Origin of the sequence: Mitsuokella multacida DSM 20544, from assembly GCF_000155955.1 — a bacterium.
GTDB classification, from domain to species: Bacteria; Bacillota; Negativicutes; order Selenomonadales; family Selenomonadaceae; genus Mitsuokella; species Mitsuokella multacida.
In genome coordinates this window covers 1247274-1304944 of record NZ_GG697141.2, presented here as the reverse complement: position 1 = coordinate 1304944, position 57671 = coordinate 1247274, and the positions used below count along the sequence as shown (strand labels likewise).

Below are 57671 nucleotides of genomic sequence, written 5' to 3'. Positions count from 1 at the left end.
TATCGTATCCCACTCCGGCTTATTGCGATGATTGAGTGTACCACCATAGCGCACCCAGTAGAAACCTAGGATAGAAAGCAAGAAGACCGCCGTGTTGAAGGCATACTGGACCATCGGCTCCGAGAACTGCGGATACGGAATAGACGGCAACTGCTGGAAGTAGAAGCAGGCAGCACTAACGAACAGGACGTAAGGCAGATACCCCAAAAGGATCCAACCACCATGGTCTTGATGGAAGAACACATCCACGAGATTATGCTTCTCTGCCTTCCGCCCCATATGGACAAGATAGTTGAATGTATCATGGAAGTGATGATAGAAAATCATCTTGCCTGCAAATGCCGTATACAAGATCAATCCATACAGGCACCCCAAGAAGATACGCAGTTCCAAGCCGTACTCTCGAAAGAACCCAAAGAATATCGAAGGGATGGATATCAACACCATTGATATCAAAAACAAATACGCATTAAAATCCATCCCCCACCAGAAGCCAAAGCGAAAGCATTCGCACAATGCCTTTCTGTGTCCTGTCAAGGATGGATAGGGTTGATATACTTTTATAAATATAAAACGGAAAATAGCGCTTAGAATAGGGAATAAGATAAACAATTTAAAATCTTGTTGTATCCCCTGAAAAAAGATATCCATATATGCTCCTCATAGTCTCATAAATACATTTATTAAATATAGGAATTCATAAATTTATTCTTGTTGCATGATTTCTTTTTTTATTCTATCAAAGACATACTGAGGCTTGATTGAATACATACAAATAGGATGCTCATATCCCTTCATACATCTTTCATACCAGTATGGAACTACCCCAGCGCAATCTTTACATTTTGTTGCAACAATATTGATATTACGTTTATATCCATAATACCAAATAGGAGTCGGTCCGGCTACTACTACACATTTTGTACCTAATTGACTTGCTAAATGAACTAGTCCCCCCTCACAATCTATGTGTAACATAGAGTTTTTCAAGACGTATTTAGCAAACTCAAAACTCTTTCCAAATAAATATTTATCAACATTATTCAATTTAGGTGCATTTGAGCCTCCCAATTGAACAATTTCTATATCTGGTCTATGAAACTTTATCATAGCTAGTAACTGTTCTAAATATTCTTTAGGCCATAATTTTATCCTTACCATATCTATTCCATAATTAGTAGTTATATATTTTTTTCCTGAATTCCATTTATAAAAATCGTATTTATATTTATCATCTAAGAATATCTTAACAAACGAATTGCCAGTAGGAAGTACGCCTCCATTTCCTATTGCATCATATCGAGTCAATCCCCAAAATTTACACCTCATCATAAAATTATAATAATCTTTTTCTACGCCACATGAAAAATAACTCTCAGACTTTTTCAAGTAAATAAGTTTTTCATATAAAAAACTTGATATTTTTTTTACTCTATTATGCGCAATATATTTAACTTCAGAATAGTGGGTTGTTTTTATAGCAAAATCATAATATTTTGCATATCTTTCATGGAATCGATTAGGGTAATACCCATGTATTCCTTTATATCCCCCAAAAACTGTTTTAGCAAAAACTAGTTTGTTTTTAGGAACGAATATATCAACTTCATTATTTGGACAAGCTTCATTTATCACTTCTACTATTTTAAGTAAAACAATATAGTCCCCTAAACTTCCATCTAGCAAAAAAGCCCAATATAGTTTATGTGTATTATTAATTTTTCTCTTTTTTATAAGCGAGGCTGCTCGTCTCATCATATGACTTTTTCTTTAATCTCTTCAAAGAGTCTCATGGTTTATCTCATCCTTGTAATATCATATCGATTTTATGGATAATTATATCTGGCGATAATTCATTTATACATTTTTGATTCTTACAAATATGTCGTCCTGCCTTACAAGGAGAACAAGGCAGATTTAAACTAATTGGGTAACAATTTGTTTGTGGTGCCCACTGACAGATATTTGCAGTAGTAAAAATGGGTACTGTTAATGTCCCCACTGCTGCAGATATATGCATAGGTCCACTATCAGAACATAACAATAACCTAGCATTTTTAAGAATATATATCAAGTCCATCATATTTGTTTTATTCGTCATATCAATCAATCGAGACGAATCTATCTTTCCTATCATATCTCTCAAAGATTGATCTGACTGCATACCTAAGAAGACAATTTCATATTCATATCTCTTTAATAAATAATTAACGATAACATTTATTGTAGAGTTTGGAATATCTAAAGCTGTATTAGCAAATGGCGATATACAAACATAGCCTTTTCCTGGTGTATGGCCATTTTCCTCAAAAATCTTTTTTGTAGTTTCTATTTCTGCCTTTTGAGGCGCAGAAATTTCTGTTTGGTTGCTATATTTTAGCGCATCAATCTCTAAAGCTTCACAAATATGTGACATAAAATATTTAGATTGATGAAGATTGTCAGGAACATGCTCATCATATTGGAAATACTTAGTGCACAATCCCCACTTTTTATTTTTTTCTTTACAAGGACCAATCCTATGAGGAACGCCAATCAATTTTGCTAAAGCAAATAACAAAGGCTTATAATTAATGAAAATAACGTAATCTTGCCTCCACATTTTTTTCAATATAACTTTTGTTCCTTCATCCATAGGACAAATATGATCAACGTATGGTAATCGTTCAATAACATGCAAACTATTGCGTTTCGACATAATTGTCAAAATGCAACTTGGATATCTCTCCTTCAGCGCACGGAGAATTGGTGATAATACTACTAAATCACCTACGCCAGGGCTGCATTCAATAAAAATCTTTTTATTATTTAAATCTTTCATAATACCGATTCCTTTACGCCGAATCAAAAATCGTTACTTAATATTTCCTGACATGATTTATAAACCTCTTCCACTGATAACCTTTTCATGCATAATGGATCTGTGCATTTACTCCCATGATATCCATCACATGGACTACATGGTAAATCGGATTTTACAATTTTACAATGCATTCTAGGTGCCCATCGGCATGGGTCAGTATATCCATATAAAACCACACAAGGTGTTCCAGTAGCAGCAGATAGATGGATTGGCATGCTGCAGGAGTTTACTAACAGGTCTGCATTTCTAACCAGTTCCCCTAGTTGTCGTAAGCTAAGCATCCCACATAAATCTATAACCGCTTTTTCATCCCATTGATAATCTAACTTTTCTTTTCCAAAAATTACATTTTTCAATCCATAATTATGGTATATTTTCTTAAATAATTCATTCCAATTATCTAAGGGCCAATTTTTTAAATAAAATGCAGTGATGGGTGATGAAACTATGTATCTACCCCCCATCTTTACGCCAGAATCATTTAATTTTTTTGCAAGGTCCTTCTTATCAAATTCAGTTGCAGATGCTATATATAACCGATTTAAAGCCTCATGCGAAATATTTAAACCCAAGCCAGCATTGACAATATCCCCCATGACATAAGGTTCATAGGTATGATCCATATATGATTGCCAAGGAATTTCTTTCGTTAACCAAAATCCTCTTTTATGAGAAACGCCTATACGAATAGGTATCCGTGCCAAAGCGCCTGCCAGTGCAGGGCGATATGATAAATCCAAATATATTGCTATATCGTATCCACGCATCTTATTCCATAGTTTTAAAAAACCATCTTTCTTTTTATTGTAGATAAATATTTCATCGATAAATGGTAAGCCCTTCACTATATCGTACGCATTGCTAAAAATCATAAGTGTAATATAGCTATCCGGATATTGTTTTTTTAACTCAGAGAGTATTGGTGTTGCTAAAATAACATCACCAATGCCGCCTTGCTTAGTCACAAATATTTTCTTTCTCATTTTATACTCCTGTATGTTCTAACAAGGTATAGCACTGCCGTAATACCATTTCTGATGTTACATGCCACAAACAATTTGGTTTTGGATTAGTAGGACATTCATCTGCCCTATATGTACAAGGGCAACATGGCTCATTAGTCGTTAAAACACGAGCATTTTTATTGATTGGATACCAGCGATTAGGGCTTGTGCATCCATACATCGTAACCATAGGTATACCAGTCGTAGCCGCAATATGTGTTGCACCAGTATCCACTGTCACAAATAAATCTGACCTTTTCAAAACTGCTGCCAAGTCAACTAGATTAGTTTGCCCGCAAAAATTCTTCACCTCAACAGGCATATCTGCAATAACTTCATCTGCATAAGACTTATCATTAGGTGCACCAACGATAAAGAAACTAGCATTGTATCTTTTATTGAGTTCATCTACGACTTTGACAAAATATTCTTTTGGCCATGTTTTTAAAGGAAAAGTTCCCTTGACGCATAAGGCAATATATTTTTCTCGTTTAGGCAATGTATCGAATAAAACATTTGCTTTTTCTTCATTTTCTGGCATGATACGGGCAAATACTGGCTGAGCATGACTCGTCTGTCCTGTAAAGCCTCGTACAATATCCTGGTATGTCTCCGCTTGTAAAGTATTATCAAGATTATGAGAGATATGTATTGTCTTTGTATAGAGCCAAGTTACACGGCTTGGCTTATCATCAAAGACACGGTCAGGTCCTACTCGCATGGGGATTCTCGATAACCAACACAGTAATGCAGGGCGCAGTTTCCGGTCGAATGAAATACTGAGGTCAAAATGATGTGATTTGATTAAATTAACCATTTCCATCATCTTACAAAAAGAATTCTGCTTGGCTTTATAGTCAAATACAATGACCTCATCAATAACTGGATTATTTTCTACCGCTTGACGAACTACGGGCTTTACCAGCATAGTGATTTTTGCATTTGGATATGCTTGTTTCAACAATGAAACAGCGCTTGTAGTCAAAACAACATCACCAAGATTAACCAATGCATTCACTAAGATATTGGAATACGTTTTATTCTTCTCTTCCATTATCATATATCTCCATTATTCCATTCATACAGATTTCAAGATACCTTTTATCAGTTTATCTTGACCATATGCAATATTCGCCTGATTTAATCCCTGTTGATACTCTTCTGTATTGCTCACCAAATCGTCAATAAAGCCTTCTAACTGCTGAGAGAATGCTTCTACTGAGCTCAAATCAATCGCCTGACCAATCTTGAACTGCTGCAAGACTTCTGGATTGAGTTCTGGAGACGCCAATACTGGTTTGTAGAAGCCAATCGCCGTAAAGAGCATCGCACCCCAATGATACCGATAGCGCTCAGCTGCATAGGGCATCATGATGGCATCAACGTCTAAGAGAGCTTTTTGCCACTCCAAGCCAATGAGATTCTTGTGCAAGAATTTGATATTCTTATGGTTTCGATAATCTCGTGCAAACCGCTCAAACAGTTCTCCATCTTCCGGCTTTGCGGTAGCTCCCTGTACGACCAGCTCAACAGGAACTGAAAATTTTGCTTTAGTAAATGCTTCGAGGAAAAAGCCAAGGTTTTTTTCTTTGCGGAATTGCCCGAAAAATCCTATTTTTATAGGTGGTTTAAAAGTCAGCTCCTTATTGACAGATAATTCCCAAGGTTTGAAAACAGGTGGAGCAATCAGGTCAACATTGTGCAGTCCGCTATTCTTGAAATCATCTCTCAACGTAATGACCTTGAGATAGATATTCTGATACGATTCCACCTTGCGAGCTTGTTGCTCGAACTTTGGCTGCTCATGAGGATTGATACCATGGAAGATCATATAAACAGGGACTGGTGAATCCTTGAGCTTACTGCGCAGAATAGTACGGATATACCGCCATGTCCCTGTTGGGATGATAATCGCATCGCAGTGATGCGCACATGCTTTGTCATATGCAGAATTGAACCATGCAACACGGCGGCGCTCTCTGATCAATGACAAGAAGATTTTCTTGATTTTTCCAGCATCAGCATACGTGACGACTTCGCCACCTTCAAGATATTCCACATCACAATGGTAGTCAAGCTTGAACGGGAAGTGCTCTGGCACAAAGAAAACAGGTTCATGACCCTGCTTCTTGAGTTCCTCAACAAGGATACGGTCAAACTCCACCTCATGACCTGCTGGCATGACGATAGACTCTAGAATCACGACACGCATATTCAGGCTCCTTTCCTCTGCAACTCATGGAGTTTCAGATACTTGAGCATCGTATAAAAAAAGTGCGTACAGCACAGATACGAGCCAATCCATCCATCCAAGAAGCCACGGCGCACTACGAACATCTTAAAGAACCCGCCCAGAGCGTGCATGAATATGCTGGGCAAAGATGTGCGCTTGCCTCGCTTATAGGCATCTTCTGCCCAAATGGTCGTATAAAGGCAAAGCTTCTCTTCCCATTCATGCCAGTCCTTATAGGTATGATGCTCGATGTAGCCCGGTAGCCGTTTGGCTGGCAGCTGGCACTCGGGGTGCTCGTGGACCTTGTTGACCCAAGTGACGCTCTCGCGCGGGAACATGCGCAGGACGTGGTCGGGATAGAGCACACCGTAGCTGAAGGTCACGCCAAAAGCGACGGATTTTCGCGTGATGGCGTATTGTGCATCCATCTTTCCGGACGCGACGCTGTGCTTGACCTCAGCGATGAGCGCATCATTGAGCCGTTCGTCGGCATCGAGATAGAGCACCCAGTCGGCATTCGTCTGCTCGAGCGCAAAATTGCGTTGTGCCGAAAAGTCATCTGTCCAGGCGCGGAAGCTGACCTTTGCTCCGTGTTCCTTTGCCAAGTCAACAGTCCGGTCCGTGCTACCTGAATCGATGATGATGACCTCGTCCGTGCACCTCTTGGCATTCTCCACTACCGAGACAATATTCTCTTCTTCATTACGTGTCAGGATCAAAATAGCCAGTGAGCTCATATTTCCCCTCATTCCACCTTATCATCATCACATCTCAATATTGGCATATCTGAATACATAGCGTTCCATTCAGCAATCGAGACAACCCGGAAATCTTCAATGAGTAAGGGACTTAATTTCTCTTGCTGCTGGAAACGAAACGGCAAAAATTTTGCAATCTTATCTTGCAGCATCTTGCGTGAAACAATATCGCCTTTCGGCCATTCCAAGATATAGATGTACTTGACAGGCCTTTTTCTTTGATATGACGTTATATAAAAGAAGCTATCGAAAAATTTCCTTACAATCTTCGCGACGCTCTCATCACTGGATGGATTGAAGTTTTCAGCAGCTCGGTATCCTTTCTCAAAGGGAAGTTTTGCGTTCTTGTACTCGATCAACAAGATTTCACCATTGAACTCGCAAATCCAGTCAACATCTGCCAGAAAAAGATCATACTCCCGATAGAGCGGCTGAAGTTCTAGTGACCATTTTGCATTACGCAAATCAATTTGATAATAACGATTTTCTTCCCAATATATTTCACCCATGCGCATTGACTCCAGTCGTGATGCTGTAGACATCATCCATCAGTCGCGAGAATGCATCCATAATCGAATTGTGTTTAAGCTCCGAAAATGTACCTGTCTCAAAGCGAATATCTTGCCCCTCGACATAAAACGAATGGTATTGCAACTTGTCATCTTTTTTCTGTTTGATTTCCAAGTATTTTGCCAAGACATAGTCATGCGTCGAAATGAAAATCTGGACTTCATTACGCTGAAGTTCCAACAACATATCTGCCAGAATAGGGATGTACTTGGGGTTGATATTTGCCTCGGGCTCATCCCAGAACAACATTGCCCCCTTTTCGAGTGTACCATTCTTGATCAGTTGCCAAAGCAGTGCAATCTTGCGAATGCCCTCTGCCACTAAGTTAAACTCAATCCTGGCCTGATTGCCCGGCTTAAGGTAAAAGCGTTCATCGGCTACTGTTACACGTCCCTGCGTAATCTGATGCAAGATCTTTAAATAGCGCTTACGCTCTGCTGTATCAGGGCCATGGGAGAGGTCGACGCGCGCTGCAGCGATGATGTCGATATATGTATCATCAAACTCAACGTTGCCCTTCATAACGGCTTCAGGAAGATTTCGGGAATTTGACAGAATCTCTTTGGCGGGAATGAATGTACTTTCAACATTTCCCTTCTGACTCTCCCATTTTTCCTCGCCTATGACCGTTGCACCATACTTCGCGGTACGATTGGTGAACGTCATCTCAACAGATGCACCATCCGAAACGACCTTGACACGTGCACGCCCACCACGATTCGAACGGCTGAGCAAGCGATGAATGCCAAATCCATCGGGGCGAAAGACTCGTACCAGCTTCTGCGAAAAGGAAATATCCGGCTTGACGGCCTGGCACGCACTATACAAGGCTTTCATGATATGCGTCTTGCCCATGCCATTTTCACCAATGAATACATTGATTCCTCGCGAAAAGTCCATATTAAGTTCGTGCAGAACAGTAAAATTTTCCAATTCCAGATGCTTGATGTACATACGATCTCACCTCAACAGGGATTTTATCTTGTTCTCAATCGCAGCGTCAACTTCATCGAGCAGGGCATAGCGCTTCCGATAGTTGGCACGCTTACGCGTCGGGACCTCTTCCATGGTCTTGCGGTATTCCGTCATCGGCAGCTCGTAGAAGCGCTGGTCCGCACAGGGGCGGCCGCCTGACTCTTTCCAGAAGTCGCTGAAGCTCGTCTTGAGCTTGCGATCGCGGCGGATGTGGTTGTTCGCATAGTAGCCGTAGTTCGTGACAGCATAGATGTGTTTGAGGCCGAGGGCCTTGGCCGTCTCCTGCGTCGCGTGCAGGATGAAGTTCTTCGTGCGATAGGCATGGCAGCGCTTCGTGACCTTCTTGATGATATCCTTGGCGTTCTCCATATTCGGGCCTTGCATCGCACCGATCCAGAGTGCCCACTCACCGGCCTTGTTCGGCGCGATCCAGAACATCATCTGGTAGAGGTCTGCTTCGTCGAGGCGCAGGACAACGGACAAGAGCCCTTCTTTACGCTGTCCCGGTTCATTTGAGAGTTCAAAGCGCAAACGACCAATCTCATCATGGCTTTCCCAAAGAACATAATTCTTATCTCCATAAAGGCCTAGGAACACATCTTCCTTGAGATACTTCAACAAATATTCCATGTGCTGCTCGACAATCTTAGCACGCTCTGCGAACGTCGATTTGTTGTAGAAAAAAGCACGCGTCGGCTGCTCATAGACAAAAGGATACTCTTCTGCCACTTGATTGAGAAGCGCATTGCCCGTGAAGAATTGATACAGGCGCTTCATGCGCCCCATGTTCAACAGGCAGCGGCCGACAAAGACCACCATACGCCTAGCTTCGCGCGGATTTTCTGTATTGTAGATTTTCTTTCCTAAGCTTATATAGTCCAGCATACATTCCATTCCTTATATGTATTCTACAAGATGACCTCGTCATCCTTCTCATCATAAGTTTACTCTAAACAAGTCCATTGTGCAAATAAAAAGCCCTGTCTTTCGACAGAGCTTTAAAACTTCCTATTCGCCTATATTTTTTGAACGAGGTCCAGCAGGCTCCCGCCCTCGTAGCGCAGGCCTTTGAGGCCGGCGTTCTTGGCGCAGAGCATGTCGCCGTCGCTGTCGCCGACGAAGTAGGACTTCGCGCGGTCGATGTGGAAGCGGGCGCAGGCGGCGTCGATGAGGCCGGTGGCAGGCTTGCGGCAGCTGCAGGCCTTGGTGTAGGCGGGCACTGTGCCCTCGGGGTGGTGCGGGCAGTAGTAGAGGGCGTCTAGGTGGGCGCCGACTTTCTGGAGCTCGCTGTTCATCCAGTCGTAGACGTGCTGGACGTCGCTCTCGGGGTAGTAGCCGCGGGCGACGCCGGACTGGTTCGTCACGAGGATGGCGAGGTAGCCGCGGTCGTTGACGTGACGGATGGCCTCTTTGGCGCCGGGAATCCAGATGAAGTCTTCGGGACGGTGAAGGTAGTGGATGTCGACGTTGAGGGTGCCGTCGCGGTCAAAGAAGACGGCTTTATTTTCCATACTCATAGTAACCGCCGTTGTCGAGGAAGGTCACGTACTCTTTGACGGCTTCGTCCATGTCGGTGAAGCCCTGGTCGTAGCCGGCGGCGAGCAGGTGTGTCGGGTCGGACTCGGTGAAGTTCTGGTACTTGCCCTTGAGGACCTCGGGGAAGTCGCGGTAGGCAATCTCGCCCTTGCCCATGGCCTTGATGACGGCCTTGGCTACTTCGTTGTAGCTGTGGGCGTGGCCGGTGCCGCAGTTGTAGATGCCGGACGGGCCGTGGTTCTCCCAGAACCAGAGGTTGACGCGCACGACGTCCTTGACGTAGACGAAGTCGCGGCGCTGCTCGCCGTCCTCGACGGGCTTGCCGGCGATCTCGCCCCAGCCGCGGAACAGGCGCGCCTTGCCCGTCTCGTTGATCTGGTTGTAGAGCTGGTAGAAGATGGAGGCCATCTTGCCCTTGTGGTGCTCCTGCGGGCCGTAGACGTTGAAGTACTTGAGGCCGACGATCTGGCTGTGGGCTTCAGGCATGACCTGGCGCACGTAGCGGTCGAAGGCGAGCTTCGAGAAGGCGTACGGATTCAGGGCGTCCTCGCACTCGTCGCCCTCGCGGAAACCGTTCTTGCCGCCGCCGTACGTCGAAGCGGACGAGGCGTACATGAACGGGATGCGGTGCTGCAGGCAGAAGTGCAGCAGGGACTTGGAGTACTCGTAGTTCGTGCGCATCATGAAGTTGACGTCATACTCCATCGTGTCGGAGCAGGCGCCCTCGTGGAAGACGGCGTCAATGTCCGTGCCGTCGAAGTCGTCATCCTCGATGCTCTGAAGGAAGTCGTCCTTGTACTGGTAGTCGATGAACTGCAGGCCGCGGAGGTTCTTGTAGTTCTGCCCATCCTTGAGGTCGTCGACGATCAGGATGTCCGTGCGACCGCGGCGGTTGAGTTCTTTGACGATATTGCTGCCGATGAAACCGGCACCACCTGTTACGATAATCATGTGGAATTCCTCCTGTATCCTATCACAAAGTGACTGTTTACTGTATCATTCACCCCGAAGCACGGCCATAAGCTCGTCGCGGCTGACGGCGTAGGTGCCGAGCTTGGCGACGACGACGCTGGCGGCAAGGTTGGCCATGTAGGCGCCGTCGCGCGGCGCGAGGCCGCCGGCTAAGGCCATGGCGAAGACGGCGATGACGGTGTCGCCGGCACCGGAAACGTCGAAGACCTCCTGTGCCTTCGTCGGGATGTGGACGACTTCTTCCTCGCGCACGAGCGAGAGGCCTTCTTCGGAGCGCGTGACGATGACGTTGCGCAGCTTGAACTTGCGCATAACGTAGTGCGCGGCCTTCTCGACGGCCTTGTCCTCATTGCGGATGGGCTCGAGGAGCACCGAATTGATTTCCTTGAGGTTCGGCGTGATGTAGTCGGCGTGCGCATACTTGGCCCAGTTCGTGCCCTTCGGGTCGACGACGACGGGCACGCCGTGGGCGTGGCAGGCCTGGATGATCTTCTGGCAGTTCTGCTCGGAGCAGGAGCCCTTGCCGTAGTCGGAGATGATCACGCAATCGAGGCTCTCGTTGAGCTTCTGGTTGATGTAGTGGAGGAAGCGGTCGGCATAGGGACCGGTGATTGGTGCGGACTCCTCGAAGTCGAGGCGCATCATCTGCTGATGGCCGCCGATGACGCGGAGTTTCGTCGTCGTCGGGCGGTCAGTCGTGATGAGGCCGTGGTAATCGATGCCGCGGGCCGTGAATTTATCGAGCAGGCTCTGGCAGTGGTAATCCTCGCCGACGAAGCCCGCGATGCTCGTCTCACAGCCGAGCAGGGCGAGGTTGTGGGCGACGTTGGCCGCGCCGCCCAGGGTCTCCTTCGTCTCGAGCACGTGCGTGATTGGCACAGGCGCCTCGGGCGAGATGCGCGTGACCTCGCCATAGTAATACTTGTCGAGCATGACATCGCCGACGACGAGGATCTTGCAGCGCGCGGTGCGCTGGGCGACAAAATCATAAAGCTGTTCGTTTTCCATTGGACACCTCTCAATACATCCCAAGCGTAAAGGCTCAAAATCTCAAAGTTCAATGACGCGGCACTTGTAGTCGCCCGGATGGGGCGGCCACTCGTAGGCCGGCGCGCCGTCGTGGGCCGCGAGGAGTTCCTCCGCGTACTTCATGACGGTGTCTACAGGGATATTCTTCATGCAGGCCATGTTATCCTGCCCCTTGCGCGGACATTCGTGGATGCCGCAGGGGTGGCAGGGCTCGGGCGTCTTGATGAGGACGTCCTTGCCGTCGTACGGGTAAAAGGTCGGCACGGGACTCGCGCCGAACATCGTGACGATGGGCACGTTCATGGCGACGCCGACGTGCATCGGGCCGGAGTCGGTCGTGAGGAAGAGCGAGCAGCGCCGCAAGAGGCCTGCGAGCACGGTCAGGCTGACCTTGCCCGTGAAGACGTGGACATGCTCCTGCTCCTCCATCTGCGCGCGGCATTTCTCGACGAGCGGCACGTCGGTCGGGCCGCCCATGAAGGCGACGTCGTAACCCTCGCGGATGAAGCGGTCGGCGCAGGCGGCAAAGTAGCTGTCGAGCCAGCGCTTCGTCTGCCAGCTCGCGCCGATGTTGAAGGCGACGACCTTGGCCTTGGGCGCGAATTCCTGCTGCCAGAGTGCGGCGGCCTTGGCCTCCTCCTCTGGCGGCAGCATCATCTCGAGGCCGCGGTCGTCGATGGTCTTGACGCCGACGGCCTCCTTGAGCACATCGAGGTGGCAGAGCACCTGATGCTTGACGAGTTCGGGTGGCGTGTCGGCCATGGCGCGGTTCGGCATGACCTTGTCAAAGAAGCGCTTGAAGCCGGGCTGCGAGTAGCCGACGATGCGCTTGCCGCCCGAGAAGGCGGCGATGGCCGAAGCGCGTTCATTGCGGTGGAAATTGATGACGAGGTCGAAGTGGCGCGCGCGGATTTTCCGGATGAAGCGCACGAGGGCGAGGAGGCCCTTGTCCTTGCCGTGCTTGTCGATGAGGATGCACTCGTCGAGGTTCTCGTTACAGCGCACGAGGTCGCCGAGCGGCTTGTCCGTCAAGAGCGCGATGTGCGCCTCGGGATAGTTCGTCCGCAACGTGCGCAGGGCCGGCGTCACGAGCATGAGGTCGCCGATGTGCATCGTGTTGATGACGAGGATATTCTTGTACATGAAAATTTCCTTCTTGCTAGACTACTTGGCTTCAGATGGTGACGGCATTGAGCGCTGGCACGAGGGCCTTTAGCTTTGCTTCGACCTGCTCGGGCTTGATGACGGCCATGCAGTCGTGGCCGAGCGGGCAGACGCGCTTCATGCACTCGCGGCAGTCACGGTCGACGACGAGCAGGTTCTCCATCTGCCCGTAGGGCCCCGTGCGGCGCGGATATGTCGGCCCCATGAGCATGACGGTCTTGGCACCGATGCCGACGGCGAGATGCGTCGGCCCCGTATCGCCGCCGACAACGGCCGCCGACTGCTGGAAGAGGTAGGCGAGCTGCTTGAAGTTGAGCTTGCCGACGAGGTCTATGGGCGGGATGTCCATCTTGGCCGCGATCTCGGCGGCCTTCTGCGTCTCGACGGGGCCGCTGCCGACGAGCACGGGGATGACGCCGTGGTTGTAGAGCCAGTCGCCGAGCATGGCAAAGTGCCCGTCCGGCCAGCATTTTGTCGGCCAGCTGGCACCGACGACGAGCACGGTGTAGGGATTCGCCATATTGGCGCCGGCCTGCGCGACGATCTGGCGCGTGAGCTGCTGCTCGCGCTCTGGCACGCGGATGGGCAGGCGCACTTCCTTGACCGCGCAGCCGATGGCGCGCGCCGTGTCGAGGTAGCGCTCGATGACGTGGTCGTGGCAGTGCGGGCCGATGACGGGCTTCGAGATGAGCTGGCTGCCCTCGCGCATGTTCCACATGCCGTACTTCTGCCCCTTCGGGGCCTTGGCGAGCGCGGCGACGGCCGCCGACTTGAAGAGGCCCTGCAGGTCGAGCACGACGTCGTAGTCGCGCGCCTGTATCTTCCTGCGCAGCGGCAGGAAGTTCTGCAGGAAGCCCTTGACGCTGCGGAACTTCTTCTTCTCGAAGACGATGATCTCGTCGACGCAGGCGGCCATCGCGACGATGTCGTAGGCCGGCGGCTCGACGACCCAGGTCAGGTGGGCGTCGGGATACGTCTCCTTGATGGCGTAGCTCACGGGCAGGGCGTGGATGACGTCGCCGATGGAGCTCATCTTGACGATCAGGATATTCTTCACAGCTGGCTCATACCTCCCCTTCCTGTTCCTGCAGTTGTTCAATCTTCTTGATGACGTTTGTCGTCGAGCGTCCGGCGACCATCTGGACGAACTCGACGCGACCGCCGTAGCTCTGGACAATCTTAGCCTCGGGCAGTGTCTCGAGCGTGTAGTCGCCGCCCTTGACGTAGACGTCGGGGCGGACCTTGGCAATGATGGTCTCGGCCGTCTTCTCGCCGAACAGCACGACGTAGTCGATGGCCTTGAGCGCGCCGACGACCTCGGCGCGGTCGAGCTCGCCGTTGATGGGACGCGCGGGCCCCTTGTTGCCGCGCACAGATGCATCCGTGTTGAGGCCGAGCACTAGGCAGTCGCCGAAGGAGCGCGCCTTCTCGAGGTAGCGCACATGGCCGGCGTGCAGGATGTCGAAGCAGCCGTTCGTGAAGACGATCTTCTGCCCGGCGCGGTGCAGGATTTCACAGAGTTGCTCGATATCATTGGGGTCAATCAGCATGATATTTCCTCACTTTGACGTGTATTCTTCTCTTGATTTCTCGATGGCCTCGGCGAGCTCGCGCACGGAGACGGTGCTCGTGCCGAGCTTGCGCACGGCGATGCCGCTCGCGATGTTGCTGAGGCGTGCGGCCGTGGCCGGCGCGACGCCTGCGGCGAGCGCGAGGATGACGGCTGCGACGCAGGTGTCACCGGCGCCGGAGACGTCGAAGACCTCGCTCTTGTCGGAGACGGGGATCTCGTGGACGGCGCCGTGCTCGACGAGGACCATGCCGAGCTCGCCGCGCGTCACGAGGACGCCCTTGGCCGCGAGCTCTTGACGGAGCTCCTCTGCCGCCGCGACGATGTCCTCCGTCGTATCAAGATTGCGGCCCATGGCCGCGGCAATCTCGGCGTCATTCTGCTTGACGTAACCGATGCCGTGGAAGCGGCGGACGGCGTAACGTGAGTCGACAATGCTCGGGATGCCCTTGATCTGGCAATAGTCGATAAGCAAGGACTGGAGCCCTTCGGTGACGGTGCCGGAGCCGTAGTCGCTGATGACGACGCCCTCGACCGTCGGCAGGATGGACTTGATGTAGGCGCGCAGCTCCGCCTCGACGGCCGGGGCCATCGGCGCCTTGCTCTCCCTGTCGATGCGCACAATCTGCTGGCTGACCGTCGCGCGGCCGCCCGCAATGATGCGCGTCTTGGAGATGGTCGGCCGCGAATCGTCGGCGATAAGGCCGCGGACGTCGGCACCGTTCTTCGCGAGAATAGCGCGCAGTCCGTCGGCGCTCTTGTCGCTGCCGACGAGTCCGACGGCATGGACCTTGCCGCCGAGCGTCGCGATGTTGTTGACGACGTTGGCCGCGCCGCCCGCGACGACTTTCTCTCCGGCCTGCTCGAGCACGAGCACAGGGGCTTCGCGCGAGATGCGCGAGATGCGGCCGTCGAGGTAGATGTCGGCGACCATGTCGCCGATGACGAGGATGTCCCTGCCCTGCATGCCGGACAGGGCCTTATTGTATTCCTGCTGCAATGCCTTCATCCTTTCTCTTTTTACATACCTGCATCAAATCGGCAGGAAGCGCCACTTGACCTTCCAGGTCTTGTCGCGTCCCTCGTAGTGCAGGATGACCTGCGAGCAGTGCATGTCGTGGAACCAGTAGTAGTCGAACTTGCGCCAAGTTGCATTGTCCACATCGTACTTCGAGCCAAAGGCCACGCGGTTGTTCTCGTCGATGCGGTAGCTGAAGCCAGCCTCGAACTTGCGCGAGTAGTCATCGTTGTCAAAGTCGAATGGCGAGTTCTCGCGGTTGTTCTTCTGATAACGGTAGGCGCCGTAGCCCGACCAGCGGTCGTCGAAATCCTTCGTCAGCGTCGCATCGTAGTTGAAGCCGCTGTAATGGGCATCGTTGTACGACTCATGCGTGACTTCGTAGCTCGTGCTGAGGTTGAGCTTCCAGCCCTCGAAGCGGATCGGGTCGTAGCTGAGGCCCACGTTGTACATCTTGTGGTTACTCTTGACCGCACCCTGCTTCCAGCGGCCGTACTCGCCGTTAATGCTGTAGTGGAACGGCGAATTGCCGATGCGCGCCGTGTGGCCGACGAGCAGCGACGGCTGCTTCTTGATCCAGTTGTCGTCGCTGTCGTCAAAGTAGCCCTGCGTCACGCGCGCATAATTACCGGCATTTTCCCAATTGATGTTGAACTCATTGCGCCAGTCCTTCTTTGTCGTGTAGCGGATGTTCTCGTTGGCCGTAACCTTCTTAGCGATTGGCTGCTTGAGGTGCTGGCGAACCCAGAGGCCGTTCGTCTTGTCGTAGCCGAAGCGCGGGAACCAGTCAGAGACGGTCGTGTCCTTCTTGAGGTTGACTTCGTACTGTGACTTCGACAGGAAGGTCACGCCCTTGATCTTGAAGCGGACGTTGTGCATGACCATCTTGTCGTCGGGGTAGATCTCGATCTTGCGCGCAAAGAGGCTGTAGTCCGGGTTGATGGCGCTGCACTTCGTCTTCGTGCCATCGTAGATGACGATCTTGTCGGGGTAGAACTCGAATTTCTTGCCCGTCATGTAGTTCTCGGCGACCTTGCCCTTGGCGCTCTCCATCGTCCCCGTGCGCGTGCGGTAGTTGTAGTTCGTCTCGAAGCCATCGAGCATGACCTCGGTCTGGCCCGGCGTGAACTGCAGCATGTGACCTTTGCCCGGGATGTGGATGCGTTCCTCGATGGTGTTGCCGTCGACGTTCTCGCCCTCGAAGCGGTGCTGGTCGAGCTGCGTGACCTTGACCTTGCCCTTGGCCATGAAGTCGCCCGTCACCTGGTTCCACGTGAGGTCATCGCCTTCGAAGGCGACCGGTGCGGCCTTCGTCGGGTCGATCGGGTAGCGCAGGTGCTTGCTCATCTCCTCGGTGTCGGCCTTGAGCTGCTCCTTCTCGGGGTTCGGCTTCTGGGCGCGCGCGGCGCGGTGCTCGTTCTCGAGGTAGTCGAGCAGCCCCAGACTCGTATCGGAATCGGAATGATACGTCGCGGCGCTCGCCGTGCCCGCTGCTGCCGGCAGGATGAGGGCCGTGACCATCAGACCTGATAAAATCTTCGTTGCTGATTTCATCCAGTAAAATCTCCATTCTATAGGTATAAAGACTGCTACCTTTTATAGTACATCATCGCCGCGATGAGCGCAAATCTTATGGATTTTCGGCGGTCTCTACATCATCATGAAGCGTCTCATTGAGGCTGCCCGTGCGGTAGCCGAGCAGGTCGAGCGCCGTGTAGGCAAAGCCGATATGCTTGAAGTAAGCGGCCGTCTCTTCGCGCAAGCCCTTCTCGAGGAAGCGCGGGATGTCCTCGGGCACGAGCTCAATGCGCGCAACCTCGCCATGCGCGCGCACGCGCAGCTGGCGGAAGCCCTTCGCCATGAGGAATTCCTCGGCGCGGTTGACGCGCGCGAGCCCCTCCGGCGTCAGCGCCGTGCCGTACGGGAAGCGCGAGGCCAGGCAGGCAAACGACGGCTTGTCCCAGGTCGGCAGCCCGAGCGCCTTGGAGAGCGCACGGATATCGGCCTTGCGCATACCTGCCTCATGCAGCGGACTCACGATGGCGAGCTCTTTGAGCGCCTTGTGCCCCGGGCGGTAGTCGCCGTCATCGTCGAGGTTTGAGCCGTCGACGACGGCCGCGAGCCCCCGCTCCGCCGCGAGCTCCTTCATGTGCGCGAACAGCGCGTGCTTGCAGAAGTAGCAGCGGTCCTCGGGGTTCTCCTCGACATGCGGCACCGTGAGGATTGGGAACGGCACCGTGTGGTGCTCAATGCCCTCTTTCGCGCAGAACGCTTTGGCATCATCGACGTCGCGCTGCGGCACAAAGTCAGAAGCCGCGGTGAACGCGACGGCTTTATCGCCGAGCACGTCGTGCGCGACTTTGACGAGAAACGTCGAGTCGACGCCGCTCGAGAAGGCCACGGCGACGCTGCCGAGCTGCTGCAGGATGGATTGCAGCTTCTCGTATTTCTGACGAAGCGGCTCAGGGAAAGAATTTATAGAGGTCATGGGAATCACCTTTCTTTTGGGGATCAATTACGCCTGTGGCTTCAACAGGCCGTTCTGGTAGGCGAGCAGCAGATTGTAGAGGTCTGTGATCTCGTCCTGGATGACGCGGCCCTGGTCGGTGTCGCCAACGGTGTTGTGGCACGACTGGAGTTCAATCGTCTCGGAGACGGACTCGATGTCGTGGTTGGCGCGGAGCGCCTCGCGGACGTCGGCGATGCGCTGGTGCTCGAGCAGGCGCAGGCCGCGCGAATTCGAGATCAGGGTATAGCCGGAGATGCCCGTCTTCTTGTGGTAGGCGCGGCAGAAGCCGCCGTCGATGATGATGGCGCGGCCGTCGGCCTTGACGGGGCTCTCGCCCTTCCTGACCTTGACGGGCACATGGCCGTTGATGATGTGGCCGCGCTTCGGGTCGAGGCCGAACTCCTGCAGGACGCGCTCGCAGCAGTCCACCGTGTCGATATAGCGGTAGTACGGGTCGGACGGCTCCTTCCAGGTGCTCTCGTCGGCGATCAGCGCGCGCTCGAACGTCTTGAACTCGCGCCCCGACGTCGGCGAGAGCCTGCCGCACCAGAGGAAGTACATGAAGTCGAGGGCGCGCGGCGTGCCGTGCAGCCAGGCCTCGCGTGCGCGCTGCTCGCAGAAGTCGAACCAGCCACGACCGCAGTACTCCTTGCCCTCGAAGCGTATCGTGCGGAACGTGCCGTCTTCGTTCAGAGGCACGCAGCCGTGGAACAGCAGATTGCCGTTGCAACAGGTGTAGAGATTGCCCTTCTGGTAGAGGTAGTCGACGTGGCGGCGCAGGACGGCGCTCTCCGTGAAGTAGGAGCGCAGGTCCTCAATGATCTCCTGCTCCTTATCGGTCAGCTCGTAGACGTCCGCCTCCGTGCAGGACTCGTCGATTGTCGGGAAGTAGGCGCTCTCGAGCTCGTAGCGCCGGCCGTCACCGAGCCGCGCGTACGAGGAGCGGAAGTCGATCTGGTGGAGCAGCCGGCGGCTCTCCATCTGGAAGTCGGGGTTGCGCGCGATGAGCTGGCCCTCGAGCTTGAACATCATGATGGTGATGGCGCGCTCCGCGGCCTTCAAGGGGGCCTCGTCGGGGTAGATATGCGAGGCGAACGTCGTCAGTGGCCGCAGGCTGATGCCGTAGCCGCGCTCGAGCACGTCGGTATTCTGATAGCGCAGGGAGTTGCGCACGACGGTCGCGATGCAAACTTCGCTGCCGAGCGCCGCGCCCATCCAGAGCACATCGTGGTTGCCCCACTGGATGTCGACAGAGGGGTGTTCCATGAGCAGATTGAGGATGGCGTCGGGCCGGTTGCCGCGGTCGAAGAAGTCGCCGACGATGTGAAGCCGGTCGACAGCCAGCCGCTTGATCAGCACGGTGAACGCCTCGATGAAGTCGGCGCCGCTGTCGATCTGCACGATGGTATTGAGGAGCTTCTTGAGGTAGATGAACTGCGCCTGGTCGGCCTCGGGGTGCGTGTTCATGAGCTCGACGATGACCGAGGCGTACCGGTCGGGGATGAAACCGCTGACCTTCGAGGCCGGGTACTTGTAGCTCATGAGCTTGGCGAGCTCGAGCAGCCGCCCGAGATTCTCGCGATACCACGACGGCGTCGCGCGCCGCTCCGCGCGCATCTGGTCGATCTTCTCCTTCGGGTAGTAAATGAGCGTGCAGAACTCGGCCTTCTCTTCCTCCGTCAGCCGCACGCCGAAGACGTAGTCGACCTTCTCGCGGATGACGCCGGAACAGTTGTTGAGGATGTGGAAGAACGAGGCGTACTCGCCGTGCAGGTCGCTCATGAAGTGCTCGATGCCTTTCGGCAGCGAGAGGTACGACTGCAGGTAGATGAGCTTCTCGTAAACGGCTTCCTTCGTCGGGTACTTCTCTGCCATGAGGCGCAGGATCTTGCTCGTCTTTTTCTTGTTCGTGCGATAATCCGTCATATTGACTCCCCTTCCCTAACCTATCCCCTGAATCTTTAATCTCTCAACTCCTCAGCTCAAGAACGAAAAATGCGTGCGCAGGCCGTAGCAGAGCAGCACGGCTGCTATCGTGAAGAGGTATTCCGACACGGAACCGACCTTGAAGAGCCGAATGCCGACCTTGTGGTACGGCGTCAAGAGCGGCACCTTGCCGCAGACGGCGTCCTCGGCAATGTGCAAGAGAGCGCCGATGCAGATGTAGATGCCAATCGTCGTGAGGTCGGCCGTCGGCAGCGCCGTGAGCTGCCCCTCCTCGAGCCTGCTCAGGAAGAAGATGAGCCCGAGGTAGAGCATCGGCCAGTGCGACCAGCCGCGGTGGCGGCTGCGCCAGCTCCAGTAATTGCCCGCGCGCGGGCTGCCCTCGACCTTGTCGGGAAAGATTGCCCCCGCCATGCTGTAGATGGTCAGCAGCATGTCGTCCGTAGCCGCGTAGACAATGACGCCCGTCAAGACCTGATGGTTGACCCATTTCATAAAGAACATTTCCTCCAAAGCACAGAATTCTACCTTCTATTCTACCAGATAATTCCAGGAAAACATATGACGGTTGGTGTTTTTTTGGACGCGCGCCACGTCATATAGTATACTATAAGATGACGGTACAGACTGAACGATAATCGTATATGCTGAATCTATTGACTGGAAAGGACTCTCACCAGATGGATGATTATACTTGGGAAAAAACGATACGCAAGCGCCGCGTGCGGCGGCGCCGCCAGGCCCTGCTAGTCCTGATCCTCGTGATCCTCGCGCTCGGCGCCTTCTTCGGCTGGCATCTCTACGCGCAGAAGCGCACGCCGGAGTACGCGCTCGAGCAGGCTGTGGTCGCCGTCCAGAAGAAGGACGCGGACCGCTTCCGCCACTACGTCAACCTCGACCTCGTGACCTCGCGCGGCTACGACGACCTGACGGCCGACCTGCTCTCCTACGACACGACGCTGACGGCTGTCAACAAGGCCGCCTACGAGAAGTTCTACATCACGGTCAAGCCGCAGCTCACGAGCGGCACGCAGGACACGATCCTGCGGCGCGTGAGCTCGGGCGAGTGGAGCCTGCCTGAGGGCACGGACATCCTCAAGGGACGCCAGCTCGGCATCGACTACGAGCGCTTCCTCGCGCGCAGCCAGCTGCGCAACACCTCATTCGTCGGCATCGGCAAGGTCACCGAGGACGGCACGACGGCGACGGCGGAGATCGAGATCCGCGACGATTGGACGGGCACGAGCTTCACGCTCGAGGCTGCGATGGAACAGGCGACGGACGGCCACTGGCAGGTCACCTACCTCAAGAACTACCGCGACTACCTCGACGCCGTCACGCCGCTGCACAACGAGGACATCGCCAAGTACAGCGAGGCGACGAAGAACATCGTCTCCTCCTACAACGAGAAGCTCGCCGCCTACAAGCTGCGCTTCAACGCGCTGAGCAAGACGAGCACCGGCACATTCACGGCGGAGCAGAAGGCGGGCCTTGAAGCCCTGATCGAGCAAGAGGTCATCCCGACGCTCAAGGCGCGCCAGCAGGAGCTCGCGAGCGTCGAGGTGCCCGCCGGTGCCCGCTACCTCGCCGACCAGCGCCAGCGGGCCACGGAGCTGACGCTCGAGGCCTGGCAGCACTTCCTCACGGGCATCAAGAACGATGACCCCGATGAGCTCGCGCTCGCGGAGACGCTCAACAAGCAGGAGCTCGCCGTCGACCTGCGCGTCGACGACATCATCCGCCACACGGCCATCAGCCGCAACATCCCGAATTTACCGTGACCTAATAAAAAAGGCCGCTCAAGCGAGCGGTCTTTTTTATTGCGTCATACCATCATGGCTTATGGATCTTGTACATCGCTGCGTACATCGTCGGCAGCACCAAGAGCGTCAGCACGGTGGCGACGAGCAGGCCGCTGGCGATGGCGACGGCCATCGGCCCCCAGAACGTGCTCGGCATCAGCGGCAGCATGCCGAGGATGGCCGCTGCAGCCGTCAGCATGATGGGCCGGAAGCGCAGCACGGCGGAGTCGACGACGGCATCCCACGGCGTTTCGCCCGCCTCCAGATGCTTCTGGATCTGGTCGATGAGGATGACCGAGTTGCGGATGATCATGCCGGAGAGCGCCAGGACGCCGAGGATGGCGACAAAGCCCATGGCCTTGTCGAGCACGAGCATGCCGATGGCCACGCCGATGATGCCGAGCGGCGCCGTCAGGATGGTCAGCAGCATGTCCTTGAAGCTCCGAAGCTGGAACATCAGGAGCGTCATGATCAGGAAGACCATGACCGGGATGGGCTTGACGAGGAAGCCGACCGACTTGTTGCTGTTCTCGAGTGTGCCGGCCTCCTCGATGGAGCAGCCGAGCGGCAGGCTCGCGCGCAATTCCTTCGTCGCATCATAGGCCTTCTTCGTCGCGTCGTTGGCCGTGCCCGTCTTGACGTCGGCGCTGACCGTGACGGTCGGCATGAGCCCGTAACGCTTGATTAGCCCGTCCTCGCCTTCGTACGAGATTTTGGCAATCTGGTCAAGCGTCACGTAGCCAGCCTGGCCGAGGTAAATCGGCAGGTCCTTGAGCTCGGCGATGTCCTCGCGGTCGACGGCGGCGAGGCGCAGCTCGATGTCGATCGTGCGGTCACCCGTGTAGAACTCCGCCGCCTTGGCGCCCGTGATCTCCGTGTAGAGCATCTGCGAGACCGCCTGCGTCGTCACGCCCATGCTGCGCAGCTTGTCCTGGTCGAGCTCGAGGTGAACGACCTTGCTCTTCTGGCCCCAGTCCATCTGGATGTTCGTGTTATTGGGGTCCTCGGCGAGGATGTCGGCGACCTGCGCCGCCGTCTCCTTGGCCTGCTCGACCGTGTAGCCCGAGACGCGCAGCATGACAGGGTGGTCGGCCGGCGGGCCGGTCTGGATGAACTGGATGTTGCCGCTGACATCGGAGAATTCATCGGCAAAGGCATCCTGCAGGTCCTTAGCCAGGGCCTCGCGGGCCGCCGTGTCCTTCGCGACGATGACGAACTGCGAGCAGTTGTCGGCGTCCGCCTTCGGGTCGACCGTCAGCACGAAGCGCGGCGCGTACTGGCCGACGTAGTACGAGTAGTTCTCAAGCTTGTCCGACCGCTCTTGCAGGAAGTCCGACATTCGGTCGCAGACGGCCTGCGAGGCCGCCATCGACGAGCCCTCCGGCAACTTGAGCTCCACGAGGATCTCAGGGCGCAGCGACGGCGGGAAGAACTCCTGCTTGATGAACTTCATCATGAAGAGCGAGACGAAGAACGCGCAGGCCGTCGCGATGAGCACGACCTTGCGGTGCGTCAGGAAGAACGTGAGCACCTTGCGGAAATACGTGTAGAAGCGGCTCTGGTACGGGTCGATCTTGCCCGCCGCGTCCTTCTTGACCTCGACGCGGATCAGGTAGTAGCCGTAGAGCGGCGCGACCATGACCGAGACGATCCACGAGAGCAGGAGGGCCGTCGCGATGACGGGGAACAGGGCGCTGCAGAACTCGCTGGCCATGCCCTTCGCGAAGGCGACGGGAATGAAGCCGCAGCAGGTAATGAGCGTGCCCGTCAGCATCGGCTTGGCCGTCGCGCGGAAGGCGTAGCAGGCCGCGTCGAAGCGGCTGTTGCCCATCTCGAGCTTGACGCTCATCATCTCGACGGCAATGATCGCATCGTCGACGAGCAGGCCGAGCGCGATGATAAGCGAGCCCAGCGAGACCTTGTGCAGGTCGATGCCAACGGCGTACATGACGACGAAGACGCCGCAGAGCACGAGCGGGATACAGCCCGCGACGACGAGGCCCGTGCGGAAGCCGAGCGAGAGGAAGCTCACGGCCAGCACGATGATGATGGCCTCGACAAGCGTCTTGACGAAATCGTGGATGGACTCCGCGACGACGCTCGGCTGGTCGGAGACCTGATGGATCTCAAGGCCGAGGGGCAGGTCCTGCTGGATCTTGCCGATCGTCCCCTTGAGGTCATCGCCGAGCTTCAAGATATTGCCGCCGTCTTCCATCGAGACGGCGATGCCGATGGCCGGCTCACCGTTGTAGTACATCTTCGGCGCGGCCGGCTCCTCATAGCGGCGCTCGACCTTGGCGATGTCGCCGAGCCGCAGGACCTTGCCGCCCGCACTCACTGGCATCTGGCGGATGGCCTCGACGTCGTCGAACTGGCCCGTCACGCGCACGTAGACGTTGTCGGAGTCCGTCTCGACCATGCCGGCCGGCGTCATGTTATTCTGCTGCGCGAGCGCATTGGCGATGACCTGCGGGCTGATGCCGAGCTCGGAGAGCTTGGCGCGGTCCATCTCGATGTAGACCTTCTCCTCCTGCTCGCCGATGAGCTCGACCTTCTGGACGCTCGGGATGTTGAGCAGCAGGCGCCGCGTCTTCTCGGCCTGCTGGCGCATCTCCTCGTAGGAGTAACCATCGCCCGTCACGGCGTAGAGCGAGCCGTAGACGTCGTCAAAGCGGTCGTTGTAGTACGGGCCGTAGACGCCCTCTGGCAGCTCCGTCTTGACGTCCTCGCAGAGGTTGCGCACATCTTTCCAGGTGTCGCGCACCTTCGCCTTCTCGACCTCGTCGGAGAGCTCGACGTAGATGATGGTCTGGCCATCGCGCGTCTCACTCTTGATGTTGTCGAGGCCGCGCGTGTCCTGCAGCTTCTTCTCGAGCTTGTCCGTGACCTGCTCCTGCATCTCCTGCGCCGTCGCGCCCGGCCAGGCGGCCGAGACGACCATCTGGCGGATCGTGAACTGCGGGTCCTCCATGCGGCCGAGCTTGTTGTAGGCGAAGATGCCGCCGATGGCCGTCACGACGATGAAGTACCAGACGAGGACCTTGTTCTTCAGGGCGACTTCTGTCAGATTCCTCATTTGTCCGCCTCCGTCCGCACGGCCTGACCTTCACGGAGCTTGTGGACGCCGGCCGTCACGACGACATCCGTCGGCGCGAGGCCATGCACGAGCACCGTGTTGTCGCCGAAATTCTCAACTTCGACGCTCTTCAAGGCGACGGTGTCGTCATCCGTGACGACCCAGACCTCGGGCGCGTCGCCCGTCTGGTAGATGGCCGAGAGCGGCAGTACGGAGCCAGCCGAGCTGCTGCCGCCTTCATGCGCCACCGCCACGCTAGCCGTCATGCCGAGTTGCATGCCCTCTAGAGGATTCGGTATGGAGACGCGCACCTTGTAGGTGCGCGAGGTGCTGTCCGCCATCGGCGCGACTTCGCGCACCGTGCCATTTACCTCCTGTGAGAGCGCCCAGAACGAGACCTTGACCGGCGTGCCGACCGCGACATCATCGATGCGGTTCTCCGGCACGGCGATCTCGACCTCGAGCTCGTCCGTCTGCACGAGCGTCATGACCGTCTGGCCGGCCGCGACGACCTGACCTTCCTCGGCCTTGATCTCTGAGATGACGCCGTCAGCGCCAGCCGTCAAATTCGTGTAACCGAGGGCGTTGTGGCCCTGCGCTGCTGTGGCGAGCGCCTGCTGGTACGTCGCGAAGGCCGCATCGTAGTTAGCCTGGTACTGGTCGAGCACCGAGGCCGCGACGGCATCCTCTTGGTAGAGCTCGCTGTAGCGCGCGAGATTGCGCTGCGCGAGGTCGAGCTGAGCGCGGGCCTGTGCGACCTGCGCGTCGCCGGCATTCGACTGTTGCACGACGTCCTTCGCGTTGATGACCATCAACGTGTCACCCGCGCGCACGCGGCTGCCCTCCTGCACATTGCGTGAGAGGATCTGGCCGCCGACCTGAAAGGCGAGATTTGTCTCATAGCGGCCGCGCACGGTGCCGGCATACGTACCCGTATCCGCCTCCGTGCCGCTGCCGGCCTGCTGTGTCTTGACGAGCGGCGCCTTCTCGACGGTCGCAGCCTTCTGGCCGCAGCCAGCCGCCGCGAGCGCCATGATGAGCGCCATGATGAGCGCCAGTCCTTTGCGATTATTCTGCATGGTCGTCCCCCTTTGCCGGTCCCAGCGGCTGATCTTCCGGGATATCGCGCGCGAGTTTGCGGATGTCCGCGCGGCAAGCCCTGTCGACGAGATAATCAAAGCCCTTGACGATGGTCTCGACGTCCGCGGGCGCCATGTCGGCCACGAGGTAGTCGACCCAGCGCTGGATGACATTGCGCAAGTAGGCGTGCTGCTCCTTGCCGTATTCCGTCAGGTAGACGTGCTTGGCCCGCTTGTCGCGCGCATCCTGCTCGCGGTAGACGAGCCCCTTCTTCTCGAGCATCGTCATCGTGCGCGTCACGACGGCCTTGTCGAGGTAGAGCATCGTCGCGAGCTCATCCTGCCGCGCGCCCTCATGGTCGTAGATGCGCAAGAGCATGACGTACTCCGAGTACGTCAGATGCAGCTTCTCGCACGCCTCGACGACGAAGATCTGTGAGCGGCGGTGCAGCACCGAGAACCAGCGTCCTATGTTGATATACTCATCCATGAGTCATTCCTCCCAAAAACTGCCCTATCCCCCGGGCAGACACATACTAGCAGATTGTCCAGTTGATTTCATCAACTATGACTATAATAATTGTAGCATATTGTATCATCGTGTTCAAGAACAGCCTTTCCCCCACTGCCTGCTCTTGTAAAAATACCGTATACATACGAAAATCATATATTTTCGGGATGCCAGCGTGTATAATGAAAGAGATTACGAACAGAAAAAGGGGGATTTTTATGACCTGTCCAAAGGTCGGACACATCAATTTCCTGAACGTCCTGCCATTGACCTGGAGCTATGCGCACGGCGCAGCGGACGGGCTCCAGATTGCGCGCGGCGTCCCGGCGGAGCTCAACAGCGACATCATCAACCACCGCCTCGACGTCAGCAATGTCTCATCCATCATATACGCCCGCCACAGCGAAGAGCTCGTCGTACTGCCGGATGTCTGCGTCTCAACGGACGGCGATGTCGAGAGCATCCTGCTCGCCTCGCGCAAGCCGATCGAGTCGCTGAAGGACGACAAGATCATCCTGACGGCCAAGTCGGCGACGTCACACTGCCTCTTGAAGATCATCCTGCGGCTGGCCTACGGCGCCATCCCGAACTACTACGTGCGCCACATCACGCCGGAGGACCCGATTCCGGAAGACGCGACGGCCTCCCTGCTCATAGGCGACGATGCGCTCTGGCTCTACCACCATCCGCGCGAAGGCTTCTACTACTACGACCTCGGCCTCGAGTGGAAGAAAATGACGGGCAAGAAGATGGTCTACGCGCTCTGGGTCGCGAGCCGCCGCTTCGCCGAGAGCCAGCCGGAGGCACTGCAGCTCGTCTACGACCGTATCCGCCATGCCTTCAAGACGGCAGAGCTGCACAAGGACGCCGCCATCCGCGAGATCCTGCCGCAGAAGCCCGCCTTCACCTACGAGCAGCTCGAGGAATACCTCGGCCCTATCATTCGCTGGGACCTCACCGACGAATACCTCGACGGGCTCCGGACGTTCTACAAGCTCGCCCACGAGATGAACCTCATCGACCACGTGCCCGAGATCGAGTTTGCCGCCGTGCGGCGCAGCTGAGCAGCAGCACAAACGAATAGACACGAAAAGACGCTCTGACCCTTGATGCCAGAGCGTCTTTTTTGTTGCCATCATCTATCTTGTATCTCAGGACTGTGCATGCACGAGCTTTGCCTTGACGATGCGGCGCACGGATTCGTTGACGCGCTCCATCGAGATCGTGCCGTCCTGAACGGCGTCGAGCAGCCCGAGGTAGACGTCCGTCTCATGCGGGTACTCGTGGCAGACGAGCACGATGTCGCTGCCCGCCTCGACGGCCTTGACGCCGAGCTCGCGGAAACTGTAATGCTTCGCGAGCGCGCCCATCTCCACGTCATCCGTGATGATGAGGCCGCGGTAGCCGAGCTCGCCGCGCAGGAAATCCGTCTGGATTGCCTTCGAGAGGCTCGCGGGGTTTTCCGCATCGAGCGCCGGATAGCGCAGATGCGAGACGAGGACGAAGTAGTCCTCGGGCTGGCGCTCGTCGATGACCGTGCGGAACGGCACGAGGTCGCGCTTCATGAGTTCGTCCTTCGTGGCCGTGATGGAGGAGATATCCTCATGCGAGTCGACCGTGCCGCGGCCGATGCCCGGGAAGTGCTTGAGCGCGTACATGACGTGCTCCTGCTCGTAACCCTGGGCGGCCGCCGCGACGAACTTCGCCGTCTGCTCGGGGTCGGGGCCAAACGAGCGCGCATAGTCGCCGACATCGGCGACCGGTGCGAAGTTGACGTTGAAGCCGAGCTTCTTGAGCTTCTCCGCTGTCTGGCGGGCCGACTCCTCCGCGCGCGTGACCTCGCCGCTCCTGCCAATCTCCTGCTCCGACGGCGGCGGCGTCAGGAAGGACTTGCCACGCACGACCTGCCCGCCCTCCTCATCGACACCGATGAACAGCGGCACCTTCTGGTCGGCCTGCTCCTGCAGGTCGGCGATGAGTTTCTTCGTCTGGTCAGCTGACTCCATGTTGCGGTCGAACAGGATGACGCCGCCCATGTGATACTGATGCAGCATGTAGAGGCTGTCATCCGTGACCTCTGTCCCCTGGACGCCAATCATGACCATCTGGCCGACCTTCTCCGTCGTCGTCATCGAGTCGACGATCGCATTGACCTTGTCGTCGAGCGTCTGCTGCTTGGCCGGACTGCCCGTCCCATCGCTCTGCGCCTTGCCACAGCCTGCCACGACAAAGGCAGCTGACATCGCCAGCACGGCGAGCAGTACGAGCGCAAAGCGCCCCGCATTCTTTTGCATCATCTCATCCCTCTCTGTTCTCTCATCTCTCACTCTTACTCAGATGACTCTATCTTATCACGGATTGGACGTTTCTTCATCCCCATCGCCGCGAAAGTGGAATGAGCCTGTCATGAGCATCAGCGATGAGAGGATCAGCTCCCGGTCTGTCGGGATGGCCATGCCGCCAGATGCCTCCTGCAGGGCCTTCTTCTGCAGTGGCGTCTGATCGATCATTGGGTGGATGCTGCTGATGTAGACCATGATGGTCAGGCAGAAGTAGCAGAACGCGTCCTCCGACGCCCCGGAGCACTGGTCGCGCAGGATCGTGCAGAAGACCGGGAACGCCTCGTACATCGTGCGCTTGAAGGAGAGGATGTTCTCGTAGCGCGCCTTATTCTCGAGCGTGATGTGCAAGGAGAACAGCGCGAGCATCTTCTTGTGGAACAGCAAATGGTCCACGAGCCTCTCGCAGAACTCTCGCTGCGTAACGGGCTTGCCGATTGGGAACATCGCGCGGATGTCCTGATAGAAATCCTCCATCCTGCGGCTCAAGAGGTCGAGCAGCACTTCATCGCGCGACCGGTAGTAGGTGTAGATGGTCTGGCGTGTGAAGGAGACCTTCGCGCCGATGGTCGAGAACGTCACCATCTCGAGGCCGCCTTCCTCAAACAGCTCCCAGGCCGCATCGAGGATCTCCTGGCGACGCCTCTCTCGCTGCTCCTCCTTGCGCGCACGCTGAAATCCCATGCTATGACTTCCCTTCCTGTACTCGTCTATCCGTTTTGATACAACATTCCTTCGACTCTGTTCTACTCATTATAGTATAGATGAAAATAGCGTTCAAGATTAAGGCGATACATATCTTGAACACACTTCCATCCGCCATTTAATCCACACAATGCAAATTATTAATTGACAACATGCAAATTATAGGCTACAATACTAATTGACAGGACGGTTCAGAGGAACTGGAAAGGGAACATGGATACTTACCAAAGAGTCTGGATCTCCTGCCGAAAGGTTCTTTGATTCAATTTCATAGAGGAGGAGATTCTTATGAAAAAGACTCTCGTATCTGCACTGACGACGGCTCTCGTCGTCGGCGCTGCAAGCACCACGTTCGCTGCCGCTAATCCGTTCTCGGACGTACCGGCTGACCATTGGGCCTATGACGCAGTAGCTCAGCTCGCTGCTGATGGCGTCATCGAAGGCTATGGCGACACGACATTCCGCGGCAACCAGAGCATCACGCGTTATGAAATGGCGCAGATGGTCGCAAAGGCCATGGCAAAGACGGATGTCTCCGCTGCCGATAAGGCCCTGATCGACAAGCTCGCTGCTGAGTTCTCCGATGAGCTCAACAACCTCGGCGTCCGCGTCAGCAACCTCGAGCGCAATGCCGACATGGTCAAGTGGAACGGCCAGGCACGTTACACGTATCGCAGCCTCCGCACGGAGCAGGAGAATGGCAGCAAAGATCGCGACAACTCCGATAAGCTGCTCTTACGTCTCGAGCCGAGCGCTGAAGTCAACGATCACTGGCATGTCAATGCCCGCCTTGATGCTACGACGGAGATGTCCGACGATAAAGGTGACGGCGACAACCATGACGAAGATAAAATCACACTCAAGCGTGTCTATGCACAGGGCAACTACAAGAACTTCCAGACGCAGCTCGGTAAATTTGGTCTCTACACGCCGGAGCAGGGCCTCGTCTTCGATTCTGATAACTCGATGTCCGGTGCCAATGTGACGTTCGGCAACGCGCTCAAGGCGACGATCTATGCAGGCCGCATCGATGTCTCCGATCAGGAAAAGGGTTATCACCTCAGTAATCGTGACTTCGATGATACTGCTAACATGCAGGGCATCACGCTCCAGTACGCAACGCCGGCCAGCAAGTGGTCGGGCGGTGCCGCTTATTATCACCTCAACACGAACGACTTCATCGGTCTGACGGATGGCCTCAACAATGGAGAAGGCTACACGAACGGCAAGAACGACGAAGATAACGCCAACATCTGGTCTGCAAATGTCGGCTATAACTTCGACAATACAAGCCGTCTGTTCGCGGCTTATGCCAACAACACGAGCGCCGATAACCTCGACAAATCGTGGCAGGCTATCTACAGCTACAAGGGTGCTCAGCCGGAGAACAAGAACACTTGGGGCGCTTATGCCGCTTACCGTTACCTCGGCACCTACACGTCGATTTTCGGCACGGAAGATGCTCAGGTCGTCGGTGCAAAGGGCTGGGAAATCGGTGCAAACTACACGCCGTTCCACAACGTACTCGCTACGGCTAAGTACTTCAACGGCAAGGGCATCGATTCCGACCGCGACGTTGACACGCTCTGGGGTCGTATCCAGTTCTTCTTCTGATTTAGCTATCCTCTGACAAGAAGCCGGACTGCAGCAGTCTCATCCTTCCGGTTGCCGGCAGTCCCCCACTTCTCTCTTATGTTTCTTTTGATCCCTATAAACTTGCTATTATCCCGGACGGTTCCTGTCCGGGAACTTTTTTTGCATTTTTTCACAGAAAAAGTCCCTGCCCTCCACTCGGTTCGCGGTGGATGACAGGGACTTTCTCATATCTAGATTACTTGAAGAACATCGCGTAGTAGCCCGCTGCGAAGATGTAGAGAACGATCAGCGGCAGAATCCAGGTCGCGTAGAAGCGGATCCACTTCGGGAAGGCCGTACCCTTGCCGGTGTCAGCCTCCTTGATGAAGTTGTTCCAGCCCCAGCCGTAGCGACTCGTGCAGAAGGCCAGGTAGACGAGGCTGCCGAGCGGCAGCAGGTTGTTGCTGACGATGAAATCCTCGAGGCTCAGGACATTCGAGCCCGGGCCGAACGGCGTGAAGCCGCTCCAGACGTTGAAGCCCAGGACGCAGGGCATCGAGAGCAGGATGATGACGAGCATGCCCCAACGGATGATGACCTTGCGGTCCTTGCGCAGGAGCTCGAGGAAGCAGCAGATGAGGTTCTCGAACACGGCGATGACCGTCGACATCGAGGCGAACGCCATGAACAGGAAGAACATCGCGCCCCAGAAGTGGCCGAGCGGCATGTGGTTGAAGACGTTCGGCAGGGTGACGAACAGCAGGTTCGGGCCGCTGCCCGGGTTGACGCCATAGCTGAAGCAGGCCGGGAAGATAATGAGACCTGCCATGATGGCGACGAACGTGTCGAGCACGATGACCCAGATGGCCTCGCCCGTCAGGCGCTTCGACTTGCCGATGTAGCTGCCGAAGATGGCGAGCGCGCCGATGCCGAGGCTCAATGTGAAGAACGCCTGGCCCATCGCGGCGAAGACAACTTCTTGCACGCCGTACTCCGTGACCTTGCTGAAGTCCGGATAGAGGTAGTACTTGAGGCCGATCTCACTGTTCGGCAGCAGGATGGAGTTGACAGCCAGCACGATCATCAGCAGCATCAGAGCGACCATCATCCACTTCGTGATGCGCTCGACGCCGGCCTCGACGCCGAGGTAGCAGACACCGCCGCAGAGCAGGACGACGAGGATCATGCAGCCCGCCATCGTCACGGGGTCGGCGAGCAGCCCGCTGAAGACGCCGCCGACCGCCTCAGCATCGAGCCCGTCAAAGGCGCCCGTCGCCATCTTGTAGATGTAGTAGAACATCCAGCCCGAGACGGTCGTGTAGAACATCATGAGCAGCAGGTTGCCCGCGATGGCACCGTATTTGTAGAGATGCCACTTCGTCCCCTTCGGCTCGAGCACGTCGAACGACATGGCCGCGCTGCGGACACTCGCGCGCCCGACAGCAAACTCCGCGACCATGATGGGCAGGCCGAGGATGGCCAGGAACACGAGATAGATGAGTACGAATGATGCGCCGCCATACTGGCCCGTGATGTACGGGAAGCGCCAGACATTGCCGAGGCCGATGGCGCAGCCCGCCGAGACCAGGATGAAGCCCAGACGCGTCGAGAAACTTCCTCTTTTTTCCAAAAATTACCCCTCCTATTTCCCCTTACGGGGTTCCCTTTACAGGAATACAATTCTTTTCTGATGGTCTATTCCAGTTTACTCTACAGCATCCTTTTTGTCCAGCCACGAGCAACACCGAGACAACACAAGGGCCTCCCGCTTGGGAGGCCCTTGCCTTGCTCGACGGCTGCTTCAAGTGGATCAGCCGAGGATTTTCTGGAGATAGTTGCGGATGTCGTCGCCGTCTTCCATCGCCATGACGTCAGCCAGGATTTCCTTGGCCTTGACGGAGCTGATGGAGCGGATCTTCTCTTTGACGCGCGGGATCGACGGTGCGCTCATCGAGAGCTCGCTGATGCCCATGGCCATGAGCAGGACAGCGGCGTTCGGATCCGAGGCCATCTCGCCGCACATGCCGGCCCAGATGCCGTTCTCACGAGCGCTCGAGATTGTGCGCTGGACGAGGCGCAGCACAGCCGGGTTGAAGTGGTTGTAGAGATAGGAGATGTTCGCGTTGCCGCGGTCGACTGCCAGCGTGTACTGAACGAGGTCGTTCGTGCCGATGGAGAAGAAGTCGACGTACTTGGCGAGTACCGGCGTCATGATGGCAGCTGCCGGCGTCTCGACCATGATGCCGACCTGGACATCATCGGAGTATGCCTTGCCCTCATGCGCGAGCTCGAGTTTCGCTTCCTCGATGAACTCCTTGACCTTCTTGAACTCGGCCACGTTGATGATCATCGGGATCATGATGGCTGCCTTGCCGTAGACGCCAGCGCGCAGGATGGCCTTGAGCTGCGGCAGGAAGAGGTCGCGGCGCTGCAGGCTGATGCGGACGGCGCGGTAACCGAGGAACGGGTTCTCCTCCTCCGGGATGTTGAGGTACGGCAGCGGCTTGTCGCCGCCGATGTCCATCGTGCGGATGACGCAGAGCTTGCCCTTGCACTTCTCGATGGCCTCTTTGTAGGCCTTGAACTGATCTTCCTCCGTCGGGATGTCCTGACGGCCCATGAAGACGAACTCGGAGCGGAACAGGCCGACGCCCTCAGCACCGTAGTTCAGCGCGTTGTCGACGTCCATGTGCGTGCCGATGTTGGCCATGAGGTCGACCTTGACGCCATCCGTCGTGACGGCCGGCAGGTCCTTGAGTGCTGCGTAGTGAGCAGCGAGTTCCTTCTGCTTCTTGATCTTCTCGTCGTAGCTCGCGATGTCCTCCGGTGCCGGGTTGACGACGATCTCGCCGCGCTCGCCATCCATGATGACATGGTCGCCATCTGCGATGCGGTCGATGCGGTCTTCCTTGTTGAGGCCGACGATCGTCGGGATAGCGCGTGCCTTCGCGATGATGACAGCATGGGCCGTCGTGCTGCCCGAGCCGAGCAGGACACCTGCGATCTTCTCCGTCTCCATGCCAGCGATGACCGACGGCTCGATCTCGCGGCCGCAGAGGATGACCTTCTCGTCGCCGATTTCCGGCTCCTTGACGCCGAGGATGTACTTGGCAACGCGCTTGCCGACATCGCGGAGGTCGACGGCGCGGGCAGCGAAGTACTCGTCTTCCATCTGCTCGAACATGACAGCCTGCTCTTCAGCAGCCTTGAGGACAGCCTTCGGCGCATTGCCGAGCTCCTCGATCTTGGCCATGATGTTGTCGGCCATCATCGGGTCCTGTACCATCATGCGATGTGCTTCCATGATGGCGGCCTGCTCCTTCATGTCCTTGCTCTTGAGCTTCTCGATGCTCTCGCGCAGGATCTCGGCGACGGCCGTCAGCGCATCCTGTGCCTTCTTCTTCTCCGTCTCTTTGTCTTCCGGCTCGTAGTTGACGAGGTAGCCATCGAGATTCTGGCCCGCGAGCATGATCTTGCCCATGGCGATACCGGAGATGACGCCTTTACCACGAATGATTTCTGCCATTTTGCTTTCCCCCTGAAAAATTCCCTGCATTCGCGTGCATTTCCCTGCACGGATGAAAATGACCTTCCTCCCGCCGAAGCCGGAGGAAGGTCATTCATCTTTTCTGTTCTCGTGCTCGATGGAGCGCTGCGATTATTCCTCGCCGAACTTGGACTCGATGAGATCCTTCAGAGCCTTGACTGCCTCTGCTTCATCCGGGCCATCAGCGATGATCGTGACTTCCGTGCCCTTGACGAGGCCCATGCTCATGATCATGAGGATGCTCTTAGCATCGATCGTCTTGCCCTTAGCCTGCAGCTGGATCTTGGACTTGAACTTCGTAGCCGTCTGAACGAAGATGGAAGCCGGGCGAGCGTGGATACCAGTCTTGTTTTCAATCGTAATCGTTTCCTGAGTCATTTGAACCTCTCCAATCTAAAAACCATTAATCTTACTTTCCCTGTCGTTACAGGAACATAATCAGCACTTATTAGTAATGCAAGATGCGTGCCAACTTTCCTCCATCGTACAGGATTTTTTTATTTTGACCCGGAAGCCCTGTATACAAGGCCTCCGAGATCATGCACTCATTTGTTTTTGGATTGTTCCGCCGTCATCTGGCTTTATCCGTCGCCAGTGTTGGTAAATTTTACCAAAATCGCGTTTTTCGTTGGTAATTATTACCAATCGTTGGTAAATTATACCAAGCCGTACTTGCGCGCCTTGGCCGCCACGGTCTTGTGGCTGATGCGCAAGAGTTTTGCGGCGCCGTTGAAGCTCGTGCCCTGGCGCAGGGCATTGGCGATGATCTGCTTCTCGTACTCCTCCCACGGCAGGACTGTGTCGTCCGCGAGGCTCTGCACCTCGCGTCCAGCGATATCGCCCTTTATATAAGAGGGCAGCATGGCCGCCGTGATGAGGTCGGTGTCCATCAGCGTGATCACGCGCTCGATGACATTCTCGAGTTCGCGGACGTTGCCGGGCCAGCGGTAATGCATGAACATCTGCATGGCGTCCGGCGTGATGCCTCGCACATCCTTCTTGTTCTCCTTGCTGATCTTCTCGATGAAGTGCTCGACGAGCAGCGGGATGTCATCGGGGCGGTCGCGCAGCGGCGGCAAGATGATCGGGATAACGTTGAGTCTGTAGTAGAGGTCATCGCGGAACGTACCCTCGCGTACCATCGCCTCGAGGTCGCGGTTCGTCGCCGCGATGATGCGCACATCGACGTGTATCGTCTCCTCGCCACCGACGCGGTCGAACTCCTTCTGCTGCAGGACGCGCAAGAGTTTGACCTGCAGGTTCTTGTCGAGCTCTCCGATCTCGTCGAGGAAGATTGTGCCGTGGTTGGCGAGCTCGAACTTGCCGAGCTTGCGCCGCACCGCACCTGTGAAGGCGCCCTTCTCGTGGCCGAAGAGCTCCGATTCGAGCAGGGCACCGGGGATGGCGCCGCAGTTGACGCGGATGAACGGGCCGCGGCGGCGGCCGCTCGCGTAGTGGATGCCCTCCGCGATGACTTCCTTGCCCGTGCCGCTCTCGCCGCGAATCAGGACGTTGGCCGAGGAGTCGGCCGCCTTCGAGGCGAGCGCCAGCACGTCGACGACCTTGCCGCTCTTGCCGATGTAGTTGGCAAAAGCCTGCGCCGTCTTCTTCGTGCGCAGGAGCTCCTGCTCGAGGTACTCGGCCTTGGCCGAGACCTGCGAGAGGCGCTCCATCAGCGTCTGGATCTCCGTGATGTCCTTGATGACCGACACGACACCGGCAATCTCGCCGTCGACGAAGATCGGGTTGACATTGGCGACGATCGTCGTGCCATCCTTCTTGTGACGGATGCTGCCGATGCGCGCGATGCCCGAGCGCAGCACGGCGCAGCGGTTGCCGTCGGCAGCCGTCTCGAAGACGTTCTGGCCAACGACCATCTCCGGCGTCTTGTGGACGATGCGCAGGTACGATGGATTGACATAGGTGACCTCGCCGCTGCGGTCGACGACGCAGATGCCGTCCTGCACCGACTCGAGGATCATCTGCAGGCGCTCCTGCATCAGGGCATTCTCGTGCAGCAGCTTGTCGACGCCGTGGATCTCCGAGGCTTCGTTCATGATGAAGTCGCTCTCGAGGAAGCGCACCATCTCGATGACGGCCTGCCGCCCGTTGTCCCCCTCCGACGACACGAAGACCGAGTCGCCCTGTGCGACCTTGAGGGCCACAAGCTTCATGAGGCTGTGCATCTCACAGCGCTCACTGCGCTCACTGCGGATGTAGAGGTGGCAGTCATAGCGCTCGCAGAGCTCCTGCGCGCGCTGCACGATCATCGCCGCGACGCGCGCATGGATGCCGCCTTCGTCATGGATGACGGCTTCCCGTTCAAATATCATTTCCATCGTTCCTTTCTGCTTGCTATTATTATACTATAAAAGTGGCTCAAAATCCTCTCCCATCGCGTAAAAACCGAACTTTTCAGGCAAATAATTTCACTCTGCGCCAAAATCCGTCAACGACCGCAAAAAAATCCGCAACTTTTTTCGAGAAAGCTATTGACAACATTACACACGAGCGCTATGATAATACCCGTAAACAAAACAACAGTTCACATAACGAACACAGCCGAAGACAGGAAAGAGTACACTTCCGTCGCTGATGCATAGCGAGCCGGGTATGGTGAAAGCCGGTGATGAGCAGGAAGTCGAAAATCATCCTCGAGGCATGGCGCTGAACCCAAAGTAAGCGGCCACGGATGCTCCCCGTTACAGGAGCCGCGTATGATGGTACGTCGTGAACCTTACGGATGCCTGAGTACGTCAGAGCGTCGTGCTTTTGCACGGAACTTGGGTGGTAACGCGGAAATCCAATCCGTCCCTTTCAGAGGGACGGATTTTTTATTTTCAATAAATCAACCCTGTGACTGCTTTCATTCATCTCATTACATCCTGGAGGTATCATTATGGAACAAGTAGCAAACGTCGATCTTGCCCGTCTCAAACGAGTATGCGACTGGCGCATCGTCCTGCCGGTCTTCCTCGTCTCGATCATCGCCTGCATCGACCGCGTCAACCTCGCCTATGCCAAGCTCACGATGACGGCCGATCTGCCGTGGATCACGCCGGAGGTCTTCGGCATGGGCGCCGGCATCTTCTTCGTCGGCTACTTGATTTTCGAGATTCCGGGCTCGCTCGTCGCCTCGCATTTCTCCGCGACGAAGTGGATCGCGCGCATCATGTTCACCTGGGGCCTCGTCTGCATCTTCATGGCGTTCGTCACGACCGAGTTCCAGTTCTTCCTCTGCCGCTTCCTGCTGGGTGCTTCGGAAGCCAGCCTCTATCCGGTCATCTACTCCGTGCTCTTCCCGCGCTGGTTCACGGCTGGTGAGCGCGCCCGTGCCACGAGCCTCATGCTGACGTCGCTGCTGCTCTCGAACATCATCGGCGCACCGCTTGCCGGCGTGCTGCTCGAGAGTTCCTTCTTCGGCATGCACGGCTGGCAGGAACTCTTCATCCTCGAAGCTATCCCGGCTCTCGCCTTCGCCGTTTTCTTCTTCTTCTGCGTCAAGGATCGCCCGGACCAGGTTGGCTGGCTTACGGATGCCGAGAAAGCGTACCTGACGGACAACTTCAACAAAGAGCAGGCTGCCATGCAGTCCCGCAAGAAATACACGGTTCTCCAGGCCTTCCATGATCCGAAAGTCCTCAAGCTCTGCCTCATCTACTTCCTCTGGGTCGTCGGTTTCTGGGGCTTCTACTTCTGGATGCCGACCGTGCTCAAAGAACTCTCCGGCCTCTCGACCTCGCTGCTCGGCGGCGCTATCGCCATCCCGATGACGGCCGCACTGCTCGTCCAGCTCGTCATCAGCAAGACGGCCACGAAGACCGGTGATAAAGTCTGGCACGTCGCCTGCACGCTCTTCGTCGGCGCCATCGGCCTCGGCCTCTCCCCGTTCGCACAGAGCCTGCCCGTCGCCCTCGCACTCGTCTGCCTCTCCGCTATCGGCATCCATGCCGCTATGGGCGTCTGGTGGACGATCCCGACAACTTTCCTCACGGGTCCTGCAGCAGCTGGTTCCGTTGCCCTGATCAACTCCTGCGGCAACCTCGGCGGCTGGGTTGGCCCGAACATGATGGCCTGGGTCAAAGTCAACACGGGCTCCTTCGCCGCCGGCTACTACATCATGGGCGCTGCCATGCTCGTCTCCGGCCTGCTCGTCCTGACCATCCAGTACAAGCTCAACGGCCAGCGCAAAGACGTCTTCGCCGCCGACCACGCAGCTGATGTCAAAGTCGAAGAAGTCGAGGCGTAAACTTCAATAGCATCAATAACTTCAAAATCAAAAAGGTGATTGACCGACGGTCAATCACCTTTTTTCATGCATCGTCTTTCCGTGTCTCAGAGCAGCTTCACGCTAATCTTGACGACGACCTTGCGCACGGTCATGGGCTGACCCGATGCGCAGGCCGGACGGTGGATGTCTTCGGGAAAGAAGACGCTGTAGCAGCCCGGACGCGCTTCGATGAAGCACTCGTTCTCCACCTTCTTGTAGAAGATCAGGTCGCGGTCATCGAAGCGCTCATCGACCTCATAGCTGCCCGTGTCCGGCGTGAAGCCGAGGCGCTCCCTGCCCGAGGCGAGGAACTGGACGTCCGCATACTTCTCGTGAGCTTCGGGGCGCTGCTCCTCAGCCGGCTTCGTCGCTGCATCAAAGACCTGCGCAAAGATATCATCGCCCTGGATCTCATAGCGTCCCGGCTCCATCTTCGTGAAGTCATGCGCCTTCAGATAGTCCAGCACTTTCTCAATGGCCGCCGGCAGCGCGACGCTCTGCTGCTTTGCATAGATGGAAGAAAAAAACATGACATGCCCTCCTGATAGAATTGATGCTCTATTCCTATTGTACACCCCACCCCAGATTGACGTCCAAGAAAAATTCGCTTATAATAGAGACAAGAAAAGCCACCGATAGACGGCTCACGCCTCGCTCGTTGGTTATTTCGTCAAAAGGATATAACCGTTGAGTTGGTCGCTCCGGCGGTTATTTCTTGATTTCTATCAAGATCAGCAGAATCAGCAGAAGCTGAATCGTCTCGTGATCCATCAGCATCACTCGCTTTCGAGGTATTTCGACCTTTCTGCGAGGAAATGAACCGCCTACCGTTTGGGTGGCTCCTGTTATTGTATCACGAAGCGGACCTCATGTACATATCGTACATGAGAAAAGCCGGCAACATGACTTTGTCATGTTGCCGGCTTTATTTTTATGCCGAAAATCAAAGAGATGCGGCGAATTCCTTGCCGAGCGCCTCGCATGCGGCTGTGCCCTCGTCATCGGGGGCGTTCTCGATGGCGAGGCCGTCACCGAAGAGCTTGGCCCCTGCTGTACGCGTGCGCTCGGCCCAAGACTCCATCCAGGCGCCGCCGCCCCAGCCGTAGGAGCCGAAGAGCGCGACGGGCACGCCCTGCAGATGGCTCTCGGCCTCAGCGAAGAACGGCTCAAAGGCGCCTTCCTCGAGCACCTCGTCGCCCATGGCCGGACAGCCGAACATCAGGCCGTCGTACTCCTTGAACCGGTCGACGCCGCCGAACGACTCGACTTCAAATACCTCCACCGTGGCGCCAGCATCCTTCGCGCCCTTCTCGATGGCTCTGGCCATCTCCAGCGTATTGCCCGTACCAGTCCAGTAAATGATTGCGATCTTGCTCATAAAATCCTCCACTTCCTTCTATATAAGTAATGAATCATCATACTCCATCAAACGGCCCGGACGAGGTCCGGGAATGAACAGCCCTGCTCGAGGCGCGAGCAGAAGTCCTCGGTGCAGTGCGCATAGCGGTCAAACAGGGCCCGCGTCTCTTCTTCATTCGCATAGACCTTCCAATAACCACTATAGCAGAAATCCTGCCCCTTGTGCGTGATAAAACCGACAACATCGGCAACGGGATAGCCGAGGAACAGGCCGATCTCATGCGGGAAGGACTTCTGGACCTGCATGCGCAGGCGCAGATGCTCGAGGCACGCGCTGAAGCCCTCCGCGCACGGATAGCCGTACTGCTGCAGCAGTGCCTGCACCTCAGCCTGACTGAAGTGGCGGCGCAGGCCATCTGCCCGGTAGAAGAGCAGCAGGACGTATGCCTCTCCCTCCACCACGCGGAAGACCTCGATGCCCTTGCACGAGAAACACGTCTCGTACGAGGCCAGCAGCGCCTCAAAATCCTCAAAGCGGTCCTTGCGGAAGGACAGCAGGCTCGCCGGTCGCAGTCCGACGAGCAGCGGTGCAGCGTGAAAGCCCATGAGCTGTTCAAATCCTTCTCGCCCCAAAATGCATCACCTCTCGTTGAAAATCATTATCATCTCTGCTTGTATTATATCGAAAACATTTCTCAATTACAAGATACACAGCAAAATTTTTCGATTTCGCACGTGTCCGCCTATGAGCGGACTCCCTTTAACCTGATCTGCCAGAAGTCCTCCACCTCTAAGGTGGGGGATGAAGGCAGGTCTGGCAAATTTACGTAAGTAATTGAGCCAGGCAATTGCTCTGAAACTCGTTCGGTAGTATAATTATTAGTAGAGGAAAAAGGACTGATTTTGCCATGGATTTAGACAGTAACAATCATTCAGTGTTCTTGCTCTACTACCATCTGGTTCTGGTGGTGAAGTATCGCCGAAAAGTATTCTCTGAGCAGATGAGCCAGTACGCAAAGGATATATTCGTCCGCATAGGCGCGTCGTATCACATCACGTTGGAAGAGTGGAACCATGATCAAGATCATGTGCACATCATGTTTCGTGCTCATCCTAATACGGAGATGTCAAAATTCATCAACGCCTACAAAAGTGCCAGCTCAAGACTGATCAAGAAGGAATTCCCAGAAGTCAGGAACAAGCTGTGGAAGGAAATGTTCTGGTCCAAAAGCTATTGCTTGTTGACAACAGGCGGTGCTCCTATAGAGACCATCCGGAAGTACATAGAGAATCAGGGCAGGTGACTACCGTGAATAAGGCATACCGATACAGGCTCTATCCGACAACTGAACAAGAGATTCTTTTTGCCAAGACCTTCGGCTGTGCCAGATTCATCTACAACAAGATGCTCGGCGACCGTCTTGACTACTACCGAAAGACTGGCAAGAAGCTGAACAACACTCCTGCACAGTATAAAGAGGAATTCCCCTGGCTGAAAGAAGTCGACAGTCTGGCTCTGGCCAATGCGCAACTGAACCTGAATAAGGCTTACAACAACTTTTGGCGCAACCGGAAGCACTTCGGCAAGCCGCACTTCAAGTCAAAGAAGGTGGGTCGTGCCTCGTATTCCACGAACAATCAGAAGGGGTCGGTCAGGATTGAGGGCAATAAGGTGAAACTACCGAAAGTTGGCTGGGTAAAACTGTGCCAGCATCGTCCCTTAGAAGAAAGCAGTACCATAAAGACCGTGACCATCAGCAAGACGCCGTCAGGAAAGTACTACATCCGCATTCTGGTGGAGTATGAAAACCAAATACTCCCTGTAATACCGAGGTCTTTCCTTGGCTTGGATTTTGCGATGCACGGCTTGTATGTTGCTTCGGATGAGGACGATGCTGGTTATCCTGCCTTCCTGCGACGAGCCGAAAAGAGACTGGCCAAGGCACAGAGAAAATTATCCAAACGGCAGAAAGGCAGTCGCAACTGGGAAAAGCAGCGGTTACGCGTAGCGGTGCTCCATGAAACGATTGCCAATCAGCGCCGCGACTTCCTGCACAAGAAAGCGCGTTTCCTTGCAGACCGCTATGATGTCATAGGAATCGAGGATATCAGCGTCAAGGCTATGGCAAAGCGTAAGAAAAGTGGCAAGTACAGTTTCAGCAAATCGGTAGCAGACAATGGTTGGAGTATGTTCACGAACATGCTGTCATACAAACTGGCGTGGCAGGGAAAGCAGCTTGTCAAGATTGATAAGTGGTATCCAAGCAGTCAGCTCTGCCATGTCTGCGGCTACCAGAACAGTGAAACGAAAAACTTATCTGTGCGAGAATGGATTTGTCCGAAATGCGGCAGCCACCATGACCGCGATAAAAATGCCGCGATAAATATCAGGGAAGGAGCTAAGCGTATAGCTACCTGACAAACTACATCATATACCGTGGGGCGCACGGGAATCTACGCCTGTGGAGAGAGTGTAAGTCATCACGATGCTTCGGTGTCGAAGGTGCTGTTCTCGCTGAAACAGGAAGCTCCCGCCTCTATAGGCGGGAGTACGTTCACTGTCATAATGAACATTAGCATAGCCGCTATCCGCGGCAATCTGTGAGCCTGTAAGTTTGCGACATTCTGTTGACAAGCCGCCTCCGCTATGCTACTATCAAAACATACAAGAATAATATGATTAGGGGGTAACGCATTTTATGATACAGCTGTCTCATATTGAGAAAACGTATGACAGCCCCTCCGGTCCTGTCAAAGCGCTCAAGGGCATCGACCTGACGATCGAGCGCGGCGAGATCTTCGGTATCATCGGCCTCAGCGGCGCGGGCAAGTCCACGCTGATCCGCTGCATCAACATGCTCGAGCGTCCGACCGCCGGCAAGGTCATCGTCGATGGCCAGGACATGACGGTCATGAGCGAGAAAGAGCTGCGCAAGGCGCGCAAGAACATCGGCATGATCTTCCAGCACTTCAACCTGCTGAGCTCCGCCACCGTCTACGACAACATCGCCTTCCCGCTGCGCCTCTCGCACACGCCCGAGGCAGAGATCAAGAAGAAGGTGCTGCCGCTCTTAGAGCTCGTCGGCCTTGCCGACAAGGCACACCAGTACCCGTCACAGCTCTCAGGCGGCCAGAAGCAGCGCGTCGGCATCGCCCGCGCGCTCGCGAGTGAGCCGAAAGTCCTGCTCTGCGACGAGGCGACAAGTGCCCTCGACCCGCAGACAACGCGCTCCATCCTCGAACTCATCCAGGACATCAACCGCAAGCTCTCGCTGACGGTCGTCGTCATCACGCACGAGATGCAGGTCATCAAGGACATCTGCGACAAGGTCGCCGTCATCGAGAACGGCGTCATCGCCGAGCAGGGCACAGTCCTCGAGGTCTTCACGAACCCGCAGAAGCCCATCACGAAGGACTTCATCAGCGTGCTGCTCTCGAATGAGCTGCCTGCTGCCTTCCGCGGCGGCGAGGTCTCGAAGGAGCCGCTACCCGGCGCCTATCTGCTGCTGCGCCTGACGTTCATCGGCGAATCCGCCGACGACCCCGTGCTGGCCGGCATGATCCGCAAGTTCCCGGAAATCGAGGTCACGATGCTCTTCGGCAACCTCGACCAGATCAAGTCGACGCCGTTCGGCCGCATGATCATCGGCATCACGGGGCCAGAGGCAAAGATCCAGGAGGCAATCCAGTACCTGCGCCAGCAGGATCTCAAGGAGGAGGTGATCGGCTATGTCCGCAGACATGATACCGCTTCTGTCTAAGGCCCTCGGGGAGACGGTCTACATGGTCGTCGTCTCGATGATCGTCGCCACCATCATCGGCGTGCCACTCGGCGTGCTGCTTCACACGACGAGCAAGGGACAGATCCTCGAATCGCCGGCCGTCAACCGCGTCGTCGGCGCCATCGTCAACGCCGTGCGCTCCATCCCGTTCATCATCCTGCTCGTCGCCATCATCCCGTTCACGCGCCTGCTCGTCGGCACGGCCATCGGCACGACGGCCGCCATGGTGCCGCTCGTCATCGCCGCGATTCCGTTCATCGGCCGCCAGGTCGAGACGAGCCTCAAGGAAGTGCCGTTCGGCCTCGTCGAGGCCGCGCAGTCGATGGGCGCGACGCCGGCACAGATCATCTGGAAGGTCCTGCTGCCGGAATCGATGTCCTCGATTGTCGCACAGCTCACGACCGTCATCATCAGCCTCGTCGGCGAATCGGCCATGGCCGGTGCCGTCGGCGGCGGCGGTCTCGGTGACCTCGCCATCCGCTACGGCTACCAGCGCTTCCGCCCGGAAATCATGCTGGCCACCGTCATCATCCTCATCGTACTCGTCCAGCTCGTCCAGTTCGTCGGCAACACGCTTGCCAAGCGCCTGGACAAGAGATAAAAAAGGAGGAATCCACATGAAAAAAGTACTCGCACTCATCGCTGCGCTCGTCGTCGCGACGCTGGCTTTCGCCGGCTGCGGCGGCAGCCAGTCCTCTTCTTCCTCGTCCTCGTCGAGCGCAGCTCAGACGAGCGGCACGAAGACGCTCAAGGTCGGCGCTACGGCTGTGCCACACGCCGAGATCCTCGAAGCAGCCAAGCCGCTGCTCGAGAAAGAAGGCATCAAGCTCGACATCGTCGAATTCAACGACTACGTCCAGCCGAACCTCGCCCTCAACGACAAGGAACTCGATGCCAACTTCTTCCAGCATGACCCGTATCTCCAGAACTTCATGGAAGAGCACAAGGAAGTCAAGCTCGTCAGCGCCGGCGGCGTCCACATCGAGCCGATGGGCATCTACTCCAAGAAGGTCAAAGACCTCAAGGACCTCAAAGAGGGCGCTACGATCTCCATCCCGAATGACCCGACCAACGGTGGCCGCGCGCTGCTCCTTCTCCAGAAGGCCGGCCTGCTGAAGCTCAAGGATGGCGTCAACGAGAAAGCCACGCTGCAGGATATCGCCGAGAACCCGAAGAACTTCAAGTTCCAGGAAGTCGAAGCCGCACAGGTTCCGCGCACGCTCGACGATGTCGATGCCGCTATCATCAACTCCAACTTCGCGATGCAGGTCCAGCTCGACCCGACGAAGGATTCTCTTTTCATCGAGGATAGCACGAGCCCGTACGTCAACATCGTTGCCGTACGCCAGGGCGATGAGAACCGCCCCGAGATCCAGGCACTCATGAAGGTCCTGCACAGCCAGGAAATCAAGGATTTCATCACCAACAAGTACAAAGGCGCTGTCGTACCGGCATTCTGATTCGCCAGTCTCAGCGTAAAGAAGCCCCGTCAGCTAACGGCTGACGGGGCTTCTTGTCATTTTATACATCATTATTTTGTGAGGGTGATGCGGCCCTGCGGTGCCTTGTAATCGGCGCTGACTGTGCCGCCGAGCTCTTTGAGGTAGTTGCGCACGGCGTCGGTATCGAGGTAGTCGACGTCGTGGATGGTGACTTTAGCGGGGTCCTGCATGGAGTAATAGGAATCGCCGCCGGAGGTCAGGAAGTCGGGCACAGCGATGTTGTAGGTCGCCTCCGGATCGAACGGCTTGCCGCCGACGCTCGTGATCGTGACGCGCGAGCCCGGGGCTGCCGGACGGTAGTAGACGGAATGCGGGTAGAGCTCGCCCTTGGCAAACGGCGTCTTCGTGTCGACCGTGTAGACGATGCCGGCCACCTGCGGGAAGGCACCGAGCGCCGTCGGCGTCGTGCACGTCGCCGCCTCGAGGATCTCGAGCAGGGTCGAGCCCTTCATGGTGACGTACTGCAGGTAGTTGTGGTACGGCAGGACGCGCAGCAGGTCGGCCTCCGTGATTGCGCCGGCCTTGATGCCCGCGCGGATGCTGCCGCCGTTCATCAGGGCGCCGTCAATCGTGACACGGTCGAGCACTGCGGCCTGGCGGACCTGCCAGAGGTAAGCATCGGCGATGAAGTCGCCGAGGTTCGTCTCCTCCGTGCGCACGCCCGGGTCGCGGGATCCGTTGAGCTCAAACGGCGTCGTGCCGACTTTTGTCGCGAGCTTCTTGTCGATGGCGGCCTGCGCCTTATCGACAATGGCCTTGACCTTCGCGTCTTCCTTGTTGAACTGGCCGTAGGCATGGAGATCTTCCTGCCACTTGCCATCCTCATAGTGGACGACGCCGATGTTCGCGAGGTGCGAGCCCGTCTCCGTCAACAAACTGCCATCGATGTAGAGGTTCTTGACCGTGTGGTCGTGGCCGTCGATGAATACATCGATGCCCTTGACATTCGCAAGGACGTCGTTCGAGCGGTCGCCGACGGCATCCGGCTCGCTGCCGAGGTGGCCGATGGCGACGATGAGGTCACAGTGCGCCGCCTTGAGCGCATCGACTTCCTTCTGGGCAGCCTTGTACAGTTCCTCTTTCGAGAGGAAGGTCAGGCCGCGCGTGCTCTTCGGGTTCGACGTCGTGATGGTCGACGGCGTCGTCAGGCCGAAGACGCCGATCTTGAGATCACCCTTGCGGATGATGGCATGCGTCTTGCCCGTGAACGGCTTGCCCGTCGCGTCGACGATGATGTTCGCCGACACGATCGGGAACTTCGCCTGCTTGATGCGCGCGAGCGTGACATCCGAGCCGTAGTCGAACTCGTGGTTGCCGAGCGTCATGGCATCGTAGCCCACGGCATTCATGAAGTCGATGGCCGTCTTGCCCTTGCTGAAATTGACGAGGTTGTTGTCCTGAATGGCATCGCCGGCGTCGACGAGCAGGACCTTGTAGCCCTTAGCCTCGTAGTCCTCCTTGAGCGCCGCGACCGTCGCCATGCCGTTGACACCGTCGGCACGCTGGTCGTAGCCGTGCGTGTCATTCGTGTGCAGGATGACGAGCTGCGAGAAATCCGCCGCAAACGCCGTGCCCCAGAGACAGGCAAAGACGAGTGCCAGCATCACCAGTATTTTTCTCATAAATTCTCCCTTCGACAAAACAATACTCATACATCCATTTTACCGAACGAAAATTCTGACGTCAATCACCTCCCGAAAAAAGAACCCGCGGCAGTGGGGAACTGCTGCGGGTCAAAAAGGGAAATTTAGAGAAATGAGGGATGTTGTAGATACCCGTCTGGACGTATCAGTCGATCAGTCCTGGACGAGCATCATCCCCTGGTTCTCACCAAGGGCAAGTGTCAGCTGACCACCGCTCACCGTGGCTTTGGTGCCGGTCAGCTCATCGGTGAAGACCGTGCCGTCGGCGGCAGAGACGGGCAGGACAACCTGCTGTGCTTTGCCGCGGTTCAGGGCGACGATACCCATCTTGCCGGAGTCGGCCTTGCGGCTAAAGGCGTAGATATCGCCCTCGGCCTTCAGTGTATTGACATCGCCGCGCGCGAAGATATCCTTGTGCGCGTTGCGGACACCGATGACTTTCTTGTAGTAGGCAATGAGGTCTTTGTCCTCCTTGCCCCACGGATAGGTGCGGCGGCAGTCCGGGTCACTGCTGCCGTACTGGCCGGCTTCATCGCCGTAGTAGATGGTCGGCATGCCCGGATAGCCCATGAGGAAGGTCGCTGCGAGTTTGAGGCGCGCCTTGCCGAGGTTGTAGTCGAAGTCCTTCTTCGTCGGCTGGGCGACACTGTCGGAGCCGCCGCCGAACTTGTAGATGGCGCGGACCGTATCGTGGCTGTCCACGATGTTCATGAGGTCGTAGAGCGCTTCCTTCGGGTAGTTTTGGCGCAGGACGGTCAGCTCATAGTCAGCCGCCTTGGCGTCGCCCTTGTCGAGGAAGAGATCGCCGAGTGCAAACGAGAGCTTGTAGTTCATGACAGAGTCGAAGGCATCACCCGTGAAGAACTGCGAACCATCCTGCCAGATCTCACCGAGCAGCAGCGGCTCAGAGCCATCCTTCGTCTTGATGGACTTGACTTCCTTGCGGACGTCGGCCCAGAATCCCGGCGGCACCTCCTTGGCGACGTCGAGGCGCCAGCCGTCGAGGCCCTCGTCGAACCACTTCATGATGACGCCCTTGTCCTTGCCGTTGCCGTAGAGCAGGTAGTCGCCGAGATCCGACTTCACTGTGCCCTGCTCCGAGCCCGGATAGTCAGCATCCTTGAACGGCACGAGGCTGTCATAGCCCTGCCAATCGTGGTAGGCGTACTTCTTGCCCATCATGTCCTGGGTCTTCTCGTTCTTGATCTCGAACCAGTTCTCCCAGTGCCACGGGCTGAAGACCTGACCTTCGGCCTCGAGCTCTTTCTTGGCCTCAGCCTTGGCCGCCTCCTCCGTCATGTGCTTGTCGTTCATGAGGTCGTAGATGCGGCTCCAGTACTCGTAGGCGCCGACCGTCTTGTACTTGCCGTAGCGGTCGAAGTAGATGGAATCATCGCCGACATGGTTGTAGACGCCGTCCATGATCAGGTGCATGCCGCGCTTCTGCATCTCTGCCTTCATCGTCTCGAGATCCTTGAACGTGCCGAGGAACGGATCGATCGTGCCGTAGTCGACGGCATCGTAGCGGTGGTTCGAGCAGGCATTGTAGATCGGGTTGACGTAGATGGCCGTCACGCCAAGGCCTTTGAGGTAATCAAGCTTCTTCGTGATGCCGGCGAGATCGCCGCCGAAGAAGTCATTGCACTCCCAGTTATCGCCGTCCGCCGCCGGTGTCTTGCTGTGGTTGGCTGGCAGCGCAGACCACTTGCGGTGCTGGACGGGCTGGAAGCCGCGCGCATTGGCGCGCGCGTTGTCGTTGCTCTTGTCGCCGTTGAAGAAGCGGTCCGGGAAAATCTGGTAGCAGACGGCATCTTTCGCCCAGTCCGGCGTCTTGTAGTCCTTGCTGTAGACGGTGAGCTGGTAGGGCTTGACACCGCGCAGCTTGAGCTCGCCCGTGCTGCCCGGCTTTGCGTCATCGCCGTACTCCTTCGTGTCATTGAGCACGAACTTGTAGCCGTAGAGGCCGTACGTCTGCGGCGTGAACGATGCCGTCCAGATGTCCTGGTCGCCAGAAGTCGAGACCTTCGTCATCGGATACGAGGTGACCGTGCCGGCCGTGTAGTCGGGGTTGTACTCATCGCCGCCATTGGCCGTGATCTTGGCCTTGTAGACGACGAGCTTCGCACTCGTGACATCGCCCTTGCCCGTGGCGAGCGAGAGCTTCACTGGCGTGCCTTCCTTGACGGCTTCAAACGGCACGCGGTAATTCGTGCTCCAGCTGTCGTGGTAGACCTTGTCCTCGCGGATGCGGCCATCGTCGGCAATCAGGTGCCTTGCCTTGCTGTCGTAGTAGAACGTGACATCGCCGTCCTTGGCGACATTGACCGTCTGCGTCAGCGCGTCCGCTCCCGGCATCGTGACCGTGACCGTGTAGTCGCCCTTCTTCAGGGGGACCGTCTTCTGGAAGAGATTGTCGAGCATCTGGTCGCGCATCAGCGGGTCCGCGACTGCGCCGAAGCTGCCCGAGAGCACCGGCAACTCGCTGTCTGCGCGGAACGTGTAACTCGTGCTGTCCGCGATGTGATGCGACTTGTCGTTGTAGTAGAACGTGACTTCCTGCGCCTTCGGCAGCGTCAGCTGCACGTTCGCGCCGTCGAAGTTGCCGCCGAGGCCGTAGTTCTCGGCCCAGCTGCCGTTGACGGAGATCTTGTAGTAATACGTGCCAGCCGGCAGCTTCATCTTGTAGGAATAGAAATCATGGCCGATGGCCTTCATGCGCGTCGTCGTGTCCGACGGGTCCCAATCTTTGGCCGCGCCAGCCTTCGACTGCACCGTGCCCGTCAGCACGATGCTGCGTCCTTCAGCGGCCAAGGCCTTCGCCTCGGCATCCTTGCCCGCGTAATCGTACGTCACGGCATGCGTCGCATCGTCATAGGTGAACGTGACATCGTGGTCCTTGAGCAGGCGCAGCGCGATGTTTTTGCCATTCGCCTCGCCATTGGCGCCGTAGTTGACATCCCACGAGCCGCCCACAGCGACCTTGAAATCGTAGTTGCCCTTCGGCAGATGGCCCGTGAAGACATGATGGCCAGCGCCGTCCGACTTCATGATCGTCTTCGCATCAGCAGGGTCCCACTCCTTGGCCGCGCCGAGCTCATCCTGCAACGAGCCTACCAGAACAACATCAGTCGGCTGTACGGAGCCTGGTCTGGCAGCTTCAGCAGCAGCTGCTGCTTTTTCCTCCGCAGAACCCTGTCCGACATACGACACCGTCGTCTTGTGCGTAGCGGAATCGTAGGTGAAGGTCACATCCGTATCCTTCGTGAGCTTCAGCTTCATGTTGGCACCATTGGCCGCGCCATTCGCGCCGTAATTCTCGTCCCAGCTGCCACCGACGGCAATCTTGTACTCGTAATTGCCCTTCGGCAGCTTGCCCGTATACTGATACTTGCCGTTGCCGACATCCTTCATAATCGTCGTGCCATCACCCGGCGCCCAATCTGCACCGGCACCGAATTTCGACTGCACCGTGCCGACGAGGACGACATCCGAAGGACCTACCGCTGCGGCCGCTTCAGCAACCGAGGCAGATATGTAAGACGGCATCATGTCCGCCGGCATAGCATAGGGGCTGGCAAGCAGACCAAAGGCCAGCGACATGCCAATCGCACGTTTCAAGGCTTTCTTGTGATTCATGGCCAAATACTCCTCTCAACAAAAGGAATAAAAAATCGGGACCTCAGTTCTGGGGGTAACGGCTCACCCTAGTGGTAACCAAAGCCCATGTCAGGTGCGAGGTTGCCCCCACTGTGAAATCCCGATTCCATTCAGAAAATCATTTGCGTATTATGCGGCAAGCACTTCATCAGAAGTGGAAGTCGAGCCAGCTGCGCAGGATATGACGCGTATAGGCACCACCAGCCCAGTTGGCATCACTATTTTCGGTGAGATGCGGAGCCCACATCGTCTCCCACTCGCAGTTCTGCCATGGAACCATCTTGAAGCCGTAGAACCAGCCCTTGACGCCATTGACGAAGGTCGGTTCGCGCGTAGCCCACTCATCATCATGTCCGAGATCCGAAACGGCACCGATATCCATCCACTTTGCATAGGCACCCCAAGAACCAACTTTATTGAGGTCCGTGCCACGGTAGTCAAAGCGGACAGCCCACGTGCGGTCTGCATGCGGCTTCAGCCAGTTCAGGTCCTCTAACAGGGCATCCGATTTCAGATACGAACCCGTAACCGAGAAATCCTTGAAAAGTTTCGCTTTCAAATCAACACCGTAGAAGTTCTTGGCACCCGTGTAATAACCATCTGCCGAGTTGCCCGTATCCGACGTATGATCGACGACACGAGAGTACGCGATATTTGCATCGAGGTATTTACCGATCGGGCCCCAGAAATCCAGTGAGCCGACAATTGGTGCACGATGCGTATTGATCTTGACCGAAGAAGTATCCCAGCCTTTATGCGAACCATCTGCGTTAAACGTTTCCTTGATCTGATCCGTACCCGAGACAGTCGTCCAGTCAGCAGACGGTTTCCAGTACTGCGCGCTCATCCACCAGCCGTGACCGCCTTCAATCGGATGGTACGTTGCAATACCGTCGACCTGACCACCAAGCATGAGATTCTGCATGCCGATGCCGTTCCATTTACGACCGATGTTCGTATACCAGTTGTGGTTCTTACCGAGCTGGAGTTCTACCCAGATGTTCGAGATGGAGCCATTGTGGTTATCATCGCCGAGAAGGCTATCCTTATCGATACCAGAAATAGCATTCGTCGTCTCAAGGTAATCCGTCGTACCATCTTTACGGGTCAGCTTGATCATCTTAGGAATCTTGCTGTTCGCATATTCACTGTCGCGATAATGCGCGTTCTTCTCAACAGTGAAGCGTGCCGTTGCATGATCGTTGACCTTCATGGAACCTTCGAGATCCATATAGAAGCGGTTGTTATAGGTGCCGTTATGACCATCTTTTACCAGACCATTGTCATCGCCAACCTGTACACGCGTCATGCCCCAGACCTTGAATTTATCGGTCTTGTTCTTGAGGTCGTTGATGTCGCTCGTATTCTTGTTGACCTGATTCTTCAGCGTGCCGAGCTCATTCGCGTACTCTGCAGAGAGTTTATCGAGGACAGCTTTGTCACCAAAGTTGACATCGTTCTTCTGCATTGCCTTGGCTACGATAGCCGCCATCTCATAACGCGTCATGGTGCGGCCGCCCTGGAAGGTGTTGTCACCCATACCGTCGATGACGCCCTCTTTGGCGAGGTAATCAAGTGCCTGGTAGGACCAGTGATCCTTCGGGACATCCGTGAAGCTGTCAGCCGTAGCAGCAAAGGCCGTGCTCGACATGCCGACTGTCAGGCCAGCGAGAATAGCAAGTGCTTTCTTGTTGATTTTCATGTGATAGACTTCCTTTCCCTCTAAGTGTACTTTTGATGATTCTCTATATACAATGAGAGGTTCCGATCTATCCTTGTTCCGATACAGAGCTCTCACTATATAACAATATTTCTGATATTTTTAAAAAGAGCAAGCGCTAACGGTCCATTGTGATAGGAACGGGCCGTTATGCACTTGAAATACCTGCGTTTATCTATATCTGCAGGCAAGGGGGAATATAAACGCGCAAGATGCGCGGGGGGATCAGATATTGGCGAGCAGCATCGCGCCGACACTTTCGTAGGCGCAGCGGGCCTTGGACTTGATGGCGTCGCGCGCTGTCGTGACCGTGTAGCCGTTGAACGCCTCGATCATCGGCAGGTCGTTGACCTCATCGCCGATGGCGAAGATCTCGGCACCCTGCCAGCCCATCAGCTTGAGCGTATGGTCGATGGCCTGTTCCTTGCTGATCTCCTTCGGCGTGATGTCGACGGCACAACGGTTCGGATAGGCATGGACCACATCGCCGAACTTCGCATTGACTTCGTCGCTCGCGGCGAAGGCATCCTCGGGATTCGTGAAGCCGAGGGCGAACTGGTGGATGGTTTGCGGCAGATGGCCGACTTCGCTCTCCTCGATGTGGACAATCGGGAAATCCCACTGCTTCGCCTCGCGGATGACCCAGGTGCCCTCCGACGCATGGCAGAGGTAGGTGCGATCCGCGGCAGACAGGGCAAAATGGAAGGACTTGCGCACGCGCGGCAGTTGCGTCAGCTCGGCCAGCATCTCCGGGGCAATCTTGGCTTCCCAGAGCACCTTGCCGTCGGCCGTGCAGATGATGCCGCCGTTGTTGCAGGCGAGATAATCGTAGCCGACACCGTAATGCTGGAGCTGCGGCACGAGCATGCCGTGGTCGCGACCCGAGACGACGCCAAACTTATGTCCGGCTTCACGCCATTTCCTGATTGCCTCGGCATCGCTCTTGGCGATCCTGTCCTCGCGGAACAGGGTTCCATCATAATCACTAGCGGCTACTTTCATCGTCGTTCCTCCTCATTTGACGTAGACAACGGCCTCAGCCGGTCTAAGTGTTCCCTTTCGCGCGTTCTCGTAGTTGCCGATCAAGACGTCGGCATCCTCGAGGACGCTGCTATCGTATGTAACAGTATCATTCGTAAAGTTGACGACCGTGTACGCCGCATGCTCCCCAAGCACGCGTTTGAATGCGTAGACGTGCTCATCCTCGTGCAGCAGCTCTTCATAGGAGCCCTGCAGCAGGATGGCGGAGGCTTTGCCCTCCGTGCGCTCACGGTTCATCTGGCGATAGTAGCTCAGCACAGACGTGCCGTCCTCGCTCTCTGCCTCGACACAGCAGTTCGTGAAGTCCTTGTGTACGGGCAGCCACGGCTTGCCGGTCGTGAAGCCTGCGTTCGTCTCGCGCGTCCACTGCATCGGCGTGCGTGCGTTGTCGCGGCTCTGGAACTGCACGGCCTTGAGCGCTTCCTCTGGCGAGAGTCCTTCTTTGATGGCATATTCATACTGGCCGTGCGTCGAGATATCATTGTAGTCCTCGATCTTCGGGAAGGCCGTATTCGTCATGCCGATCTCTTCGCCCTCGTAGACAAACGGCGTGCCGCGCAGCGTGAAGAGCACGGTCGCGAGCGCCTTGGCTGCCACCTTCGGGTCCGTGCCCTCGGGGAAGTAGCGGTGCATCGAACGGTTCTGGTCGTGGTTCTCGAAGAAGATCGGATACCAACCCTCTTTGGCTGTCGCCGCCTGGCTGGCGGACAGGGCGTCCTTGAGCTGGCCGAGCTTCCATGGGAAGCGCTTGCACCAGATCTCGCCCTTCGGATAGGAGAGCTCAAGATGGCTGAACTCGAAGAGCATCGAGAAGACGCCATCCTTGCCGACCCACTGCGGCAGCTCCTGCGGGCTGACGCCGTTGGCCTCGCCGACCGTGAAGATATCGTGGCCATCGAAGACGTTGCGGCGGAACTCGTGCAGGAAGTCGAGGATGCCCGGCGTGTTGGCCGTCATCTCATGGATGCCGGAGAGGCCGTCGGCACCGTCGACCGGGCCGTCCTTGAACTCCGGCTTCTTGATGTAGACGATCGCGTCGATGCGGAAGCCGCCGACGCCCTTGTCGAGCCAGAAGTTTGCGGCATCGAAGAGGGCCTGGCGCACTTCCGGGTTCTCCCAGTTGAGGTCCGGCTGCGCCTCTGCGAACGTGTGCAGGTAGTACTGCTGGCGCTCCTCGCACCACTTCCAGGCTGAGCCGCCGAAGATGGCTCTCCAGTTCGTCGGAGCCGAGCCGTCCGGCTTGGCATCGCGCCAGATGTACCAGTCGGCCTTCGGGTTCGTGCGGTCCTGCTTCGACTCGAGGAACCACGGGTGCTGATCGGACGTGTGGTTGTAGACGAGGTCCATGACGATGCGGATGTCGCGCTTCTTCGCCTCAGCGATGAGCTCTTCCATATCCTCCATCGTGCCGTAGGACGGGTCAATCCCGCAGTAGTCGGAAATATCATAGCCATTGTCGACCATCGGCGATGGGTAGACTGGCGTGAGCCAGATGGCGCCCGTGCCGAGCGACTTCAGGTAGTCGAGATGGCTCGTGACCCCTGGAAGGTCACCCACGCCTGTCCCGGTCGTATCCTGGAAACTCTTTGGATAGATCTGATAGACGATGGATTTCTGCCACCATTTCAATTCACTCATGTATATGCTCCTTTCTTCTGAGAAGCTCCGAGAAATAAGAAAATGGAGTGTGGAGCTCTCCACACTCCACTCTCATTTCTTATTGATGGGACATCAGAAGGAGATGATTGGTGTTTCGTTTACTTTGACGTCGCCGTCAGCAGCTTTCTTCATCTGCGGATAGTCGGCACTGTTCGTGACAGCGAGGATAATCGTATCCTTGTAGCCCGCAGCCTTGATGGCCTCGCGGTTGAAGCCGATGAGCTCGTCGCCGGCCTTGACCTTGGCACCCTGCTTCGTCAGGCAGCGGAAGCCCTTGCCACCCATCTTGACCGTATCGAGGCCGATGTGGATGAGGATCTCAGCGCCGTTGTCGAGGCGCAGGCCAATCGCGTGATAGGAACCTTCCATGATCATGGTGACTTCGCCGTCAGCTGGAGCTACGACCATTTCCGTCGTCGGCTCGATGGCAACGCCGTCGCCCATCATCTTCTGGGAGAATACGTCATCCGGGACTTCCGTCATGTCGATGAGTTTGCCGGATGCAAATGCCTTGAGTTTCATCGAGAGGTCCGTCTTGACGGGCTCGCTCGGGTTGGCTGCTGCCTTCGCCTCAACGGCTACGTCAGCGATATCGCCCTTGAGGAGGGCATCGAAGTAGCTGCGGACATTCGGTACGGAGAGGCCGACGATGACCTGGATGGCATGGCCGTTCTTGACGAGGCCGAATGCGCCAGCTTTCGTGAACTTGCTTGCGGATGCGACTTTATCCGGATCAGCGACCGTGACGCGCAGGCGCGTTGCACAGTTCGTGACTTCCTTGATGTTGGACGGACCGCCGAGGTTGTCGAGGAAGACCTGAGCCTTCAGAGCTTCAGGGTTGTTGGCAAGCCCCTTCTTCTCCATCTCTTTCTTGGCCTTGTACTCGGCTTTCGAGAAGAGCTTATCCTCTTCATCGTCGTCCGTGCGGCCCGGCGTCTTGTAGTCGTTCTTGAGGATGAGGTAACGGAATACGAAGAAATAGATTCCGGTGAAGCAGAGGCCTACGATGATCTGCATGATGTAGGTGCCTGCATGATACTTGAAGAGTGGGATCCAGTTCTGGACGAAGCAGTCGATGAGGCCGCCGCCGAAGTTACCGGAAAGGCCGAAGAAGTAAAGCGTTGCGGAAAGCGTTGCAGCGAGGACTGCATGCACTGCGTAGAGGAGCGGTGCGACGAAGAGGAAGGTGAACTCGAGCGGCTCGGTGATGCCGCAGAGGACAGCCGTGATTGTAGCTGGAATCAGGAGCGTTGCGACCTTCTTGCGTTTCTCCGGCTTAGCGCAGACGTACATAGCGAGGGCAGCGCCCGGCAGGCCGAAGACCTTGGACATACCGTGGAGGGCGAAGCCGCCTTCCGGGAACATTTCTTTGAGGGAATGTGCGCTCGTAGCAAAATCATTGAGATGCTGGAGCCAGTAAGCCTGGATACCGCCATCGCAGACGGCCGGGCCAAAGATGAACGGCAGGTAGATGAAGTGATGCAGGCCTGCCGGCAGGAGGATACGTTCGGAGAAGGTGTAGCACCATACACCGATGATGCCGCTCGTCTTGAGGAAGAACTGGAACTGCTCAATAGCGTGCTGGACAGCCGGCCATACGAAGCAGAAGAGCAGAGCCATCGGGATCATGACGGCGAAGCCGACGGCTACGACAAAGGCAGGGCCCTTGAAGATGCCGAGCCAGTCCGGGATCTCGGTATCATAGAAGTGGTTGTGAATCCACGAGGAGCAGCAGGCGATGAAGATGGCGCCGAGCATGCCCATGTCGAGTGTCTTGATGTTCGCGATCATCGCGAGGCCCGTGCCTGCGCCAGCTGCCTGGCTGTAATCCACTCCGAAGAAGCTGCCGTGCAGCGTCAGGAACGCGGAGATGAAGTAGTTGAAGCACATGTAGATGACGAAGGACTCCATTGCGCAGCGCGCAGGTTCCTTTTTCGCAAAGCCGATCGGAACGGCGATGGCGAAGAGGATTGGCATCTGGGCGAATACCGTCCAGGCGCCCTGTTCGACGACGAACCAGAAATCGTACCAGACTGTGCCCTTATCTGCGATACTGCCAAGAAGCATCGTGTTCTTGCAGACAATCGAGATGGCAACCGTGAGACCGAAGAATGCGAACAGGATGACCGGCGTGTACATTGCGCCGCCAAACCGCTGCAATTCTTGCATGACGCGATCTTTCTTGATCGACATGTTCATACCCCCTATTTCTTTACATACCCCTTATGAGTTCCTACCGCCTCGATTGTTATCGATTTG

Annotated in this window: 48 protein-coding genes and 1 other annotated feature (1 of these 49 only partly in view); of the genes, 9 read left to right on the top strand and 39 right to left on the bottom strand. The window is 56.2% G+C overall.

Features of this window, described 5'->3' with window-relative positions; genetic code table 11:
* The 21 genes from MITSMUL_RS05990 to MITSMUL_RS05910 form a co-directional block, all read right to left on the bottom strand.
* A protein-coding gene (locus tag MITSMUL_RS05990) for an LTA synthase family protein (RefSeq protein ID WP_005840897.1) crosses the window boundary here: on the bottom strand, window positions 1–651 show its start. It extends 1380 nt beyond the left edge of the window; only the first 651 of its 2031 coding nucleotides appear in the window; the start codon lies at window positions 649–651; the stop codon falls past the left edge of the window.
* 54 nt (window positions 652–705) lie between these two features.
* Window positions 706–1758, bottom strand: a complete 1053-nt coding sequence (locus MITSMUL_RS12730; protein WP_005840896.1) for a glycosyltransferase family 9 protein — start codon at window positions 1756–1758, stop codon at window positions 706–708.
* A gap of 43 nt (window positions 1759–1801) precedes the next feature.
* Entirely contained in the window at window positions 1802–2821 is a 1020-nt protein-coding gene (locus MITSMUL_RS12335) for a glycosyltransferase family 9 protein (RefSeq protein ID WP_005840894.1), read from the bottom strand.
* Window positions 2822–2844: 23 nt separating this feature from the next.
* On the bottom strand, window positions 2845–3846 hold the full coding sequence (locus MITSMUL_RS12330) for a glycosyltransferase family 9 protein (protein WP_005840892.1): 1002 nt from the start codon (window positions 3844–3846) through the stop codon (window positions 2845–2847).
* A 1-nt stretch (window position 3847) separates the two neighbouring features.
* Complete coding sequence (locus MITSMUL_RS12325; RefSeq protein ID WP_005840890.1) at window positions 3848–4921, bottom strand: glycosyltransferase family 9 protein; 1074 nt, start codon at window positions 4919–4921, stop codon at window positions 3848–3850.
* A gap of 24 nt (window positions 4922–4945) precedes the next feature.
* A complete protein-coding gene (locus MITSMUL_RS05985) occupies window positions 4946–6079 on the bottom strand; it encodes a glycosyltransferase (RefSeq protein WP_005840889.1) in 1134 nt (377 codons plus the stop codon).
* A 2-nt stretch (window positions 6080–6081) separates the two neighbouring features.
* Window positions 6082–6837, bottom strand: a complete 756-nt coding sequence (locus tag MITSMUL_RS05980) for a glycosyltransferase family 2 protein (RefSeq protein WP_040635615.1) — start codon at window positions 6835–6837, stop codon at window positions 6082–6084.
* 8 nt (window positions 6838–6845) lie between these two features.
* Complete coding sequence (locus tag MITSMUL_RS05975; RefSeq protein ID WP_050751643.1) at window positions 6846–7367, bottom strand: hypothetical protein; 522 nt, start codon at window positions 7365–7367, stop codon at window positions 6846–6848.
* Complete coding sequence (locus MITSMUL_RS05970; RefSeq protein WP_005840883.1) at window positions 7360–8382, bottom strand: AAA family ATPase; 1023 nt, start codon at window positions 8380–8382, stop codon at window positions 7360–7362. The genes MITSMUL_RS05975 and MITSMUL_RS05970 overlap by 8 nt, the downstream gene beginning before the upstream one ends.
* Window positions 8383–8388: 6 nt before the next feature.
* Window positions 8389–9288, bottom strand: coding sequence for a VirK/YbjX family protein (locus MITSMUL_RS05965; RefSeq protein WP_040635613.1), 900 nt, complete (start codon window positions 9286–9288; stop codon window positions 8389–8391).
* A gap of 131 nt (window positions 9289–9419) precedes the next feature.
* The gene (locus MITSMUL_RS05960) at window positions 9420–9914 is read right to left on the bottom strand and encodes a D-glycero-alpha-D-manno-heptose-1,7-bisphosphate 7-phosphatase (RefSeq protein ID WP_005840880.1); all 495 of its coding nucleotides are present in this window, start codon (window positions 9912–9914) and stop codon (window positions 9420–9422) included.
* Window positions 9904–10890 carry an ADP-glyceromanno-heptose 6-epimerase gene (gene rfaD, locus MITSMUL_RS05955; protein ID WP_005840879.1) on the bottom strand — a complete coding sequence of 329 codons (987 nt, stop codon included), beginning with the start codon at window positions 10888–10890 and terminating at the stop codon, window positions 9904–9906. The genes MITSMUL_RS05960 and rfaD overlap by 11 nt, the downstream gene beginning before the upstream one ends.
* Before the next feature lie 45 nt (window positions 10891–10935).
* Window positions 10936–11919 carry a D-glycero-beta-D-manno-heptose-7-phosphate kinase gene (gene rfaE1, locus MITSMUL_RS05950; protein ID WP_005840878.1) on the bottom strand — a complete coding sequence of 328 codons (984 nt, stop codon included), beginning with the start codon at window positions 11917–11919 and terminating at the stop codon, window positions 10936–10938.
* 42 nt (window positions 11920–11961) lie between these two features.
* Entirely contained in the window at window positions 11962–13083 is a 1122-nt protein-coding gene (locus MITSMUL_RS05945; protein WP_005840876.1) for a glycosyltransferase family 9 protein, read from the bottom strand.
* 31 nt (window positions 13084–13114) lie between these two features.
* On the bottom strand, window positions 13115–14161 hold the full coding sequence (gene waaC / locus MITSMUL_RS05940) for a lipopolysaccharide heptosyltransferase I (protein ID WP_005840875.1): 1047 nt from the start codon (window positions 14159–14161) through the stop codon (window positions 13115–13117).
* A 7-nt stretch (window positions 14162–14168) separates the two neighbouring features.
* Complete coding sequence (gene rfaE2 / locus MITSMUL_RS05935; RefSeq protein WP_005840874.1) at window positions 14169–14654, bottom strand: D-glycero-beta-D-manno-heptose 1-phosphate adenylyltransferase; 486 nt, start codon at window positions 14652–14654, stop codon at window positions 14169–14171.
* Window positions 14655–14663: 9 nt separating this feature from the next.
* Window positions 14664–15683: a bifunctional heptose 7-phosphate kinase/heptose 1-phosphate adenyltransferase gene (locus MITSMUL_RS05930; RefSeq protein ID WP_005840872.1), complete on the bottom strand. Its 1020-nt coding sequence runs from the start codon at window positions 15681–15683 to the stop codon at window positions 14664–14666.
* A 24-nt stretch (window positions 15684–15707) separates the two neighbouring features.
* Entirely contained in the window at window positions 15708–17246 is a 1539-nt protein-coding gene (locus MITSMUL_RS05925) for an outer membrane protein assembly factor (protein WP_040635611.1), read from the bottom strand.
* A gap of 76 nt (window positions 17247–17322) precedes the next feature.
* Entirely contained in the window at window positions 17323–18180 is an 858-nt protein-coding gene (gene larE, locus MITSMUL_RS05920; RefSeq protein WP_050751642.1) for an ATP-dependent sacrificial sulfur transferase LarE, read from the bottom strand.
* 27 nt (window positions 18181–18207) lie between these two features.
* Complete coding sequence (locus tag MITSMUL_RS05915; RefSeq protein ID WP_005840869.1) at window positions 18208–20127, bottom strand: fructose-bisphosphatase class III; 1920 nt, start codon at window positions 20125–20127, stop codon at window positions 18208–18210.
* A gap of 51 nt (window positions 20128–20178) precedes the next feature.
* Window positions 20179–20640, bottom strand: coding sequence for a metal-dependent hydrolase (locus MITSMUL_RS05910; RefSeq protein WP_040635609.1), 462 nt, complete (start codon window positions 20638–20640; stop codon window positions 20179–20181).
* Window positions 20641–20825: 185 nt separating this feature from the next.
* Between MITSMUL_RS05910 and MITSMUL_RS05905 the strand changes: the two genes are divergently transcribed.
* Complete coding sequence (locus MITSMUL_RS05905; protein WP_040635607.1) at window positions 20826–21926, top strand: hypothetical protein; 1101 nt, start codon at window positions 20826–20828, stop codon at window positions 21924–21926.
* 52 nt (window positions 21927–21978) lie between these two features.
* On the opposite strand, the gene MITSMUL_RS05900 is transcribed toward MITSMUL_RS05905, so the two are convergent.
* The 3 genes from MITSMUL_RS05900 to MITSMUL_RS05890 are packed head-to-tail and all read right to left on the bottom strand — an operon-like array spanning window position 21979 to window position 26592.
* Window positions 21979–25023, bottom strand: coding sequence for an efflux RND transporter permease subunit (locus MITSMUL_RS05900; protein ID WP_005840866.1), 3045 nt, complete (start codon window positions 25021–25023; stop codon window positions 21979–21981).
* Window positions 25020–26102, bottom strand: a complete 1083-nt coding sequence (locus MITSMUL_RS05895; protein WP_005840865.1) for an efflux RND transporter periplasmic adaptor subunit — start codon at window positions 26100–26102, stop codon at window positions 25020–25022. The genes MITSMUL_RS05900 and MITSMUL_RS05895 overlap by 4 nt, the downstream gene beginning before the upstream one ends.
* A complete protein-coding gene (locus tag MITSMUL_RS05890; protein WP_005840864.1) occupies window positions 26092–26592 on the bottom strand; it encodes a MarR family winged helix-turn-helix transcriptional regulator in 501 nt (166 codons plus the stop codon). The genes MITSMUL_RS05895 and MITSMUL_RS05890 overlap by 11 nt, the downstream gene beginning before the upstream one ends.
* A gap of 239 nt (window positions 26593–26831) precedes the next feature.
* Here MITSMUL_RS05890 and MITSMUL_RS05880 point away from each other — a divergent pair, with 239 nt between their 5' ends.
* Window positions 26832–27677, top strand: coding sequence for a menaquinone biosynthetic enzyme MqnA/MqnD family protein (locus tag MITSMUL_RS05880; RefSeq protein WP_040635604.1), 846 nt, complete (start codon window positions 26832–26834; stop codon window positions 27675–27677).
* Between the two features lie 87 nt (window positions 27678–27764).
* On the opposite strand, the gene MITSMUL_RS05875 is transcribed toward MITSMUL_RS05880, so the two are convergent.
* Together MITSMUL_RS05875 and MITSMUL_RS05870 are read right to left on the bottom strand one after the other, a co-directional pair.
* The gene (locus MITSMUL_RS05875) at window positions 27765–28910 is read right to left on the bottom strand and encodes a glycoside hydrolase family 3 N-terminal domain-containing protein (RefSeq protein WP_005840861.1); all 1146 of its coding nucleotides are present in this window, start codon (window positions 28908–28910) and stop codon (window positions 27765–27767) included.
* 54 nt (window positions 28911–28964) lie between these two features.
* Window positions 28965–29636: a TetR/AcrR family transcriptional regulator gene (locus tag MITSMUL_RS05870; protein ID WP_005840859.1), complete on the bottom strand. Its 672-nt coding sequence runs from the start codon at window positions 29634–29636 to the stop codon at window positions 28965–28967.
* Window positions 29637–29945: 309 nt separating this feature from the next.
* Between MITSMUL_RS05870 and MITSMUL_RS05865 the strand changes: the two genes are divergently transcribed.
* Window positions 29946–31271: an S-layer homology domain-containing protein gene (locus MITSMUL_RS05865; protein WP_005840858.1), complete on the top strand. Its 1326-nt coding sequence runs from the start codon at window positions 29946–29948 to the stop codon at window positions 31269–31271.
* Between the two features lie 217 nt (window positions 31272–31488).
* Here MITSMUL_RS05865 and MITSMUL_RS05860 read toward each other — a convergent pair whose 3' ends face one another.
* The 4 genes from MITSMUL_RS05860 to MITSMUL_RS05845 all read right to left on the bottom strand — a co-directional run bounded on the left by MITSMUL_RS05860 (window position 31489) and on the right by MITSMUL_RS05845 (window position 37112).
* Complete coding sequence (locus MITSMUL_RS05860; RefSeq protein ID WP_005840857.1) at window positions 31489–32862, bottom strand: sodium-dependent transporter; 1374 nt, start codon at window positions 32860–32862, stop codon at window positions 31489–31491.
* Between the two features lie 180 nt (window positions 32863–33042).
* The gene (gene ptsP, locus MITSMUL_RS05855; RefSeq protein WP_040635601.1) at window positions 33043–34758 is read right to left on the bottom strand and encodes a phosphoenolpyruvate--protein phosphotransferase; all 1716 of its coding nucleotides are present in this window, start codon (window positions 34756–34758) and stop codon (window positions 33043–33045) included.
* Between the two features lie 132 nt (window positions 34759–34890).
* A complete protein-coding gene (locus MITSMUL_RS05850) occupies window positions 34891–35157 on the bottom strand; it encodes an HPr family phosphocarrier protein (RefSeq protein WP_005840855.1) in 267 nt (88 codons plus the stop codon).
* Window positions 35158–35435: 278 nt separating this feature from the next.
* Window positions 35436–37112 carry a sigma 54-interacting transcriptional regulator gene (locus MITSMUL_RS05845; protein WP_040635600.1) on the bottom strand — a complete coding sequence of 559 codons (1677 nt, stop codon included), beginning with the start codon at window positions 37110–37112 and terminating at the stop codon, window positions 35436–35438.
* 223 nt (window positions 37113–37335) lie between these two features.
* Window positions 37336–37598 (top strand) — a binding site (T-box leader).
* An 80-nt stretch (window positions 37599–37678) separates the two neighbouring features.
* Between MITSMUL_RS05845 and MITSMUL_RS05840 the strand changes: the two genes are divergently transcribed.
* Window positions 37679–39028, top strand: a complete 1350-nt coding sequence (locus tag MITSMUL_RS05840) for an MFS transporter (RefSeq protein WP_005840853.1) — start codon at window positions 37679–37681, stop codon at window positions 39026–39028.
* Between the two features lie 86 nt (window positions 39029–39114).
* Here MITSMUL_RS05840 and MITSMUL_RS05835 read toward each other — a convergent pair whose 3' ends face one another.
* From MITSMUL_RS05835 to MITSMUL_RS05825, 3 genes are all read right to left on the bottom strand, one after another.
* The gene (locus MITSMUL_RS05835; protein ID WP_005840852.1) at window positions 39115–39579 is read right to left on the bottom strand and encodes a NanQ anomerase/TabA/YiaL family protein; all 465 of its coding nucleotides are present in this window, start codon (window positions 39577–39579) and stop codon (window positions 39115–39117) included.
* Between the two features lie 413 nt (window positions 39580–39992).
* Window positions 39993–40427, bottom strand: a complete 435-nt coding sequence (locus tag MITSMUL_RS05830; RefSeq protein WP_040635599.1) for a flavodoxin — start codon at window positions 40425–40427, stop codon at window positions 39993–39995.
* Between the two features lie 47 nt (window positions 40428–40474).
* Window positions 40475–41014 (bottom strand): DUF3793 family protein, encoded by a 540-nt coding sequence (locus MITSMUL_RS05825; protein WP_005840848.1) that lies wholly within the window; start codon window positions 41012–41014, stop codon window positions 40475–40477.
* 302 nt (window positions 41015–41316) lie between these two features.
* Here MITSMUL_RS05825 and tnpA point away from each other — a divergent pair, with 302 nt between their 5' ends.
* The 5 genes from tnpA (at window position 41317) to MITSMUL_RS05800 (ending at window position 45650) form a co-directional block, all read left to right on the top strand.
* The gene (gene tnpA / locus MITSMUL_RS05820) at window positions 41317–41712 is read left to right on the top strand and encodes an IS200/IS605 family transposase (protein ID WP_005840845.1); all 396 of its coding nucleotides are present in this window, start codon (window positions 41317–41319) and stop codon (window positions 41710–41712) included.
* Between the two features lie 5 nt (window positions 41713–41717).
* Window positions 41718–42827: an RNA-guided endonuclease TnpB family protein gene (locus MITSMUL_RS05815; protein ID WP_147653113.1), complete on the top strand. Its 1110-nt coding sequence runs from the start codon at window positions 41718–41720 to the stop codon at window positions 42825–42827.
* Between the two features lie 280 nt (window positions 42828–43107).
* On the top strand, window positions 43108–44169 hold the full coding sequence (locus MITSMUL_RS05810) for a methionine ABC transporter ATP-binding protein (RefSeq protein ID WP_005840841.1): 1062 nt from the start codon (window positions 43108–43110) through the stop codon (window positions 44167–44169).
* Window positions 44138–44791, top strand: coding sequence for a methionine ABC transporter permease (locus tag MITSMUL_RS05805; RefSeq protein WP_040635597.1), 654 nt, complete (start codon window positions 44138–44140; stop codon window positions 44789–44791). The genes MITSMUL_RS05810 and MITSMUL_RS05805 overlap by 32 nt, the downstream gene beginning before the upstream one ends.
* 16 nt (window positions 44792–44807) lie before the next feature.
* Complete coding sequence (locus MITSMUL_RS05800; protein WP_005840838.1) at window positions 44808–45650, top strand: MetQ/NlpA family ABC transporter substrate-binding protein; 843 nt, start codon at window positions 44808–44810, stop codon at window positions 45648–45650.
* A 71-nt stretch (window positions 45651–45721) separates the two neighbouring features.
* Here the strand turns inward: MITSMUL_RS05800 and MITSMUL_RS05795 are convergent, their stop codons facing one another.
* The 6 genes from MITSMUL_RS05795 to MITSMUL_RS05770 form a co-directional block, all read right to left on the bottom strand.
* Window positions 45722–47314, bottom strand: coding sequence for a bifunctional metallophosphatase/5'-nucleotidase (locus MITSMUL_RS05795; protein ID WP_211205217.1), 1593 nt, complete (start codon window positions 47312–47314; stop codon window positions 45722–45724).
* Between the two features lie 174 nt (window positions 47315–47488).
* A complete protein-coding gene (locus tag MITSMUL_RS05790) occupies window positions 47489–50971 on the bottom strand; it encodes a pullulanase X25 domain-containing protein (RefSeq protein ID WP_005840835.1) in 3483 nt (1160 codons plus the stop codon).
* A 169-nt stretch (window positions 50972–51140) separates the two neighbouring features.
* The gene (locus tag MITSMUL_RS05785) at window positions 51141–52694 is read right to left on the bottom strand and encodes an S-layer homology domain-containing protein (protein ID WP_005840834.1); all 1554 of its coding nucleotides are present in this window, start codon (window positions 52692–52694) and stop codon (window positions 51141–51143) included.
* Window positions 52695–52937: 243 nt separating this feature from the next.
* The gene (locus MITSMUL_RS05780) at window positions 52938–53714 is read right to left on the bottom strand and encodes an HAD-IIB family hydrolase (protein ID WP_005840833.1); all 777 of its coding nucleotides are present in this window, start codon (window positions 53712–53714) and stop codon (window positions 52938–52940) included.
* A gap of 12 nt (window positions 53715–53726) precedes the next feature.
* Window positions 53727–55391: an alpha-glucosidase gene (locus tag MITSMUL_RS05775; RefSeq protein WP_005840832.1), complete on the bottom strand. Its 1665-nt coding sequence runs from the start codon at window positions 55389–55391 to the stop codon at window positions 53727–53729.
* 93 nt (window positions 55392–55484) lie between these two features.
* Window positions 55485–57605, bottom strand: coding sequence for an alpha-glucoside-specific PTS transporter subunit IIBC (locus tag MITSMUL_RS05770; RefSeq protein ID WP_040635595.1), 2121 nt, complete (start codon window positions 57603–57605; stop codon window positions 55485–55487).
* Window positions 57606–57671 lie beyond the last annotated feature (66 nt).

Bases quoted from the DNA above. Each gene is read 5' to 3' on its own strand.
- MITSMUL_RS05845 (WP_040635600.1), bottom strand. From the start codon at position 37,112: ATGATATTTGAACGGGAAGCCGTCATCCATGACGAAGGCGGCATCCAT.
- MITSMUL_RS05770 (WP_040635595.1), bottom strand. From the start codon at position 57,605: ATGTCGATCAAGAAAGATCGCGTCATGCAAGAATTGCAGCGGTTTGGC.
- MITSMUL_RS05915 (WP_005840869.1), bottom strand. From the start codon at position 20,127: ATGACGGATTATCGCACGAACAAGAAAAAGACGAGCAAGATCCTGCGC.
- MITSMUL_RS12335 (WP_005840894.1), bottom strand. From the start codon at position 2,821: ATGAAAGATTTAAATAATAAAAAGATTTTTATTGAATGCAGCCCTGGC.
- MITSMUL_RS05800 (WP_005840838.1), top strand. From the start codon at position 44,808: ATGAAAAAAGTACTCGCACTCATCGCTGCGCTCGTCGTCGCGACGCTG.
- MITSMUL_RS05790 (WP_005840835.1), bottom strand. From the start codon at position 50,971: ATGAATCACAAGAAAGCCTTGAAACGTGCGATTGGCATGTCGCTGGCC.
- MITSMUL_RS05905 (WP_040635607.1), top strand. From the start codon at position 20,826: ATGGATGATTATACTTGGGAAAAAACGATACGCAAGCGCCGCGTGCGG.
- MITSMUL_RS05780 (WP_005840833.1), bottom strand. From the start codon at position 53,714: ATGAAAGTAGCCGCTAGTGATTATGATGGAACCCTGTTCCGCGAGGAC.
- MITSMUL_RS05975 (WP_050751643.1), bottom strand. From the start codon at position 7,367: ATGGGTGAAATATATTGGGAAGAAAATCGTTATTATCAAATTGATTTG.
- MITSMUL_RS05835 (WP_005840852.1), bottom strand. From the start codon at position 39,579: ATGTTTTTTTCTTCCATCTATGCAAAGCAGCAGAGCGTCGCGCTGCCG.
- MITSMUL_RS12730 (WP_005840896.1), bottom strand. From the start codon at position 1,758: ATGATGAGACGAGCAGCCTCGCTTATAAAAAAGAGAAAAATTAATAAT.
- MITSMUL_RS05960 (WP_005840880.1), bottom strand. From the start codon at position 9,914: ATGGAAAATAAAGCCGTCTTCTTTGACCGCGACGGCACCCTCAACGTC.
- MITSMUL_RS05865 (WP_005840858.1), top strand. From the start codon at position 29,946: ATGAAAAAGACTCTCGTATCTGCACTGACGACGGCTCTCGTCGTCGGC.
- MITSMUL_RS05875 (WP_005840861.1), bottom strand. From the start codon at position 28,910: ATGATGCAAAAGAATGCGGGGCGCTTTGCGCTCGTACTGCTCGCCGTG.
- MITSMUL_RS05985 (WP_005840889.1), bottom strand. From the start codon at position 6,079: ATGCGTGTCGTGATTCTAGAGTCTATCGTCATGCCAGCAGGTCATGAG.
- MITSMUL_RS05805 (WP_040635597.1), top strand. From the start codon at position 44,138: ATGTCCGCAGACATGATACCGCTTCTGTCTAAGGCCCTCGGGGAGACG.
- MITSMUL_RS05910 (WP_040635609.1), bottom strand. From the start codon at position 20,640: ATGAAATGGGTCAACCATCAGGTCTTGACGGGCGTCATTGTCTACGCG.
- larE (WP_050751642.1), bottom strand. From the start codon at position 18,180: ATGACCTCTATAAATTCTTTCCCTGAGCCGCTTCGTCAGAAATACGAG.
- MITSMUL_RS05890 (WP_005840864.1), bottom strand. From the start codon at position 26,592: ATGGATGAGTATATCAACATAGGACGCTGGTTCTCGGTGCTGCACCGC.
- MITSMUL_RS05810 (WP_005840841.1), top strand. From the start codon at position 43,108: ATGATACAGCTGTCTCATATTGAGAAAACGTATGACAGCCCCTCCGGT.
- MITSMUL_RS05830 (WP_040635599.1), bottom strand. From the start codon at position 40,427: ATGAGCAAGATCGCAATCATTTACTGGACTGGTACGGGCAATACGCTG.
- MITSMUL_RS05945 (WP_005840876.1), bottom strand. From the start codon at position 13,083: ATGTACAAGAATATCCTCGTCATCAACACGATGCACATCGGCGACCTC.
- tnpA (WP_005840845.1), top strand. From the start codon at position 41,317: ATGGATTTAGACAGTAACAATCATTCAGTGTTCTTGCTCTACTACCAT.
- MITSMUL_RS05795 (WP_211205217.1), bottom strand. From the start codon at position 47,314: ATGAGAAAAATACTGGTGATGCTGGCACTCGTCTTTGCCTGTCTCTGG.
- MITSMUL_RS05850 (WP_005840855.1), bottom strand. From the start codon at position 35,157: ATGACTCAGGAAACGATTACGATTGAAAACAAGACTGGTATCCACGCT.
- MITSMUL_RS05895 (WP_005840865.1), bottom strand. From the start codon at position 26,102: ATGCAGAATAATCGCAAAGGACTGGCGCTCATCATGGCGCTCATCATG.
- MITSMUL_RS05825 (WP_005840848.1), bottom strand. From the start codon at position 41,014: ATGGGCTTTCACGCTGCACCGCTGCTCGTCGGACTGCGACCGGCGAGC.
- MITSMUL_RS12325 (WP_005840890.1), bottom strand. From the start codon at position 4,921: ATGGAAGAGAAGAATAAAACGTATTCCAATATCTTAGTGAATGCATTG.
- MITSMUL_RS05930 (WP_005840872.1), bottom strand. From the start codon at position 15,683: ATGAAGGCATTGCAGCAGGAATACAATAAGGCCCTGTCCGGCATGCAG.
- MITSMUL_RS05925 (WP_040635611.1), bottom strand. From the start codon at position 17,246: ATGAAATCAGCAACGAAGATTTTATCAGGTCTGATGGTCACGGCCCTC.
- MITSMUL_RS05775 (WP_005840832.1), bottom strand. From the start codon at position 55,391: ATGAGTGAATTGAAATGGTGGCAGAAATCCATCGTCTATCAGATCTAT.
- ptsP (WP_040635601.1), bottom strand. From the start codon at position 34,758: ATGGCAGAAATCATTCGTGGTAAAGGCGTCATCTCCGGTATCGCCATG.
- MITSMUL_RS05980 (WP_040635615.1), bottom strand. From the start codon at position 6,837: ATGAGCTCACTGGCTATTTTGATCCTGACACGTAATGAAGAAGAGAAT.
- MITSMUL_RS05970 (WP_005840883.1), bottom strand. From the start codon at position 8,382: ATGTACATCAAGCATCTGGAATTGGAAAATTTTACTGTTCTGCACGAA.
- MITSMUL_RS05870 (WP_005840859.1), bottom strand. From the start codon at position 29,636: ATGGGATTTCAGCGTGCGCGCAAGGAGGAGCAGCGAGAGAGGCGTCGC.
- MITSMUL_RS05900 (WP_005840866.1), bottom strand. From the start codon at position 25,023: ATGAGGAATCTGACAGAAGTCGCCCTGAAGAACAAGGTCCTCGTCTGG.
- rfaE1 (WP_005840878.1), bottom strand. From the start codon at position 11,919: ATGGAAAACGAACAGCTTTATGATTTTGTCGCCCAGCGCACCGCGCGC.
- MITSMUL_RS05965 (WP_040635613.1), bottom strand. From the start codon at position 9,288: ATGCTGGACTATATAAGCTTAGGAAAGAAAATCTACAATACAGAAAAT.
- MITSMUL_RS05840 (WP_005840853.1), top strand. From the start codon at position 37,679: ATGGAACAAGTAGCAAACGTCGATCTTGCCCGTCTCAAACGAGTATGC.
- MITSMUL_RS05880 (WP_040635604.1), top strand. From the start codon at position 26,832: ATGACCTGTCCAAAGGTCGGACACATCAATTTCCTGAACGTCCTGCCA.
- MITSMUL_RS12330 (WP_005840892.1), bottom strand. From the start codon at position 3,846: ATGAGAAAGAAAATATTTGTGACTAAGCAAGGCGGCATTGGTGATGTT.
- rfaE2 (WP_005840874.1), bottom strand. From the start codon at position 14,654: ATGCTGATTGACCCCAATGATATCGAGCAACTCTGTGAAATCCTGCAC.
- rfaD (WP_005840879.1), bottom strand. From the start codon at position 10,890: ATGATTATCGTAACAGGTGGTGCCGGTTTCATCGGCAGCAATATCGTC.
- MITSMUL_RS05785 (WP_005840834.1), bottom strand. From the start codon at position 52,694: ATGAAAATCAACAAGAAAGCACTTGCTATTCTCGCTGGCCTGACAGTC.